At 43.8% G+C, this 50,421-nt stretch carries 35 protein-coding genes; 10 read left to right on the forward strand and 25 right to left on the reverse strand.

The features are described 5' to 3' along the window. Nucleotides 1–444: 444 nt before the first annotated feature. The 7 genes from PLE34_RS14960 to PLE34_RS14990 form a co-directional block, all read right to left on the reverse strand. Nucleotides 445–2,823, reverse strand: a complete 2,379-nt coding sequence (locus tag PLE34_RS14960) for an ABC transporter permease (protein WP_324558242.1) — start codon at nucleotides 2,821–2,823, stop codon at nucleotides 445–447. Nucleotides 2,824–3,281: 458 nt separating this feature from the next. Then, nucleotides 3,282–5,693 (reverse strand): ABC transporter permease, encoded by a 2,412-nt coding sequence (locus PLE34_RS14965; RefSeq protein ID WP_324558244.1) that lies wholly within the window; start codon nucleotides 5,691–5,693, stop codon nucleotides 3,282–3,284. 177 nt (nucleotides 5,694–5,870) lie between these two features. Continuing rightward, complete coding sequence (locus PLE34_RS14970) at nucleotides 5,871–8,222, reverse strand: ABC transporter permease (RefSeq protein ID WP_324558245.1); 2,352 nt, start codon at nucleotides 8,220–8,222, stop codon at nucleotides 5,871–5,873. Between the two features lie 164 nt (nucleotides 8,223–8,386). Further along, nucleotides 8,387–10,816, reverse strand: a complete 2,430-nt coding sequence (locus PLE34_RS14975; protein WP_324558247.1) for an ABC transporter permease — start codon at nucleotides 10,814–10,816, stop codon at nucleotides 8,387–8,389. 12 nt (nucleotides 10,817–10,828) lie between these two features. After that, a complete protein-coding gene (locus PLE34_RS14980; protein ID WP_324558249.1) occupies nucleotides 10,829–11,047 on the reverse strand; it encodes a hypothetical protein in 219 nt (72 codons plus the stop codon). A gap of 94 nt (nucleotides 11,048–11,141) precedes the next feature. Beyond that, nucleotides 11,142–11,819 carry an ABC transporter ATP-binding protein gene (locus tag PLE34_RS14985; protein WP_324558251.1) on the reverse strand — a complete coding sequence of 226 codons (678 nt, stop codon included), beginning with the start codon at nucleotides 11,817–11,819 and terminating at the stop codon, nucleotides 11,142–11,144. Between the two features lie 137 nt (nucleotides 11,820–11,956). After that, nucleotides 11,957–13,207, reverse strand: coding sequence for an efflux RND transporter periplasmic adaptor subunit (locus PLE34_RS14990; RefSeq protein WP_324558252.1), 1,251 nt, complete (start codon nucleotides 13,205–13,207; stop codon nucleotides 11,957–11,959). Between the two features lie 673 nt (nucleotides 13,208–13,880). Between PLE34_RS14990 and PLE34_RS14995 the strand changes: the two genes are divergently transcribed. The 3 genes from PLE34_RS14995 to PLE34_RS15005 are packed head-to-tail and all read left to right on the forward strand — an operon-like array spanning nucleotide 13,881 to nucleotide 19,372. Continuing rightward, a complete protein-coding gene (locus tag PLE34_RS14995; protein WP_324558254.1) occupies nucleotides 13,881–14,954 on the forward strand; it encodes an efflux RND transporter periplasmic adaptor subunit in 1,074 nt (357 codons plus the stop codon). Beyond that, complete coding sequence (locus PLE34_RS15000) at nucleotides 14,954–18,043, forward strand: efflux RND transporter permease subunit (RefSeq protein WP_324558256.1); 3,090 nt, start codon at nucleotides 14,954–14,956, stop codon at nucleotides 18,041–18,043. Before PLE34_RS14995 ends, PLE34_RS15000 begins: the two co-directional genes overlap by 1 nt. Before the next feature lie 6 nt (nucleotides 18,044–18,049). Then, nucleotides 18,050–19,372, forward strand: coding sequence for a TolC family protein (locus PLE34_RS15005; RefSeq protein ID WP_324558257.1), 1,323 nt, complete (start codon nucleotides 18,050–18,052; stop codon nucleotides 19,370–19,372). A 118-nt stretch (nucleotides 19,373–19,490) separates the two neighbouring features. Here PLE34_RS15005 and PLE34_RS15010 read toward each other — a convergent pair whose 3' ends face one another. From PLE34_RS15010 to PLE34_RS15020, 3 genes are read right to left on the reverse strand one after another with little or no spacing between them, the layout of a single operon-like run. Next, nucleotides 19,491–20,621, reverse strand: a complete 1,131-nt coding sequence (locus PLE34_RS15010) for an efflux RND transporter periplasmic adaptor subunit (protein WP_324558259.1) — start codon at nucleotides 20,619–20,621, stop codon at nucleotides 19,491–19,493. Between the two features lie 5 nt (nucleotides 20,622–20,626). After that, nucleotides 20,627–24,985 carry a CusA/CzcA family heavy metal efflux RND transporter gene (locus tag PLE34_RS15015; protein WP_324558261.1) on the reverse strand — a complete coding sequence of 1,453 codons (4,359 nt, stop codon included), beginning with the start codon at nucleotides 24,983–24,985 and terminating at the stop codon, nucleotides 20,627–20,629. Nucleotides 24,986–25,020: 35 nt separating this feature from the next. Then, entirely contained in the window at nucleotides 25,021–25,410 is a 390-nt protein-coding gene (locus PLE34_RS15020) for a hypothetical protein (RefSeq protein WP_324558262.1), read from the reverse strand. Nucleotides 25,411–25,628: 218 nt separating this feature from the next. On the opposite strand from PLE34_RS15020, the gene PLE34_RS15025 reads away from it, so the two are divergent. The 3 genes from PLE34_RS15025 (at nucleotide 25,629) to PLE34_RS15035 (ending at nucleotide 29,574) form a co-directional block, all read left to right on the forward strand. Beyond that, complete coding sequence (locus PLE34_RS15025) at nucleotides 25,629–25,934, forward strand: hypothetical protein (protein ID WP_324558264.1); 306 nt, start codon at nucleotides 25,629–25,631, stop codon at nucleotides 25,932–25,934. Between the two features lie 437 nt (nucleotides 25,935–26,371). Then, on the forward strand, nucleotides 26,372–27,649 hold the full coding sequence (locus PLE34_RS15030) for a Gfo/Idh/MocA family protein (RefSeq protein WP_324558266.1): 1,278 nt from the start codon (nucleotides 26,372–26,374) through the stop codon (nucleotides 27,647–27,649). Nucleotides 27,650–27,828: 179 nt separating this feature from the next. Beyond that, entirely contained in the window at nucleotides 27,829–29,574 is a 1,746-nt protein-coding gene (locus PLE34_RS15035) for a hypothetical protein (RefSeq protein ID WP_324558268.1), read from the forward strand. Between the two features lie 4 nt (nucleotides 29,575–29,578). Here PLE34_RS15035 and PLE34_RS15040 read toward each other — a convergent pair whose 3' ends face one another. After that, a complete protein-coding gene (locus PLE34_RS15040) occupies nucleotides 29,579–30,025 on the reverse strand; it encodes a cold-shock protein (protein WP_324558270.1) in 447 nt (148 codons plus the stop codon). 296 nt (nucleotides 30,026–30,321) lie between these two features. Beyond that, a complete protein-coding gene (locus tag PLE34_RS15045; protein WP_324558272.1) occupies nucleotides 30,322–31,929 on the reverse strand; it encodes an OmpA family protein in 1,608 nt (535 codons plus the stop codon). Between the two features lie 158 nt (nucleotides 31,930–32,087). Between PLE34_RS15045 and PLE34_RS15050 the strand changes: the two genes are divergently transcribed. After that, nucleotides 32,088–32,858, forward strand: a complete 771-nt coding sequence (locus PLE34_RS15050; protein ID WP_324558274.1) for a porin family protein — start codon at nucleotides 32,088–32,090, stop codon at nucleotides 32,856–32,858. 221 nt (nucleotides 32,859–33,079) lie between these two features. Beyond that, nucleotides 33,080–33,514, forward strand: a complete 435-nt coding sequence (locus PLE34_RS15055) for a hypothetical protein (RefSeq protein ID WP_324558275.1) — start codon at nucleotides 33,080–33,082, stop codon at nucleotides 33,512–33,514. A gap of 397 nt (nucleotides 33,515–33,911) precedes the next feature. Here PLE34_RS15055 and PLE34_RS15060 read toward each other — a convergent pair whose 3' ends face one another. From PLE34_RS15060 to PLE34_RS15090, 7 genes are all read right to left on the reverse strand, one after another. Then, nucleotides 33,912–34,046 (reverse strand): hypothetical protein, encoded by a 135-nt coding sequence (locus PLE34_RS15060; protein ID WP_324558276.1) that lies wholly within the window; start codon nucleotides 34,044–34,046, stop codon nucleotides 33,912–33,914. 34 nt (nucleotides 34,047–34,080) lie between these two features. After that, a complete protein-coding gene (gene pyrR, locus PLE34_RS15065; RefSeq protein WP_324558278.1) occupies nucleotides 34,081–34,590 on the reverse strand; it encodes a bifunctional pyr operon transcriptional regulator/uracil phosphoribosyltransferase PyrR in 510 nt (169 codons plus the stop codon). A gap of 29 nt (nucleotides 34,591–34,619) precedes the next feature. Further along, complete coding sequence (pruA, locus tag PLE34_RS15070; protein WP_324558279.1) at nucleotides 34,620–36,251, reverse strand: L-glutamate gamma-semialdehyde dehydrogenase; 1,632 nt, start codon at nucleotides 36,249–36,251, stop codon at nucleotides 34,620–34,622. A 91-nt stretch (nucleotides 36,252–36,342) separates the two neighbouring features. Next, entirely contained in the window at nucleotides 36,343–37,344 is a 1,002-nt protein-coding gene (locus tag PLE34_RS15075) for a 4-hydroxyproline epimerase (RefSeq protein WP_324558281.1), read from the reverse strand. Further along, on the reverse strand, nucleotides 37,345–38,808 hold the full coding sequence (locus tag PLE34_RS15080) for an aldehyde dehydrogenase (NADP(+)) (protein WP_324558283.1): 1,464 nt from the start codon (nucleotides 38,806–38,808) through the stop codon (nucleotides 37,345–37,347). Between the two features lie 124 nt (nucleotides 38,809–38,932). Continuing rightward, entirely contained in the window at nucleotides 38,933–39,838 is a 906-nt protein-coding gene (locus PLE34_RS15085) for a dihydrodipicolinate synthase family protein (protein ID WP_324558284.1), read from the reverse strand. 75 nt (nucleotides 39,839–39,913) lie between these two features. Beyond that, nucleotides 39,914–40,663: a TrmH family RNA methyltransferase gene (locus PLE34_RS15090; RefSeq protein ID WP_324558286.1), complete on the reverse strand. Its 750-nt coding sequence runs from the start codon at nucleotides 40,661–40,663 to the stop codon at nucleotides 39,914–39,916. A 14-nt stretch (nucleotides 40,664–40,677) separates the two neighbouring features. On the opposite strand from PLE34_RS15090, the gene tamL reads away from it, so the two are divergent. Then, nucleotides 40,678–43,104, forward strand: coding sequence for a translocation and assembly module lipoprotein TamL (gene tamL / locus PLE34_RS15095; RefSeq protein WP_324558287.1), 2,427 nt, complete (start codon nucleotides 40,678–40,680; stop codon nucleotides 43,102–43,104). Nucleotides 43,105–43,118: 14 nt separating this feature from the next. Here the strand turns inward: tamL and truB are convergent, their stop codons facing one another. From truB to PLE34_RS15125, 6 genes are all read right to left on the reverse strand, one after another. Next, nucleotides 43,119–43,820, reverse strand: a complete 702-nt coding sequence (gene truB / locus PLE34_RS15100; protein WP_324558288.1) for a tRNA pseudouridine(55) synthase TruB — start codon at nucleotides 43,818–43,820, stop codon at nucleotides 43,119–43,121. 250 nt (nucleotides 43,821–44,070) lie between these two features. Continuing rightward, nucleotides 44,071–45,381 (reverse strand): DUF58 domain-containing protein, encoded by a 1,311-nt coding sequence (locus PLE34_RS15105; RefSeq protein WP_324558290.1) that lies wholly within the window; start codon nucleotides 45,379–45,381, stop codon nucleotides 44,071–44,073. 36 nt (nucleotides 45,382–45,417) lie between these two features. Further along, complete coding sequence (locus PLE34_RS15110; protein WP_324558291.1) at nucleotides 45,418–46,395, reverse strand: AAA family ATPase; 978 nt, start codon at nucleotides 46,393–46,395, stop codon at nucleotides 45,418–45,420. 1 nt (nucleotide 46,396) lies between these two features. Beyond that, entirely contained in the window at nucleotides 46,397–47,623 is a 1,227-nt protein-coding gene (locus tag PLE34_RS15115; protein ID WP_324558292.1) for a DUF4350 domain-containing protein, read from the reverse strand. Then, nucleotides 47,620–48,483, reverse strand: coding sequence for a DUF4129 domain-containing protein (locus PLE34_RS15120; protein ID WP_324558294.1), 864 nt, complete (start codon nucleotides 48,481–48,483; stop codon nucleotides 47,620–47,622). Before PLE34_RS15120 ends, PLE34_RS15115 begins: the two co-directional genes overlap by 4 nt. A 1-nt stretch (nucleotide 48,484) precedes the next feature. Next, nucleotides 48,485–49,447 (reverse strand): stage II sporulation protein M, encoded by a 963-nt coding sequence (locus tag PLE34_RS15125; RefSeq protein ID WP_324558296.1) that lies wholly within the window; start codon nucleotides 49,445–49,447, stop codon nucleotides 48,485–48,487. Nucleotides 49,448–49,526: 79 nt separating this feature from the next. Here PLE34_RS15125 and PLE34_RS15130 point away from each other — a divergent pair, with 79 nt between their 5' ends. Continuing rightward, the gene (locus PLE34_RS15130; protein ID WP_324558298.1) at nucleotides 49,527–50,327 is read left to right on the forward strand and encodes an RDD family protein; all 801 of its coding nucleotides are present in this window, start codon (nucleotides 49,527–49,529) and stop codon (nucleotides 50,325–50,327) included. Nucleotides 50,328–50,421: the final 94 nt, after the last annotated feature.

A 50,421-nucleotide genomic window follows, 5' to 3' on the forward strand; every position in this document is an offset into this window, starting at 1 on the left:
GGCTTACCGCCTCCTTTAAATTTATCAATCAAGTATTTTTACCGGACACTAATGAATCCGAATTTATAAATCCTAAATCCGAAGGAAGTCCCGAAAATCAAATAAAACCTGGCAGTCGTGACGAATTCTAATTTAATAATTATAAGCTTTGAGCCATCAGCAACTTGTCCGCCGTGGCGGATCAGCTTTCGGTAATTAATTTTTTATATTCTTAGAAGCTGCTTAAAATTCATTTTTTGAATAACCATTAACCTGTTTCTTGCCACGAATTACAAATGGGCACGAATTATTCGTGATAATTAGTTATCCGCGGTCTGACGCTTCTTTCGTCGCGTACCGACCGCTTTCATTTTCACATCTCCACATTTATCACACTTGCCTGCCGGCGGGCAGGTTTTCACATTTTGCATTACTCCGTTCTTAATCTCTCTTTGCGAGCCTTAGCTATTCGGTGCGAAGGCTCTTCACCGGATTCGCCAATGCCGCTTTAATTGCCTGGTAGCTTACCGTTAATATTGCAATCGCTACTGATAAGAATCCGGCAATTGCGAATACCCACCATTGAATACTAATGCGATATTGATAATCCTGCAACCATTTATGCATGCCCCAATATGATAATGGCGCGGCTATTACAAATGAAATAATGACCAGCTTTACAAAATCCTTAGATAATAAAGTAGTAATACCAGTTACAGATGCACCCAGTACTTTGCGCACGCCAATTTCCTTTATCCTGCTTTCCGCCATGGATGTGGCAAGACCAAATAAACCGAGGCATGAAATAAAAATAGTAAGTCCTGCAAATAAAGCAGCTAAAATTCCCTGCGTTTTTTCATTATTAAATTTCTGTGCATAAACTTCATCTACGAACTTAATTTCAAATGGATAATCGGGATTGTATTGTTTGAAAATAGCTTCCGTTTTTTTCAGGTTCTGTGCAGTGGAATTATTACCGTTTAGTTTTATCTGTATCACCTGAAAGGTCATAAAGCTGCTCCTGGCGCCGCATATCAATATCGGTCTTGTGGGTTCATAGGGATTGGTCAAAATAAAATCTTTCACAACCCCCACAATATGCCAGTCAATGCCAAGATCGCTCACTGTCTTACCAATCGGGTCTTTAAACTTCATTATTTTCAGTGATGATTCATTTACAATAAGCCCTGTTGAATCTGTCGGGAATTTTTTCAGATCAAAATCGCGGCCCTCTGTAAATTGTAGTCCTGCTGTAGTGCCCAGTCCTTCATCTGCTAAATACCGGTCGAAGGATGTTTTATCATTCGGATCTTTTCCTTCCCAGTTCTGTCCCCATCCGTTGCTCCACCTTTCCGTAAGCGGGGAGTTTGTTTTTGTAATTGATTTGGCAATACCTGATGCAAGCAATTCATTTTTTATCAGCGTGTAGTTCTTAGGTATATCACCTGTCATGAAATGGTAAACAAGATTATCTTTATTATATCCCGTCTCCCGGTCACGGGCATAGTCTATTTGTTGTTTTACGATAATAGTGCAGATGATAAGCATGATAGCAAAGGTGTATTGCAGCACCACCAATACTTTTCTCGGCGTAACCAGTGCATTGGCTTTTTTAAATGAGCCCTTTAATACCTTAACAGGTCTAAAAGACGAAAGAAAGAAAGCAGGGTAACTACCGGCCAGTAAACCTGTAAATAGTACGAAACCGGTAAATGCCAGCCAGGTGTAGATATTCCCAAAGTTGATAAATAAATTTTTGCCAATAAGCTGGTTGTAGCCGGGAAGGCTAAGCTGCACCAGTACAACCGCTACTATGCCGGCAATGAAAGCCATCAAAACAGATTCACCGATAAACTGGCCGATGAGCCCACTTTTCCGGGCGCCCACTACTTTTCTTATCCCTACTTCTTTCGCCCGTTTTTCACTCCGCGCCGTACTCAGGTTCATAAAGTTAATGCAGGCAATCAATAATATAAATCCTGCAATAATGCCGAAGAGTGTAACAAATGTGTTCAGTCCGCCCTTGTCTTCCACGCCATTGGTAAAGCTGGAGTGCAAACGCCAGCGGCTCATGGGGTAAAGAAACAATTCCCATTTCATGGTTTTTGCTTCATCGCTATATTGTTGTTTCAATACTTTTATTTTAACAGCCGCAGCAGCAAGGTCTACATTTGGTTTTAGCAGCACATAAGTGGGTGTACTGTTATCATTCCAGCCGAGGTCTTGTCCCTCGTTATATTTTAAATTCGAAAAGGGCAACAAGTATTCAAAACGGAACCTTGAATTATTTGGCAGGTCTTTTACAATACCCGTTACCGTATAATTATCTGCATTCTCCATTTTTATCAGCTTCCCCATGGCATCCTCATCGCCGAATAAACTTTTAGCTGTTGCCTCAGTAAGCACTACGGAAGGTTTGTCATTCAGTGCCGTGGCAGGATTGCCGCTCAGCATCGGAAAGCTGAATACCTGAAGAAAACCCGTATCAACGAAATTGCCCGACCTGATCAATTTTTTATCCCCCACCGTAAAAAGCACATTATTGCTTTGCTTTACCCTTACCGCACGTTCTACTTCCGGCAAGGCTTTTTCAATTGCCTCAGCCGTTGGCTGGGATACCGTATTCCAGCACGAAATATTCCCATCAAATGGTACCCGATTCCATACCTCGTATATCCTGTCTTTGTTTGCATGAAATCTGTCGTAGCTTACTTGGTTATAGATCCAGAGCAGAATGAGTATCGCGGCAGCCATGCCTATTGCAAGGCCCGTAATGTTGATTATAGAAAACCCTTTGTTACGTAAAAGATTCCTGTAAGCGATTTTGAAGAAATTTCTAAACATAGTTGTAAGCTTTGAGCCGTCAGCAACTTGTCCGCCGTGGCGGATCAGCTTTCAGCTATTAATTTTTTATATTCTCAAAAGCTGCTTAAAATTCATTTTTTGAATAACCATTAACCTGTTTCTTGCCACGAATTACAAATGGGCACGAATTATTCGTGATAATTAGTTATCCGCGGTCTGACGTTCCTTTCCGACCGCGACCATTTCCTACATTTTCAGCCTCATCCCTGCCCGACTGAACGTCGTTCGGGCAGGCTCTTATCCTTCTCCGCTTAGAGAGGGACGGTACTATAGAACAATTCCAAACTATATTATCTTCCACATCATCTATAAAACATATCCGAACCTGACAATTTGCTCACACTTTCACATTCTCAACCTCCCCACCTTGCATTTCATCAGCATGTTCTGAATTTAGGCACCCCTCGCCACTCCGTGGAGAGGGGTTGGAGGTGAGGTCATTCCGTACGCAACGATTTCACAGGATTCGCCACTGCCGCCTTAATGGCCTGGAAACTTACTGTGAGGAGGGCAATTGCCATCGCCGCCAATCCTGCTACAGCAAATACCCACCATGAAATATCAATGCGATAGGCAAAGTTTTGTAACCATTTATTCATGCCCCACCAGGCAACCGGGAAGGCAATGAGCGATGAAATCAATACCAGCTTTAAGAATTCTTTGGAGAGCATTTGTGTAAGCTGTGTTACACTGGCGCCTAATACCTTTCTGATGCCGATTTCTTTTGTGCGTTGTTCCGCCGTATAAGTTGCCAATCCAAATAAGCCAAGACAAGCCACAAAAATGGTGAGTATGGCAAAGATGTTCAGTATCGTACCTGTTTTTTGCTCCGTTGCATAGGTATTGTTGAAGAGGTCGTCCATAAAAGCATAAGTAAATGGCTCTTCGGTATTATAACTGTCCCAGTTTTTTTTCATTGCAGCCAGTAATCCGGGTATATCGCCGGTATTTACCTTGAAGATCAGGCCGCCTTCGGGATGCAGGGTCAGGAATAAAGGACTGATCGTTTCATGCAGGGACCTGAAGTTGAAATTTTTTACCACACCAATTACGTGAAAAGGGAAATTGCTACCCTTGGGGCTATTTTGGCGTATAACAGTTTTGCCTATAGCGGTTTCCGTTGTCCATCCCAATGCGCTCACAGCCGTTTCGTTGAGGATAATACCGGAAGAGTCGGTGGTAAATTCTTTGGAAAAATTCCTGCCATTCACTATTTTCATTTCCATCGTAGGAATGTACTGGTCATCTACATGAAAATCAACACCGTTTACGATCCGGTCAGCATCAGATTGCGGGTAAGCCAGCGCATTGTTATAATCACTTGGCCCTGCGGGTTTATACCACGACAGGGTTGCACTTAAGATACGCGGATCCTGTAACATTTGCTGCTTAAACACCCGTTCGTTGTTACCTAATGCCCATGAATTGGGAATGGTAATGATTTGATTTTTGTTGTATCCCAGGTCTTTGTTTTGTATATATTTCATTTGCTGGTACACCACTATGGTTCCTATGATCAAAGCCACTGAAATGAAAAATTGAAAAACAACCAGCCCACTCCGTAAGCCAAAGTTTTTATTATTGCCTGTAGGTTTTCCTTTTAATACAGCAATGGGCTTAAAAGAGGATAGATAGAACGCGGGGTAAATCCCGGCAGCAAGTCCAACGATCAATCCCAGGATGACAAATAACAATACAGGGTTTAACCCAATGCTCAGTTGCTTCCCGGAGATATTATTAAACAATGGAAGCGCCAGTTGCAACAATACAAACGCAATGAGTAATGCAAAAAAGGTTATCAGCAGTGATTCGAGTAAAAACTGCCTGATAAGTTGCCATTTACCGGAACCTGCTACTTTTCGCACACCCACTTCTTTGGCTCTTTTGGATGCACCGGCAGTAGAGAGATTGATAAAATTGATGCAGGCTACAATGAGCATGAAAAGCGCAACACCGCCAAATATGTATACATAGGCAGCATTTCCCCCGGGTTCAAATTCATTGGAAGTATCAGAATGCAGGTGTATATCAGTTAATGGCTGGAGAACAAACCCCAGTTTGTTTCCCTTAGTTCTGAATTGTTCGAGGCTTAAGCCCATCCCTTTTTGAATTTGCGGGCCCATATATCTGGCTACCATATCGGGAAACCGTTCCTGCATTTTTTGCTGATCAGTACCCGGTTTCAGCAATAAATAGGTATGAAAACCACCACCCAGCCAGGAGTCGGAACCGGCATCTCTCCAGCCTTTCATTGAAGCAAATATATCGAAGTGGAAATGCGAATGAACGGGTATATCTTCCATAACACCCGTTACTTTGTATAGGGTGGTATCGTTATTGATCGCAAGTGTTTTACCTGTCGCCTCCTGCCTGCCAAAATATTTTATTGCAGTTGACTTTGTTATCACAACGGAATAAGGATTAGCCAAAGCGTTTTTTGCATCCCCTTTAATCATGGGTAAGGTAAAAATGCTGAAGAAGTTGGGGTCAGCAATGGCCACACGATCATCTTTAAAAACTTTGCTGTCAAAGCTGATCTTAGGCGTGCCGTAATTCAAAATCCTTGTAGCATCTTTTACTTCCGGAAAATCCTTTTTCATGGTAGCTGCCACAGGGGCCATTACCACGCTTTCATTTATTTTTCCGCCATTCATCTCTGCCTGGAAAATGATTCTGGCAATATCACCGGCGTTTTTGTGAAACCGGTCGTAGCTGAGTTCGCTTTGAACATACAACATGATGATGAAACAGGTTGCAATGCCAATAGACAAACCAAGTATGTTTATTAAGGAAAACAACTTGTTCCTGCGAAGGTTCCGCCACGCAATTTTGAAATAATTTTTGATCATAGTTGTAAGCTTTGAGTCGTCAGCAGTTAGCTTTCAGCAATTTTTACATTCTCACATTTCCACATTTGCCCGAGGTCTGACGCTCCTTTCATCGCGTAACCGACCGCTTCCATTTTCAAATTAGCACATTTCCATATTTGTATTACTCCGTTCTCAAACGCTCTTTGAGAGCCGTAGCTATTCAGTGCGAAGGCTCTTCACCGGGTTTGTTGTTGCCGCTTTTATTGTATTTAAGCCAACTACCATCAATGCCAGTAATAAAACCAATATGCCTACAATTCCAAACAGCCAGGGACTTATAAAAATACGGTACGTATATTTTTCCAGCCAGTTGTGCATAAGCCACCATGCCAATGGTGTGGCAATGACAAACGCAATCAATACCAGTTTTAAGAAATCTTTTGAAATGAGCAGGAGCAATTGCTGCACGGTAGCGCCCAATACTTTGCGGATGCCGATTTCCCTCAAACGTTTTTCAATGGTGAACGATGCAAGGCCCGCCAGGCCGATGCAGCAAATAAAAATGGCAAGCCCTGCAAAAATATTCGTGAGTTTGCTGATGAGCTCTTCCGTCAGAAATTTCTTTTGAAATTCCTGGTCAACAAACTGGTATTCAAAAGGCACAGCAGGATTATATTTTTTGAAGATGGTTTCAATGGATGCAATCGCTTTCTGCGGTATTATTCCTTCTTTTAAACGGAGGGTATTCATTGAAGAACTGTTAGGATCATACACTATCAGCATGGGGTAGGCTGGTTCAAAGGGCGAAGTCATTATTACATTATCTGAAACTCCGATAACGGTGTAGGTTCTTCCATAACGCATTTGCCTGCCTACCGGGTTTTTCAGTTTCATGGCATCAACGGCAGCTTTATTCAAAATCATGGAAGCAGAGTCTGCAGGTGTGCCGGAGAAGTCGCGGCCCTCAAGCATTTTAATATTCATTGTTTTGCTAAAGTCAACATCAACGCCAAGCCCGCCCATGATAATCTGTGCATTAGCCGGTTTGCCTTCATAATCAGGAGCGCCGGTATTCCACCATACTTCTGTTATCGGGGATGATGTTCTTGTAACGTTGCTGATCATACCGGTTGCAAGCAATTCCTGTTTTATCACAGCAAAACTTTTATCTGTATCCGGCGTTGACGGTATCATGATAAGATTATTAGGATTGTATCCCATGTCACGGTCTTTTACATGCTGTATCTGGCGGTAAACAATAATCGTTGCAGAAATGAGAAGAATAGAAATTACAAATTGGGATACCACTAGTATATGTCTTGGCAATATTGTCTTTTTCCCGGCAGCAAATGAACCTTTCAAAACCCTTACCGGGTTGAATGAAGAAAGATATAATGCCGGGTAGCTTCCCGCCACCAACCCGGTAAACAAAATGATTGCCGCCGCTCCCAGCCAGAATACTGGACTGAATAGATTCAGCGAAAGCTGCTTGTTTATAAACAAATTAAATGATGGCAGCAGCAACGCTACTGCTGCTATAGCGAACAGGAAAGCAATCAGTGTTAATATCATTGATTCAAGAAAGAATTGCAGAATCAGTTGTTTTTTGCCTGAACCCAGTGTTTTGCGGATGCCTACTTCTTTTGCACGTTTTTCGCTCCTTGCTGTTGACAGATTCATGAAGTTGATACAGGCTATCAGCAAAATAATCACCGCTACTATAGAAAACAGGCGTACATATTCAATCATACCGCCGGTGTTCATACCGTTATTAAAATCACTATAAAGGCGCCAGCGGCTCATAGGAAATACAAAATAGCTGCTGATGTCATCGTTGCCATGCGCTCTCTTTACCTGAGTAATGCTTTTATTCAGCATACCTGTGTCAGCATTCGGAACGGTTTGTATAAATACATTCCATGAAGAATTTACCCATTCGCTCATGGAACGTTTTGTATCAGGATCATTATAATTAAACGGCGTAAGCCAGTCAAACTGGAAAGTAGAGTTGCGGGGTATGTCCTGTAATACAGCAGTAACCTTTACATCATGACCATTATCGAAACGCAATACCTTGTTAATGGGATCCTGTGTTCCAAAAAATGCTTTTGCAGCGGATGCTGTAAGTACAATAGCGTTGGGCTCTTTCAAAGCGGTTACTGCATTGCCCTTTAAGAATTTCCACGGGAACAGATCGAAATAATGCTCACTTACGATGTAACCCTGCTTTTTTATTTTATCGTTGCCGTGTGTAAGCACCCGGGGCTGGGGGTAAGTGGTAACAACGGCGTGCTTTATCTGCGGGGAGCTGTGCTCAAGCTCAGCCGCGAGCGGCAGCGCCATGCTCCTGTCGGTAAACACCTGGTTATTAAAATTGCGGTTGGCAATGACCTGGTAAATATTATCATAGTTTTTCTGAAACTTGTTATAGCCCAATTCGTCCTGCACCCACAAAGAAATAAAAATAGTGCAGGTAATGCCAATCGTTAGCCCTAACAGGTTGGTTAACGAAAAACCCTGGTTGCGAAGAAGGTTCCGCCACGCGATTTTGAAATAGTTTCTGATCATAGTTGTAAGCTTTAAGCCATTAGCTTTCAGCAATTGTTGTTTTCAACATTCCAACACTTTCACATTTCCACATTTCTCATATTACCCCGCGGTCTGACGCTCCTTTCGTCGCGTACCGACTGCTACATTTTCAAATTGCCACATTTTCAAATTTTCAAATTATTCTACTCCGTTCGCAAAGACTTCACCGGGTTAGCCCGCGCAGCTTTAATGGCCTGGAAGCTGATCGTAAACAAAGCAATGAAAAGCGCCAGCACCCCTGCAATACCAAATATCCACCACGATATGTGAATGCGGTAGGCAAAGTCCTGCAGCCAATTGTGCATTGCCCACCAGGCCAGCGGTGTGGCAATACAGAACGCTATGGTTACCAGTTTTAAAAAATCTTTCGAAAGCATAGTAACTACATTACCTACAGAAGCGCCCAGCACTTTTCGTATACCAATTTCTTTGGTGCGCTGTTCGGCCATATAGGTGGCTAGGCCAAACAATCCCAAACAGGCAATAAGAATAGCCAGTACAGAAAAGGTTATGGCAATTTTTGCCACCCGTTGCTCCGAGCGGTATACGTTGTTGAACGCCGCATCTAAAAACTGGAAGCTGAAAGGCATTTCAGGAGCATAGGTTTTCCATTTCTTTTCCGCATACTGTATGATTGCCGGGGCATTGGCGGCGTTTATTTTAAAAGAAGCAAAACCGGTACTTTTACCCAAAAACAGACCCACCATACCGATATCTCTTTTCAGGGATTCAAAATGAAAATTCTTAACTACGCCGATAATGGTATATGATGCGGAAGAGCCGCCTATACCTGATTTGTAAATATGCTGTCCTATGGGGTTGGCATAACCCAGCGTTTTTGCTGTGGCTTCGTTAAGAATAACTGCATTGGAATCTGTTCCAAAATCGCGGGAAAAATTCCTTCCTTTTATAAGTTGTATGCCTAATGTTTGCAGGTAATCATAATCCACGTCCCATTCCTGCATGCTAAAGCCGTTTTTTGCATCAATAACCTGCTCTCCGGAAAAAATATTATCGCTTCTTGAAGAGGGTATGGGTAAATAGCTGCTGATGGTTGCGCTGGTTACGCCGGGTTGTTGCAGCATATCCTGCTTAAAAGCCTCCAGCTTATTTTGTAAAGCGAACCCGTTTTCAATGAGCAATACCTGGTCTTTATTGTAGCCCAGGTTTTTGGTTTGTATATAATGCAACTGTCTGTAAATAATAATGGTGCCTGTAATAAGCACAATAGAAGTGGCAAACTGGAATATGACCAGCGCACTCCGGAGGTTTCCGTTGCTGCTGCCCGATCTTAACCTGCCTTTCAATACTTCTATAGGCTTAAATGAAGAAAGGAAGAAGGCAGGGTAGCTCCCGGCCAAAAGCCCTACCACAAATGGCAATAGCACCAAAACAGGAATGATGGCAGGTGTGAAAAGGTTGAGCACGCTCATGGTTTTCCCGGAAATGCTGTTGAATAAAGGCATAATGGCAAATGCCAGTAATATGGCCAGTAGGGAGGAGATGAAAGCTGTTAAGGTAGATTCACTAAGGAATTGCGTTACCAGATTTTTGCGCTCGGTGCCCAATACTTTGCGAACGCCCACTTCCTTAGCCCTGTTTGCCGAACGTGCGGTGGTGAGGTTCATGAAATTGATACAGGCGATGAGTAAAATAAAAATGGCCACCGCCGAAAAAATATATACATATTGGATGTTGCCGCCGGGGCTCAGCTCAAAAGGCCGGTTAGAATACAAATGAATATCGGTAAGCGGGGTTAATGAATATTCCAGCTTATTGCCCGATCGCCGGAACTCATCCATGCTGCTGATCTGCAAATACGCTTTTGCTTCAGGAAGCACATACTGATCTGTATACTGATCGAAATTCTTTTTAAATGCTGCCGGGGTTACACCGAGCTTAAGCAAAAGATAGGTATGGAAATTATGGCTCATGTACTGTCCCCACTGGTAATTCACATTTTTCATGGAGAAAATAAAATCGAAATTGAAGTGCGAATTGGACGGAATATTTTTTATAACTGCCGTTACTTTGTACAATGTTTTACCATTGTCGTCGGTTTCAATAATTTTACCCATAGCATCATCAACACTGCCAAAATATTTTCGCGCAGTCGTTTCCGTTATAACCACTGTATTGGGCTCATAGAGCGCTGTGCGTGTATTGCCGGCAATAGCGGGTAAAGCAAATACGTCAAAAAAAGTGGAGTCGGCATGTGCTACACGGGTTTCCGTAATAAACTGTGTTCCTTTTTTTACCAGCTTACTTCCGTTGGAATTATAAATGCGTGTGTATTGCTCAACCTGGGGATAGTCCTTTTTCAGCGTCTGCCCCATCATGTCGGAAGAGAACGGGTACTTCGTTTCGGCCCCTCCAAAACGGATATCGGAGCTGATGCGGTAAATGCGATCGGAGTTTTTGTAAAAGCGGTCGTAGCTCAGCTCATCCAGCACATATAAGGCGATAAGGATAAAGCAGGCAAGCCCGGTGGCAAGTCCGGTAATATTGATCAAAGAGAAAGTTTTATTTCTCCATAAATTTCTTAGCGCCACTTTTAAATAGTTCCTGATCATTATCATACAAGTTTACCAGATCATGGATATAACAGGCTGCCAGGGTATGTCTTTTATATCTGTTGTGGTTTCAGTAATGCCGGCACGTCCATTGCTTTCGCATTGATGCAGTTGCTGAACAGGCAGGCATTTTGTACCGGCCGATACATTTTTGGCAATAACGATTACCAATGCCAGCAGCGTGAGCAGCATGGTAATGCGCTGTACTTTGGTTTGATATTGCTGTGTCATATATATAATTTGAGATTTGAGATTTAATATTTGATATTGTGCTGTTGCGAGAGGTTCTCCATTTTCAAATTTTCAAATTCCCACCATTTTCAAATTAAACCAATATATTCTCTGTAACCGTTTGACCGTCTAACATCCGAATGATCCGGTGGCTGTACCTTGAATCGTGCTCGGAGTGTGTTACCATAATAATGGTGGTGCCCTGTTCATTCAGGTCGGTAAGCATTTGCATTACTTCATTACCGTTGCTTGAATCGAGGTTACCCGTAGGCTCATCCGCCAAAATAAGCTTGGGATTATTGACTACCGCCCTTGCTACGGCTACCCGCTGCTGTTGCCCACCGGATAATTGCTGGGGATAGTGGTTACGTCTGTGCATGATCTGCACCTTATCTAATACTGCTTCCACTCTTTTCTTCCTTTCGGTGGCTTTTACGCCGGTATAGATCAGTGGTAATTCCACGTTTTCAAAAACGGTAAGCTCATCAATAAGGTTAAAGCTCTGGAATACAAATCCGATATTGTGCTTGCGCAGGTCGGCGCGCTTGCGTTCATTAAAATGTGCTACTTCAATGCCATTGAATAAAAAGCTGCCTGCATCGGGGTCATCCAGCATCCCCAGGATGTTTAACAGGGTTGATTTCCCGCAGCCCGAAGGACCCATTACCGCAACAAACTCTCCTTCTTTTACCTCGAACGAAAGCTTATTCAGCGCTACCGTTTCTACTTCTTCTGTGCGGTATATTTTTTCAAGTTCGGAGATTTTGATCATGGATGATATTTTATTTGATACGAAATGATTTTAAAAATGTTACAATTGGGTGTAAGGTGTAAGCTTTAGGGCCTTACTCCCTATACCTTCCCCCTTATACCCTCCACCTCAAACCTCATACCTCAAACCTTCCACCTTTACTTCAACACCAGCTCCTGCATATCCCCGTAATTTTCATAGCTGCTGGTTACTACTTTATCGCCCGGTTCCAATCCCTCCAGCACTTCGTAGTAATCCTGGTTTTGATTGCCCAACTGAATATCCACTTTATATGCTTTTTTGCCATCGGCAGATACTTTAAACACCCAGTTGCCACCCGTTTTCTGGTAAAAGCCGCCACGTGCCAGCAGTAAAGATTTTCTTTCATCGCTTAATGCCAGCAGGGTTTGCAGGGTTTGACCGCGCCTTATGCCCTTTGGCACTTTATCCACAAATTCCATATCTACCTGGAAGCGCCCGTTGGTTACCTGCGTGAACACTTTTTTTATTTCCAGCTGGTAGCTGGTGTCTGCAAAAGTGAAACGCCCTCTTTGCCCGGGGTATATCCTTGAAATATAATGTTCATCAACATCCACACGCACTTTAAAAACGCTCAGCACATCTATCTGTCCCAATCTTTCTCCTTTGTTTTTATTCTGACCAATCTCGGCGTCTAATGAAGTAAGTTGGCCATCAACCGGTGAACGAACAATCAAATCGCCTACTTTCTTTTGCATGATGTTAAGTGCCTGCTGCGATCCGGCATACGACTGCTTATCCTGCTTATCCTGCTGTAAACGCGATATTGAGTCCTGGTCAAGGATCTGCTCGGTCAGCTTTTTCTTTTCCCGGTAGTAGTTGTAATTAATTTCCGATTGTTTGAACTCCTGTGAGCCGATCACTTTCTCGCTAAAAAGCTTTTTATTCAATTCATATAACCTTTCTGCTTCCTTTAGCTGGCTTTCCACATCCGCCATCTGGTTGAGCTTGGATACCGTATTTTGCTGGGCATTATTGCTGTTGATCTGCATCTGCGTGAGCGTATTGTATACATTATTCTGCTGGCTCATTAAGGTCATTAACAGATCGGTATTTGAAAGACGTAAGATCGGCTGTCCTTTTTTCATGATCGCCCCGTCTTCCACATATTTTTCTTCCACTCTTCCGCCTTCCTGCGCATCAAGATAAATACTGGTAACCGGAAGTACAATGCCGTTTACAGGAATGGTTTCCTGGAACACGCCTTCTTTTACTTCGCTAATGGTAATCCTTTCCGTATCTACATTCAGTTTGGAGTTGCCGGAAGTAGCATAATAGCTCGCAATGATCAATGCAATTATACCCGCTATACCGGCTATCGTCAGTATCCGTTTTGTACTCCATTTCTTTTTTGCAATAGCTCTGTCCATTCTTTTTAATTTTTCGGGCAATTTCCCGGGTTTAAAACCGGCTCATAAAAAATTCGCACAGGGGGTTAACATTGATCATATAAGTGAATGTTGTGCCAGAATACAATTGTATTGGTAATCAATAGTTTGCGATGTATTATCCAGGTTCTTCGTACGTTAGCGATACAACAGGTGTTCGTTTTTGATACAGGTTAACTTCAGACAAATTTATCTGGCAAGACGATTATTGGGCAGTGGGTGTAAGTAAAAGCCATTTACAAGCAGTAAGAAATTATATATTCAATCAGGAAGTGCATCATCAGAAAACATCTTTTGTTGAAGAGGTAGAAGAGTTTATGAATAAGTATGGCTGGCAATATATTCAACCTAAATAAAGCGGGTTTTCTAAGCGGAGACAGATGGGGCTAAAGCCAATTCAAAATATTGCTTCTTTTTCAGTTGGCTAAAGCCAAACTGCAATCAAAAATGAAGATATTTGGAGATAGTTCAGCACTTGCTACCAGCTTAGCCAACTACAATGGAGATTGATATCATATAGAAGAACCCCATCAATTGCTATCATCTGGCGGTCACTACCCCAAAAAGATAATTCAATTGGCCATTGCCGGATATATCAGGAATGCCGGGATTTCCCATTAACATTAATTAACGTTCACTTATTTAAAGGTGGTGAATGTTTCAACTTCAAATTGTATTAGTTTCGCAACCGATGAGAAAGTTATATTTATATATTATCGTCTTCTCCGGCTTGCTTGCCTGCTCCGAAAAAAAGGAAAAAGCCGTTACCCAACCCAAAGAGAGAAGCCGCACTGTTCTTGCCGATGCATTTATTGTAAAGACCATTCCCCTGAGTGAAAATATTGAAGTTGCAGGCTCTTTAATGCCGGCTGAGGCAACGGATATCCGCCCTGAAATTACCGGCAGGCTCGTAAGCATTAATTTTACGGAAGGCAGCTTTGTAAGAAAAGGAACTTTACTGGCAAAGTTGTTTGACGATGACCTGCAGGCGCAGTTAAAAAAGCTGGAAGTGCAGTTGGCGATCAATGAAAAAACGGTGGAACGGTATAAGGAGTTGTTAAAAATACAGGGCATCAGCCAGCAGGATGTTGACCTGAGTGAGCTTCAGGTAAATAATAATAAGGCGGATATTGAATTAGTGAAGGTAAGCATTGACAAAACTGAGATCAGGGCTCCCTTTGACGGACGGATCGGGTTAAGGAATATCAGCCTTGGCGCCTATGTTTCCCCGGCAGATGTAATTGCTACTATACGGCAGGTAGAGCAACTGAAATTAGAGTTTACTGTACCTGAAAAATATAGTACTAATTTTGTGCCGGGTAAAAAAATCAGCTTTAGCATAGATGGCGTGCGGCAAAGATTTGAAGCTACGGTACTGGCAAGTGAATATTTTATTGATGCCAATACGCGCAGTTTGAATATAAAGGCGATAGTGAAAGACAGGCATGCTTCCCTTGTACCAGGAGCGTTTGCAAAAGTGGCGTTAGACCTTGCTAAAGATAATAATGCTGTAATTATACCCACGCAGGCAGTTATACCGCTTAGCCGGGGCAAGCAGGTGATTGTTTATAAAAATGGCGAACCGCAGTTTTTACCCGTTACTACGGGCATTAGGGATTCGGTATATGTGCAGGTGATCAGTGGTGTGAACATAGGCGACACCGTGCTGATCTCCGGGCTGATGTCTGTTAAACCTGATTCTCAAATACAACTCAGCAAAATACAATAATGAATATTTCTGAAACAAGTTTGAGGCGTCCGGTGTTAGCAACTGTTGCCAGCATTTTGATTGTTGTGTTTGGGGTCATTGGTTTCACCTTTTTGGGCGTAAGGGATTACCCGGCTATTGATCCGCCCATTATTAATGTGCGTACTTCTTATTCAGGCGCCAATGCAGACATCATTGAGTCGCAGATCACAGAGCCCTTAGAAAAATCAATTAATGGTATTGCCGGTATTAAGAACATGACTTCCTCAAGCAGCCAGGGCACAAGTAATATTACGGTTGAATTTGACCTGGGTGTTGACCTGGAAGCTGCTGCCAATGATGTAAGAGATAAAACTTCACAGGCGCAACGCCGCCTGCCCCAGGATCTGGATGCCCCCCCCGTGGTTTCCAAGGCGGATGCAAGTTCAGACGCTATAATTTCGATGACGGTGCAAAGCAGTACCCGTAATCAACTGGAGATCACGGAATATGCAACCAATGTATTGCAGGAACGATTGCAAACGATCCCGGGTGTGAGTAGTCTCAATATATGGGGAGAAAAGAAATATGCCATGCGCATTTGGTTTGAACCATCCAAGCTGAACGCGTACGGGCTTACTTTCCAGGATGTGCAGGAAGCATTGCTGAAAGAAAATGTGGAGCTTCCTTCGGGTAAAATAGCCGGTTATAATACGGAACTTACGGTAAGAACTTTCGGCCGTCTTACCACAGAGGAGGAGTTCAATAACATTATCATAAAGAATTTTGGCGGCAGCATTATCCGGTTAAAAGATATCGGCGAAGCAGTGCTGGGTCCTGAAAATGAAGAGACCATTCTGAAACTGAACGGTGTGCCGATGATCGCGCTTGCCATTGTACCGTTGCCCGGGTCTAATTACGTGGCCATCGCCGATGAGTTTTACAAACGTTTTGATCAGCTGAAAAAGGAAGTGCCTGAAGATATCAAGCTGGATATTGTTTTGGATCAGAGTGTTTTTATCAAACGGTCTATATCTGAAGTAGAAGAAACGCTTTTCATAGCCATCGGTCTGGTGATCCTGATCGTTTATTTGTTTTTTCGTGATGCGCTCATGGCTATCCGGCCGTTAATAGATATTCCTGTTTCACTGATCGCCGCATTCTTTATTATGTATCTCGCAGGCTTTACCATCAATGTGCTGAGCCTGCTGGGAATTGTGCTGGCCACCGGGCTGGTGGTGGATGACGGCATTGTAGTAACGGAGAATATTTATAAAAAGATAGAGCAGGGAATGAATAAATGGCAGGCCGCGAAGGAGGGGTCCAAAGAAATTTATTTTGCCGTTATTTCTACGTCCATTACACTTGCCGTTATTTTTATACCTATCATTTTCCTTGAGGGATTTGTAGGCAGGCTATTCCGTGAATTTGGTATTGTAGTGGCAGGCGCCGTACTGGTATCCGCCTTTGTATCGTTAACCCTTACCGCGGTGCTCAATGTAAAGCTTGCACGTAAAGAACATAAGCATAGCTGGTTTTACAGGGTAACCGAACCTTTCTTCAGTGGTATGGAAAAAGGTTATCATCGCTGGCTGGAATTGTTTATGAAAGTAAAATGGCTGGCGCTGGTCATTATTGTGGCTTGCGGAGGATTGATATGGGGGATTGGCAGAACCCTGAAATCTGAATTAGCCCCTATGGAAGACCGTAGCCAGTTTCGCCTTCAGGTTACCATGCCGGAGGGTTCTTCTTTTGATTATACCGACCGGTTTATCGGAGATCTTACCAATTTAATTATGGATTCAGTTCCGGAGTTTAAAACCGTATTAACGGTAACGGCGCCGGGTTTTTCCGGAACAGGTTCTGTTAATACAGGATTTTTAAGAACGATGCTTGTTGACCCTGATCAGCGATCGCGTTCGCAACAGGAAATAGTAGATGTGATCAACAGGAATCTTCCCTCTTTTACTGAGGGAAGAGCTTTCGCCATACAGGAGCAAACCATAGCGGTTAACCGCAGGGGAGGGCTGCCCGTTCAGTTTGTAATACAGAACAACAATTTTGAAAAGCTCACGGAAATCCTTCCCAAATTCATGGATGAGGCCAATAAAAACCCGGCTTTCCAGGGGGTGGATATTGACCTGAAGTTCAACAAACCCGAACTTTCGGTTACGGTTGACCGTTTGAAAGCAAGTGATCTTGGGGTAAGCATTGATGCTATTTCCGAAGCGCTTCAACTGGCTTACAGTAACCGCCGGCTGGGCTATTTCACAAAAGAAGGTAAACAATACGAAGTAATAGGACAGGTGCCGCGGGATGACAGGAACAAGCCCACTGATCTGAAAAATATTTACCTGCGTAATCAACGCGGTGAAAATATTTCATTAGATAACCTGGTAACGGTGCAGGAAGGTACCACCCCGCCAACCATTTATCATTTTAACCGTTATAAATCGGCTACCATATCGGCAGGGCTTGCCCCTGGTGTGGCACTGGGCGATGGCATTAAAGCCATGCAGGATATCGCCGACAAAATGTTAGACGATACTTTTGCTACCTCGCTTTCGGGCGCCTCGCGCGATTTTGCCGAAAGTTCCGGCAATACCATGTTCGCTTTTGTACTGGCCCTGGCCCTCATCTTTTTAGTGCTGGCAGCGCAGTTCGAAAGCTTTATTGATCCTTTTATTATTATGGTTACCGTGCCGCTGGCCATTGCCGGAGCCGTGTTGACCTTGTGGCTGTTTAACCAGACACTCAATATTTTTTCGCAGATCGGTATGATCATGCTGATAGGGCTGGTAACCAAAAACGGTATTCTGATTGTAGAGTTCGCGAATCAGAAACAAAGAGCAGGGCTGTCTAAAGCGCAATCGGTTATTGAAGCGGCAGTAGCCCGTTTAAGACCCATTTTAATGACCAGCCTGGCCATGGCTTTGGGCGCGTTGCCTATCGCTTTGTCTATTGGCGCCGCTTCCACCAGCCGCATACCATTAGGACTTGTAATTGTGGGCGGAATTATATTTTCACTGGTGCTAACCCTTTTTGTAATTCCTGCCATGTATAGTTTTCTTTCGGCGAAAAAAGGGGAAAGTCATATTGACGAATATTTTACAGAAGCAAAAAGAGCCTGACCAGTTATGGAGTGGAAAAGAATCATCAGCATCGTTACAATAGCATGCAGCTTACATATTACGGTAAAGGGACAGCAGATGATTACGCTGCAGGAGGCGATAGCCGCCGGACTGCATAGTAATTATGATATATTGTTATTAAGCAATGATTCCGTAGCTGCAGCTACAGATAAGCGTTATGTATATGGCGCTTTCCTGCCAAATATAAATGCAACAGCAGGTACCCTGTGGTCTACCTCGGCACAGAAGCAAAAATTTGATACAAGAGACGATGTTGAAGGCTCGGGCATTAAAACAGGCAATATTAATGCTGCTGTCAATTTAAACTGGACTTTATTTGACGGGTTAAAAATGTTCGCCACCAAACAAAGGATTGATGAATTATATAACCTGGGAAGCATTAACCTCAAAGCGCAGGTGGTGAACACTACCGCGGAGATCATTAATAATTATTATCTTATTGTGCGGCAGAAACAGTTGCTTAAAGCAATTGAGGAACAAATGTCTATTAATGAAGAAAGGGTGAAACTGGCCGACAGGAAATTATCAGTGGGGTTAGGTACAAAGCCGGAACTGCTGCAGGCTAAGGTAGATCTGAATGCACAGAAAGCGGCCCACCTTGAGCAGCAAACGATCATGATCCGGTTAAGAGATCAGTTGAATCAGTTAACCGGCATGCAATTGCCGGCAGTATATGAAGTGGCTGACTCCATTCCATTGGAACTGGATATGAATATATCCGATATTCAGAACCAGGTGGAAACTTCCAATCCTACTATTTTACAGGCACTGAAGAACGCGGATATTGCCAGGATTTCCCTGAAAGAAGCAAAGGCTTCGCGGTGGCCGGTTATTTCTTTTGTATCGGCCTATAATTTTACACGTAATGAGAACCATAATAATATAAACCCCTTTGCTTCTACTTTCAGCCGTAATAAAGGATATAATTTTGGATTTACCGCTTCCATTCCTATACTCAATAATTTAAGCGTTAACCGAAATATACAGCAGGCAAAATTAGACGTGGAATACCAGGACATTGCCGTATCCAAACAAAAGAGCCTGGTAAATATCTGGATTAAAGTAGCTTATAACAGTTACCAATATCAGGTTACCGCTCTTAACCTGGAAGAAGAAAATATTGAGCTGGCCAAGGAAAACGTGATGATTGCGCTGGAACGTTTCCGGCAGGGGATATCTACCTATCTTGAACTGCGCGAAGCGCAAAAAAGCCTGCAGGATGCTTATGACCGCCTCATTGCTGCAAGATATAATACCAAGCTTTCTGAAACGGAACTGCTGCGGTTGAAAGGAGAAATTATAAGATAATTTGAATTTAAGACCTGACTGCCGTCAGGCAGGTTTATGATTTGAAATTCATACTGCATGGCTTTCAGCATTCAGACAGCCTTCTCTGCATTTCAAATATCAAATATGAAATCTCAAATCAGTCTTCTTCTCCCGCATTCTTCATCTGCGACAATGCTGCATAGGCGTTTTTAATGATCACTGTTTTGCCATTCAAATCGCCTGTTTTGCCTGCAACTTCTACCATCCCTCCTTCTTTCATACCTGTTTGAACAGGCAAAAGATAGAAGCTGTTGCCTCCCTTGTCTTCCAGCACAAACTCATCACTACCATACCGCACTACGGCGGCTTCGGGTACGGCGGTTACTTCCGCGTTACTCACTTTAATACGGGCATTCAGGAACATGCCGGGCAATAATTGTTGGGGCTCTTCTTCAAAGTGGCAATGTACCAGGGCGCTGCGGTTGTCGTCAACATTTTTAGTTACCAGCAATACCTCACACTCATATTCAGTGGAAGGATCATCTACAAAAGTGACCATTACTTTTTGTTTGGGTTTTACTTTGGCCAGATCTTTTTCAAACACGGTAAGCACAGCATGAATATCTGCAGGGTTAATCAGTTCAAACAACACGTCTGACGCGTTTACATATTTCCCGATGTTAATATTTACTTTCGACACAAATCCATTAATGGGCGAATACAAAGGAACGCTTCTCGAAATCGTATTTTCATTCAGCTTGCCCGGATTAATACCAACCAGTTTCAGCTTTTCACTGTATCCTTTTACCAGCGCTTTTTGCGAAGTAAACTCCTCCTGCGCGCGCTGGTACACTTTGTCGGCATTTACTTTATTCTCATTCAGCATCTTCTGCCGTTCAAAATCCTTTTCCGCATACTGCAGTTTTGCCTGTGCTATCAGGTAATCCTGCTGCAATTGTATCAGGGCCTGATCTTCCATAATAGCAATTACTTCTCCTTTGTTTACGTGCATGCCTGGCAGCAGCTTCGTGTTTTTGAGGTAACCACCTAAGGGAAAGCTGATAGAAACAATATTTTGCGGGGGCACATCCACCAGTCCATGTACTTTAAGCTCGCTGTTCAGCAATTGTTTTTGTATAATACCTGTTTCAATACCCGCGCTTTTAATTTGTTCTGCGCTAAGCGTTACGGTATTTTCCGGTAACGTATGCAGCTTTTCTTCTGTTTGCTTTTTTGAAGTGCAGGCTGTTATCAGTGTCAGCAATGAAATGATATATAAATAACGCATAAGTTTTATTTTCCGGTTAAGTATTCTAATTCAATAAGTGTTTGATTGTACTGATGCACCGCGTCTATATAGTTTAGCCGGATGGATACCGCGTTGTTCATCAGCGTTGTCCATTCTAAATAGCTGATCTCTCCATTCTCAAAACTGAGCTTCGCGGTTTGTATGATCAGTTCTGCCTGTTGTAACCCGGTGTTTTCATAATACTGCAGATTGTTTTGCTCTTTTTGGTATGTCGTTGTAAGTTGCTGCAGGTTATGCTTTATAAATTGCTCCGTAGCCTTTGTATTGATGCCTGCCACTTCTTCCTGTATTCTGCCGGCTTTAATCCTTGCTTTTGCAGCGCCGTTAAATAAAGGAATACCCACGGTAAGACTGGCAATGTGAAAACGGTTGCTGCCGCTGTAGTACTTTTGATGAACGCCGTCGGCGCTATGATAGCCAATAATGGATTGGTTACTGTAGCCAACAGCAAAATCGGGCGACAGCTTTGCTTTTTCAACACCGGTTTGTGCCGTTGCTATTTTCTCCTGCAATTGACTATACTGTATTTGGGGGTGGGCAGTAACACTGGCGCTGTCTGCCAGAATAGTACTTTCCATTTTTAAGGAAGTATACGCCGGAAGCAAAAGTGCGTCGGTACGGAGCAGCCATTGCAATTGCTGCTGCAATAGCAGTATATCGGCGTTTAGTTGCTGCTGCTGTAATTGTAACTGCTGCAACTGCGCGTCTGCCGTAGTTTTTTCCAGCACATTGCTTTCCCCCGCCTTCAGGCGCAGGTCTGCCGATTGCTGAAAACGACTATATACCGAATCTAAACGTTGTAATAGCTGCTTTCTTTCCTGTCCGTCAATCAGTGCATAAAACACCAGTTTGATCTCCCGCTGCAATTCAGCCTGTTTCCAGTTGACTAATTGCTCCTGTGCGGTTTGCCGGCTTTTATACAATTGCTGCTGCCGGCGATATACTACCGGCAGGTTAAAATCCTGACTTACAAAAAAACGGGTATCCTTTTGTATGCCGTTAATGCCGCCGTATTCCCCGCCTGCCTGGGTTTTACCGGGGTCAAAAACGCCAGACTGTAATTGTTCCCAGTAACCGGCTTCCTTTTTTAATGATTGCAAATGCAGGTTTTGCGCACTCCCCATTTTCAGCATTTCATCCAGCGTTAGCCTTTGCTGGCTTTGCACAGAACCGCATAGCAGTAAAAATAATACAACAGTTGCCGCAGGTTTGATTTTGATTTTTTTCATTCCTCCTTTTTCGAACCAGCTATATAAAACCGGCAGTACCAGCAGGGTAAGCAGGGTGGCGGTGATCAATCCGCCAATTACAACGGTGGCTAATGGCCGCTGCACTTCAGCGCCGGCTCCCTGGCTCAATGCCATGGGTAAAAAGCCCAGCGAGGCCACGCTTGCCGTCATCAGCACAGGGCGAAGCCTTATTCTTGTTCCTTCCATAATAATTTGTTGTATGTTCTGAATACCTGTTTGTTTTAAGCGGTTGAATTCTGTAATCAAAACAATACCATTTAATACCGCTACACCAAACAGGGCGATAAAGCCTACTCCCGCTGAAATGCTGAAAGGCATATCCCTTGCCCATAAAGCCAGTATGCCGCCAATAGCAGATAAAGGAATAGCGGAGAAGATCAGCAGCCCATACTTCAGCGAGCCAAATGCGAAATACAACATCACCAGTATGAGCAGCAGCGCTACAGGAACGGCAATGGATAAACGCTGTGTGGCCTCTACCAGGTTTTCAAACTGCCCGCCATATTTTATATAATAACCAGCCGGCAATTTTAATTGATTATCTGCTTTTCTGCTTAGTTCATCTACCACCGACTCTATATCCCTTCCCCTTACATTAAAACCTACAATAATCCTGCGCTGCGCGTTTTCACGCTGAATCTGGTTAGGACCTTCTTTTATATCAACCGATGCCACCTGGTACAACGGCACCTGCAGACCGGCAGGAGTGGGGATGAGGAGTTGCTGCACATCGGAAAGGTCTTTTCTTCCTTCATCCTCCAGCCGTACAACAAGATCGTAGCGTCGTTCATTTTCGTAAATGATACCGGCAGCTTCCCCCGCAAACGCCGTCCGCACCATGCGGTTCACGTCCGAAATATTTAACTGGTAGTGCGCCATAGCTTCCCGGTTGTATTTGATTACGATCTGGGGTAAACCCGTGACGCTTTCTATATAAATGTCGTGGGCGCCTTCTACGGTAGATACAATATTACCCATATAGTTAGCGTAAGCTGAAAGACTGTCCAGGTCTTCTCCAAAAATTTTGCAAACAATATCCTGGCGTGCGCCCGATATCAGCTCGTTGAACCGCATCTGTACCGGGTACTGGAAACCATGTGTGATACCGGGAACCACTTCCAGCGCTTTGCTCATTTTATTGGCCAACTCATCAAAAGATGTGGCGGAAGTCCATTCTTTTTTAGGTTTTAACGTGATCATTATATCCGTCATTTCCAGTGGCATAGGATCGGTAGGAATTTCGCTGGCGCCAATACGGGTTACAATCTTTTCCACTTCCGGGAAACGGCTTTGTAAAATGGCCACTGCCTTTTGGCTCTCCTTAATTGTTTCGGTCAGGGAACTCCCTGCAAGCAAACGTGCGTCTACGGCAAAATCGCCTTCTTCCAGTTTGGGAATAAATTCGCCGCCGAGCCGGCTCATGATAAAAACAGCTACAGCAAGTAACAGTATGGCAAATGCTACTACCATTTTCGGAAAAGTCAGCGCCTTTTTCAATAGCGGCTGGTACCAGCCCTGCAATACGTTCATCATCTTATCGGCCCAGGTATCTTTGTGCGAAAGTTTTTTGTTTAAGCACAGCGATGACATCATGGGCACATAGGTAAGCGAAAGCAAAAAGGCGCCAATCAGCGCAAAAGAAACTGTTTGCGCCATGGGACGGAACATTTTTCCTTCGATACCTGTAAGGGTAAGAATGGGTAAATACACGATAAGGATAATGATTTGTCCAAATACCGCGGCGTTCATCATCTTACCCGCGGAAGAGCTTACTTCTTCGTTTAACCTGGCTTGCGTTATACGGGTTAAACCGGCAAACTGTTTGTTGTGTCCAAGTCTGTGCAACACCGCTTCCACAATGATGACCGCGCCGTCTACGATCAATCCAAAATCCAATGCGCCCAAACTCATCAAATTGCCCGATACGCCAAAGAGGTTCATTAAAATAACGGCAAAGAGCATCGACAAGGGAATAACGGATGCCACAATTAAACCCGCTCTTAAATTGCCCAGGAACAATACCAGCACAAAAATTACGATGAGGGCTCCTTCAAGCAAATTTGTTTTTACCGTTCCAATGGCATTATCCACCATTTTAGTACGGTCGTAAAACGTTTCAAGCACAATGCCTTCCGGCAGCGTTTTTTTTATCTGCTCAATTCGCTTTTTCACATCTTCAATCACCTGCGAGGCATTGGCATCTTTCAGCATTAATACTACCGCTCCGGCTACTTCACCCTGGTCTTTATAGGTCATGGCGCCGTACCGTATAGCATGCCCAATGCGTACTTCCGCCACATCCTTCATATATACGGGTATACCGGAACTGGTATGTTTTACAAATATTTTTTCCAGTTCAGCAGTAGTAGTGGCTAATCCTTCTGTTCGGATAAACAGTGCTGCCGGACCTTTTTCAATATAAGCGCCGCCGGAGTTCTGGTTGTTCTTTTCCAATGCGGTAAATACATCGGCAATAGTAACATTCATGCTCTTAAGATGATCGGGCTGCACGGCTATTTCGTATTGCTTCAGGTAGCCTCCAAAACTGCTCACATCCGCAACACCAGGTGTACCCAGCAATTGCCGGCGAACGATCCAGTCCTGCATGGAGCGCAGCTCAGCCAGGTCGTACTTTCCTTCATACCCTTTTTGAGGACGCAGCACGTATTGGTATATTTCTCCAATACCTGTGGTAGTGGGCGCCAGTTCAGGATTACCTGCATCGGATGGTATTTGTTCGCGCACCAGGTTCAGTCTTTCGCCTACCTGTTGCCGGGCCCAGTATATATCCGTGTTATCGTTAAACACAACGGTTACTACCGATAAGCCAAACCTTGAAATGGAGCGCATTTCTTTTAGTCCGGGGATATTGGCATTAACCTGCTCCAGCGGAAAAGTAATCAGCCTTTCCACTTCTGGCGCGGCTAAAGAAGGCGATACAGTAATGATCTGCACCTGGTTACTGGTAATATCCGGCAGGGCATCAATAGGTAAATTTTTCAGGTCTATGGTACCCCACACAATGAGCGCCAGGGTAAATAAACCTACAATAAGCTTGTTCCTTACGGAAAAGCGAATAATAGTATTTAACATGTAAAATAATTTGGCCTGTAAATAAAATGGTCAGTCTATATTATGCAGGCCTGGCGTGGGGGTTGAAAAATGCCGAAGGAAGAAAACTGGGGCTTATTGGTTTCATTATAGCAATAAAATACAGCCGGTATTTCAACAGGCGGATCAATTTCAACGGTAGCAGGTTCGTAAATGCAAACTGTACTGTTTATCATATGGCAATCTACATTTCGGAAAGGCAGTTGCTGATCCTGCTTGAAATCATCGGTAATTTTAACCGGTTCGAGGTAATGTATTTTAATAAATGCACTGAAGTTCATATGGGGATCGGCTGTACGGTGCTGCTGAAAATGCTGCATTAAGTATGGAATACGCAGCAACTGGTGACATTCTGTATATGCCAGGATATGTAAAGAGAGCAGCAATATGCCGGTAAGCCGTTTCACGGGGGCAAGTTACGAAACCGGTTTAATATTTCAGATATTTGCGGCTATGAGTTTCGACATGTTTATATATGATATTTAATAAAATAGAATTTTGAGTTTGCCCGGGATCAGGGCGGAAAGAGATAGTGATTTTCGGGGTACGCTGTAGGTTTCAAAATCATCCGCCTGTATTTTGATCTCACTTCACATTTCTTTTATAACAGCACATACAAATTATTATGGATACAGATGAATTATCTTCAGAAGCGTACGAGGGAATAATAGTGGAGGCCGAAAAGTTTAATCACGACCTCTCATTGCCATTTGGTTTACTGGCTTCCTCCTGTGAAAATGAGCAGGAATACCTTATTGAAGCAAAAAAATTAATAACAGAAATAAAAGCGCTTAAAACACACGAACTATCCGGTATGTTTTTTGACGCTGTTCCAGACAAGAAAGATCTACACCAGGCACTGGACGGCATATTGGCTAATATTTTTTTAGTGGAAAAAATTCCGGAAGGAGAAAGACATTATGATTTTTGAAGGCAAACAATTGGTTTGGAATTTTCCGGAATTTGAGAAAAGGAGCATTTGATTTTCGCAGAGCAAAATAATTTATACGTAGTTCCCTGGGTGGGATTAGCCACCCAGGGAACTACGCACTGATAGCGCCAGGTATATAGCAGTTTATGCATTTACCAGTTTTTCAATCTCGAATTTTTTCATCTGCATAAATGCCTGCATTCAATCCCATAAATCATTTCCCACGCCCCACCGGGTCGTCCGGGCTGGCATTCAGCTCAAAAGTTACTACCATAGGCGTATCATCAATTCCTCCTGTCTATTTTTTATCTGGCAGCAATGGCAATATCTATTTTTGGATTGCGGTTTATGTAGAGCGGAACCAATACCGTGAGTTACTGCATTGTAGTATATGAATTCTGTTTATATTTAAGGTTCAATTCTAAACTCATAAGCAGATGCACAGAAAAACATTTATAAAAAACACCTTGCTTGGCGCGGCGGCATTTACCATTGTTCCCCGGCATGTATTAGGTGGCAGGGGCTATGTAGCGCCCAATGACCGTATTAACCTGGGTTATATTGGTAATGGAAAACAGGCAAGAGGTTTATTGAATGCTATTACGGGTGTTGCTGAAACGATAACGCTGGCGGCATGTGACGTAGATAGAAAGAAGCTGGAGCATTTTGTAAACCTTGCAAAAGCCGCTAATGCAAAAAAAGTAAGCGCGGATGTAACTCCGTATGCCCATTACCGGGAGTTGCTGGAGCGTAAAGATATTGACGCGGTAGTAGTAGCTACCCCTGACCACTGGCATGCCCAGGTAACTATTGACGCGGCAAAAGCAGGAAAAGATATTTATTGCGAAAAGCCGCTTGCCTTAACTATTGCGGAGGGGAGGGCAATGGTTGAGGCGGTGCGAAAATACAGGCGGGTATTACAAACCGGCAGTATGCAGCGTTCCCAGAAATATTTCAGACAGGCAAGTGAACTGGTGCAGAATGGGTATATAGGACAGGTAAAAGAAATTAATGTGTCGGTTGGTGAGCCGGTAAAAGAATGCGATCTGCCTTCCCTGCCTGTTCCGGAATACCTCGACTGGAATACATGGATCGGACCTTCATTATACCGGGGCTACAATCCCGTATTATCGCCACCCATTGAAGATAATTCCTGGGCCTGGTGGAGGGGTTACAAAGGTTTTGGGGGTGGTTATATTACCGATTGGGGCGCCCATATGTTTGATATTGTACAATGGGCTTTGGATATGGATCATTCGGGCCCGGTGGAATTTAATCCGCCTTCAACCCCCGGCGCAGAAAGTGGCCTGTCTTTTATTTATGCTAATGGAATTGTGGTTAATCATAAGCAATGGGGAGAGGGAAATGCCATCCAGTTTATAGGTACAGAGGGTACAATAGAAGTGTCAAGGTCGTTTTTACGTTCGAACCCTGCCCATATTGTTGGTTTGCAGCTTAAATCATCCGATAAGAAACTATACCACAGCGATAACCATCACCAGGATTGGATCAATGCCATCAAAAAAAGAACAAAACCTATTGCGGATGTGGAGATCGGGCATCGTACAGCTACCGTGTGTAATGCGGTAAACATCGCTTATGAACTGCAACGGCCGCTGAAGTGGAACCCCAGGAAGGAAAAGTTTGATGATGATTCGGCTAACCTGATGATCTCAAGACCTTACCGTGCGCCATGGAATTTTAAAGATTTTTAAAAGAAGTATTGGCTGCTATCAGCATTACAGATAACCCATGTGCATCTACGTACTTCTGTGGCAAAACAGAAACACTGCAGGCACATAATAAAACAAATATCTGTCCTGAAGAGAAGGGGGCCTTTTATTATAAATCCCGAAACAACTTTCGTATCTTATAGCCACTAAAATTTACAGCTATGAGAAATTATATTATTCTCGTGCTTACCTCTTTTATCGGATCTTTGTTATTTTTTCTTTTCAAAACGCCTGGCGCTGCTTATGTTTATCAAACCCCGCAGGCTATACAATCCTATAAAAAACAATATGCACTGGGTTGTAGCCCCAACCTTTCCGGCATTAATTTTAATGACAGCGCCAATATCATTCCGTTGCTGGATGGTTGGGGAAAACATCGTATGCCGGTAACGGTAATCAATGATAGCGCCGCGATATATTTTCAGCAGGGCATCAATATGTATTATGGCTTTCACATTATTGAAGCCCTGGCCTCTTTTGAAAAAGCTGTACAATTTGATAAGAATTTTGCTATGGGGCACTGGGGAAAGGCTTTAGCCTATGGCCCCAATATCAACGATTTTGGCTATGCTGCATCGCCTGAAGCGTTGGCCGCAGTGCAAAAGGCGGCCGAACTATGCGGTAACTGCACCCCTGTTGAAAAAGCATTGATTACCGCCATGCAAACCCGGTATTCTGCCGACACCACACAAACAAGAGCATATTTAAACCAGTTGTATGCCGGTGCAATGAAGAAAGTGCATGAAACCTTTCCACAGAGTGGCGATGCCGCCGCTTTATATGCCGACGCGTTAATGGTGCAGCATCCTTGGAATTTGTATGACCGGTTGTATAAACCCAAACCCTGGACGCCGGAGATCGTACGTGTGCTGGAGCAGTTGGTAAAGCAATTTCCTGATCACCCGGGAGCAAGTCATTATTATATTCATGCTATTGAAGGGTCGGAGCATCCTGAAAGAGGATTGGCTGTTGCCAACCGGCTGGGCGCTATGATGCCCGGCCTGGCACACCTGGTGCACATGCCTTCTCATATTTATATCCGTTCCGGTTTTTACAGCAGGGGAGTGCAGGTTAATGAAAATGCGGTGAAGGGATATTACCGGTATCTTGCCCAATATCCGCCTGTAGTTAATAATGCGTTTATTTATATCGTCCATAACCTTCATATGCAGGCAAGTTGTGCTAATATGGCTGGTGATTACGCAGCCGCATTGAAAATATCGGAAGATGCAAAAAATAGTTTTGATAGTTCATGGCTTGATGCAGGGGGCTATTTTGGCATGTATGCGCAGTACGTGTATATGACACCCTTTTTTACCCAAATCCGTTTTGGTAAATGGGATGAGATATTGAAAACGCCTGCTACCAGTAATTCCCGGTCATATGCGAATATTATACGGCATTATGGGCGGGGGTTGGCTTATGCCCGGAATCAACGGCTTGAAGCGGCCAAAATGGAACTGCAGTATATGCGCGATAGTATGTCTTCCGCTTTATTACACGAAAGTCCTCCTGCTTTTAATCCTGGTATTGCAGCAGTGCAGGTAGCCGAAAAGATATTGGAAGGTGTTATTGCAGAAGAAAGCAACCAGTACGCCCAGGCAGCCAGGCTGCTGGAAGAGGCAGTGAATAAGGAAACCGGTATGCTGTATAATGAGCCGAAAGATTGGCCGCATCCTGCAAGGCAGTACCTGGGACACGCTTTGCTAAAAGCTAAACAATATGCAGCCGCTGAAAAAGTATACAGGGAAGATCTGACTGTAAATCCTAATAACGGATGGTCGCTTACCGGGCTGGCAGATGCATTACAGCACCAGGAAAAAGAAAGGGAGGCTAAAAAAGTACGGCAGCAGGCTACAGCGGCATTTACAGAAACTGGCGTGCCAATTACAGGATCTGTATTTTAAAGTATTAAGTAGAAAGCTTCACATTAACGGCATTAGCGCCTTTAGGTCCCATTTCAACTTCAAAGGTTACTTTGCTGTGTTCTTTAACCGGTTCTAACAATGAATTGATATGCACAAAAACACTTTCCTGTGTTTCTTTGTCCTTAATAAATCCATAGCCCTTCGATTCGTTAAAGAAGGTAACGATTCCTTTCCGGATAAGATCTGCCGGGTCAACAGGTACCTGCCTTGGAACCCCAATCTCAATATCTTCCGCGTTAATCTTTACTTTTTTCCGGGGATCCGGAGGAGTGGATGAAAAGTTCCCGTTTTCGTCTACATAGGCCAGCATATCGTCTAAACTCTTGCCGGATTTTGAATTTTCCTTTCGTTCTTGTTTGCGTTCAGCCTTTTCTTTCTTGTTTTGTTGTTTTTTCTTTTCTCTTTCTTTTTTACTCCAGGTTTCTGCCATAAATATAATTTTACTTAATGTTTAACTGATTGTTTTTTCAGGTGAAGAGATTGCAGGAAAAGTGATGAAGCCTTTCGCGTGTCCTTTCAAAAGTACGAAATTTCCTGCTATTTAAAGGCAGATGTTTGTAAGTTAGGCCTGGCCTTGATTTTATAGTCCAGGCTGGCTGAATACAGGCCTATGTTCTTCTTTTTAAATGTATTAACTCAACAGATGATTTTCTTTTGTATACCCTGCAAATTGAAGAAGTAAAAATGGATCCAGATTTTCCAAAGGAATAGTTTTCCCAGGTGACACTAATTCTTCAGAATTTTGAATTCAACTCTCCTGTTCAATTGCCTTCCGTCATCCGTATCATTAGTGGCCACGGGCTTTGTTTCGCCATATCCCTGCGAAATGATCTTGCTTTCGGTTATGCCTTTAGAAAGGATATAATCCCTTACAGACCTGGCTCTGTTATCGCTTAATGTAAAATTATATTCATCGGAGCCTTTACTGTCGGTATGGGCGCTCATTTCTATTTCTATGGCAGGGTTCTCTTTCAGCAACTTTACCACCCTGTCTAATTCTACGTAGGATTCGGCGCGCAGATCCCATTTATCAAAATCGAAGAATACGTTGTTCAGCCGTACTACCTGCCCAATTTCAATAGGAAAAAGATAGAGGTCTTTATGTATCTCTTTATATCCCGCTTTGGTTAAAGAGTCTAAGTTCAGGTTTTCTGACTGCGCAAAAAACTTATCCGCCGTTGCCCTTATGAGGTAATTCTTATCATAAGGTAACACCATTTTAAACGCGCCGTCTGAGGGATTAGACACACCGTTTCCAGCTTCTGTTCCATCCGGTAACGTTTCATATATAAGGGAAGCGCTCAGCGGTTGTTTGGTTTTTGCATTATACACATTGCCACTCACCAATACCACGGGGTTAGGCTTTTCTTTCTCCAGTAATTTTACCCGCACAATATCGCTTTCGCCATAGGTATCCAGGTTAGTGGTTAAATAGGCGTATTCACCGCCCGCGTCCAGTGTAAAAAATGCGTCCCAATCCTCCGTATTAACCGGACTGCCGAGGTTAACCGGTTCACTCCACTTTTGCCATGATTTATCTAATCTTTTGGTCATCCATATATCATTATCTCCCAATCCGCCCGGCCGGTTACTGCTAAAATATAAGGTTACGCCATCCGCAGCCAGGTAAGGCGTCATTTCATCATATGCCGGTAAATTTATTTTCTTACCCAGTGTTTTGGGTTCAGTCCATGTACCATCGGCTGTTAAAAAGCATACGAACAGATCATTATCCGGACTACCTCTTTCCGGGGTCATATACAATAAAAGTGTTTGACCGTCGTGGGCCATGGTAGCACCGGATTGACGTCCTTTATCATACTTTTCATAGTTTTTAATGTACAGCATATCCGGAGGGCTCCAGGTGCTGTCTGCCTGCAGATGGCTCATGCTTACACCTTTACCCAGAAAAGCGCCTTCGGTAAATGCGCCGCGTATTAAAATCCTGTTATTGTCGGGCGATATCCAGTACACGGCGTTATAATGTGTGCTGTTTAAAGGAGAACGCATATGCCGCGCCTCACTCCAGTTGCCCAGGCTATCTCTTTTGGAATACCATATGTCCTGCGAATTGGGCACAGAACGGAATTTTGTATTGGCCGGATGGTTTTGGCAGATAAAGAACAGCAGGTTGCCATCTGCCGATATGGTTGGTCTTAGTTCCGGCAAATCAGAATTGATATTAATGCCCAGGTTTTCAATTTTAACGATAGTGGAAGCGGTAATGATGTTGGCTGCCTGGGGTACTAATACTACAGAGCTGTCGAAAGCGGTTTGCGCTGCAATGGTTTGTATATACGCATACGCTATAAAAATGAAGATGGTCTTTTTCACGATACCGGATTTACCATAAAACGTAAATTTCTCCTAAATAATATATGTGGTTAGACCAGGCAGCACATGGTTAGGTGCTCATGTGCAGAAGATTAATTCTGGTACGGTTGTTTCTTTCTTAATTTAGAAGGTAATTTGACTATATTAAATGAAACAGTATGAAAAATTATATTGCACTATGCATTATTTGCTGTTGTGTTTTTTTACCCGGTTCATTATTTTCCCAAACCATATCGGCGGGCATTAACGGGGGTATTAGTATTCCCCAGTTAAAAAGCAGCGGAGACAATGAAATCAGCAAGGATTATTCATCAAGGCTTGCAGCTACTTTTGGACTGTTTGCCGATATAGGCATAACGCAGCAATTCTCCGTAAAAGCGGCTGTTAATTACGCCGGGCAGGGCGGAAAAAGACAAGGTATGCAGCCGGTTACGGCTATTCCTCCCGCGCTGTCGCAAATGCTGCCACCTGGCACCATACTGTATGCGGATTTCAAAAATGAATCTGTTTTAAATTATCTCGAAATTCCGGTTACGGCAAAATTCAGATGGGGCAGTACACTAAAGTATTACCTGAATGCAGGGCCTTATATTGGTATTTTACTGAACGCTTCTCAAAAAACAAATGGCAATAGCCGGCTTTATTTTGATAAGGGAGCTACCCAGCCACTAAGTATGCAGGGACAACCATTGCCTTCCCAGTCTTTTAAGGCTGATACCGATATCAAGAAGGATATCAACCCGGTTAATTTGGGTATTACAGGAGGAATCGGGTTAGCCTACCCGGTTGGGGGTTCCGGTGAAATAATCTTAGATGCAAGAGGAGCCTATGGTTTAACAACTATTCAAAAAGATACCAAAGCCAATGGTAAAAGTCGCACAGGAGGTTTGTTTATAACACTTGGTTACGCCTATACGTTTCATCATTAAGAAACTCAGCTCGTCCCTAATAACAAACAGTTAACCAACGCTGGTTATGCCTGTTGCGTTAAGGGCTTCGGGCGTGTTGCTCCATCTGATCAGCACCTGCACGGATGCATGTGCAGGAACGATACCCCTGTTTTTTTGTAAATTTGCGTTGTCCTTTTTCTTCTGCAGTTTACCTGCTTAAATCATGTCACCGCGCTTCTTCACTTTAAAAGATAAAGTATATGGAATACGAAAATTTTCAAACCCCGTTTTCTAAAGCCTTCTTAACCGGACTTTTTGTGGGTATTATAAGCACTTTCATTTGCTTAACCTATAACCTTGTTTACCGGACCGAAACAGGGTTTATGCCAACAGATATCATTAATGTTGCTTCTATTATTTTTGGGGTGAACATCCTCTTCATTGTGATTGGACTGATTTATTTTGCACTTACAAAAGCGTCAGCAAAAGGTGAATTGGTTTTTATCATTCTGTTTTCCCTCCTTACTGTGTTTTTGGCCTGGCAGGCGGAAGGAGTGAACCGTTCCGTAAATCATGAGATGACCGTGCAATTCAGGGGCTTGTTATTAGGTGTTATTATTATTATGGGAATTGGCGCTTCTTTCCTGGTTCCTTTCCTTTTTCATAATAAAAAGTTTGAAAGGAACGTGTTATAGGTTAATGTAATTAAACACGCTCAGGTACTAAAGCAAGGTATTTACCTTTACGTTTTTTTCTAAAAGTGCTGGTATAGTATATATCAGCGCTTTTTATGTATCATATTAACGAACCTGCCCTCTTATAATACCGGAAGGATTAAAATTGGAATGCGCATTTACATATGCTTTAATTGTTAACAAATGGAAGTAAGATGTCATTCGTAGAAAAGGAATAACACAGGAATGGAATATTTAAGTTACAATAAAATGCTGCCGTGTGCAAGTTTCCTGAGGTTAGTTTTGAGCATACGATGAATTGCCTCTAATGGTTGCGCGGGTCAATACTATTCCTGGGTTGCTGTAAAGGTTGTGCAGGCTGATACGACTAATACGAGTTACCGATAAATGTGTTTTTTTAGACTGACTGCCGGCACAATAAGCCAATAAATCCTAATTTTTTATACAACGGCACATTATGCGCCAGTTCGCGCTTATGAAAGAAGTTGTATACAGCATATACCAGTTTTGTACGTTTGATGAGTTCTATCATAGTCAATAGTCAATGAAATGGTTGGTAGCCGCTCTCAGTATAATACCACCTCTTCCTTATCCCATTCTACTGTTACTTTTTGCGAAATAATGGAATCTATGGCTTTACCGCAATAATCGGGTTGTATGGGTAATTCGCGACTGAAGCGGCGGTCAATCAATATGCAAAGCTCTACCTGGCGTGGCCGCCCAAAAGTAAGTAAAGCGTCTAAGGCTGCCCGTATGGTTCTGCCCTTATGCAGCACATCGTCAATGAGCACAACTTTTTTTTCTTCAATAGAAAATGGAATATCTGTTTTATTGGCAGCATGCAGTTCGTTGCGCACATCATCGCGGTAAAAGGTAATATCTAATTTACCATATTTTACATCAATGGCAGGATAGAGCTTCCGGATGTGAGCGGCGATCCTGTCCGATAAAAAAACGCCACGGGGCTGAATACCGATCAATACAGTATTTGACAGATCACTATGCCGCTCAATGATCTCGTACGCCAGGCGCTGTATCGTAAGGTTTAACTGGTAGGGATCGAGAATGATTTTCAATGCATGAATATTTTAACAGCGAATGTAATTTATTTTTCACCTAAAAAGGGGTACGCGTAATCTGCCGGCGGATTAAAGGTTTCCTTAATGGTTCTGGCGCTCAGCCAGCGATACAGGTTAAGCATACTGCCGGCTTTATCGTTGGTGCCGCTGGCCCTGGCGCCGCCAAAGGGCTGTTGTCCTACCACGGCGCCTGTAGGCTTGTCATTAATATAAAAGTTACCGGCCGCATGGCGAAGTTTATCCGTGGCCAGCGCTACCGCTGCCCTGTCACGGGCAATAACGGAGCCTGTTAAACCGTAGGAAGAGGTTTCGTCAACCAATTGCAGCGCGTCTTCAAACTTGCCGGCATGGTATATATAAATGGTTAATACCGGGCCAAAGATTTCTTCGCACATCGTAACATATTTGGGCTCTTTTGCTTCAATAATGGTGGGCTGAATAAAATAGCCTTTGCTTTTATCGCACTTGCCACCTGCCAGTATTTCCGCTTTTTTGTCTTTTTTCGCGTTATCTATATATGCTTTTATTTTATCGAAAGCTTTTTCATCAATAACCGCATTAATGAAATTAGAAAAGTCTTCCACTGTTCCCATTTTGAAACTTTTTATACCGGCCACCAGCTTCTTTTTCACGTCAGCAGCAATATTATCAGGAATATAGGCTCTTGAAGCGGCAGAGCATTTTTGCCCCTGGTATTCAAAAGCCCCACGCAATAAAGCGGTTGCTACAATATCCGCGTCAGCGCTTTTATGAACGATCACAAAGTCCTTTCCGCCTGTTTCTCCCACAATACGCGGGTAGCTTTTATAGGAAGCAATATTTTCTCCAATCGTTTTCCATATCGTGTTAAATACGGCCGTAGAACCTGTAAAGTGAACTCCCGCGAAATCGCGGTGCGAAAAACAAATTTTCCCAAGTACAGGTCCGTCCACGTATATTAAATTGATCACTCCATCGGGCAGCCCGGCTTCTTTTAAAATGCGCATGAATAGCTGCGCTGAAAAAACCTGGGCGTTGGCCGGTTTCCACACTACCACATTACCACACATGGCTGCCGAAGTGGGCAGGTTGCCCCCGATAGCGGTAAAATTAAACGGCGTAACCGCAAGCACAAATCCTTCCAGTGAGCGCCATTCCATACGGTTGTGTACTCCCGCGGAGCTAACCGGCTGCTGCTTGTATATTTCGCTGAGGTAATGTACGTTAAACCTTAAAAAATCAATGAGTTCACAGGCTGAATCTATCTCTGCCTGGTAAGCATTTTTGCTTTGCCCAAGCATAGTAGTGCCGTTCATAGAAGAACGGTATTTTGTTGCCATGAGATCGGCGGCTTTCAAAAAAATATTCGCCCTGTTCTCCCAGCTCATACCGGCCCATGCCGCTTTGGCTGCCAGCGCTGCATCAATAGCCTGTTGCACGTGCTTTTCATTGCCTTCATAAAAATATCCTAATACATGGCTGATCTCATGCGGCGGACGAATAGCCACTTTTTTACCCGTTCTTACTTCTTTGCTGCCGATATACATCGGTATATCTGCCGTTTCTTTTTTAAGCTCCGCCAGTGTTTTTTTCAGGATGATCTTTTCTGCGCTGCCTGCTGCATAGCTCAGCAAAGGTTCATTTGCCGGTAAAGGATAGCTGAAATAACCTAAGCTCATAACGGTATAATTGATGTAATGAACAGATGAATTGCAAAGATAAGGCAGAATGGGAGTGCACCTTACTACTTATCACTTACTCCTTCTTACTTCATATCACCTGGAAGCCGTAAGCGTAAGGATCATCTTCGGGATCAATAGTAATGGTATTGTGTCCGTAAATCCTGGCCCAACCCTCAATTCCAGGGCGAATAGCGGGTTTGCCGTGCACATTCAGCTCTTCTTCTATGGTTCCGGTAAACGTAGAGCCGATGATGCTTTCATGAATGAAAGTATCTCCTTTTTTGAGCTTGCCTTTGGCATACCATTGTGCCATACGGGCAGAGGTGCCTGTGCCGCACGGGCTGCGGTCTATGGCTTTATCGCCGTAAAAAACGGCGTTGCGTGCGGTGGATCTTTTATTCAGAACGGCGCCTGTCCACAAAATATGGGAGCAGCCTCTTATAGTAGGATCATCGGGATGTACAAATTCATATTTTTGATTGATGCGGTTACGCAATTCGCCCGACCATGCAATGAGCTGACCGGCAGTATAATGTTCCAGCCCTTTAAAATGGGGCTGAACATCTGCTATAGCATAAAAATTACCGCCGTACGCCACATCAATTACCAGTTCCCCCAGTTCAGCACAGTCAACGGTTAACTCTTCCGCGGCAAGAAATGCCGGTACATTGGTGAGCTTAACGCTTTTTATTTTGCTGCCTTCCTGTTTGTAGCTGATCTGCACCAGTCCGGCAGGTGTTTCCATGCGTACAGTGCCGGGTGTTTTCGGTACAATCAATCCTTCCTCCAGTCCAATGGTTATAGTGCCGATAGTACCATGACCGCACATAGGTAAACAACCGCTGGTTTCTATAAACAACACAGCCACGTCATTTTCTGGGTCATGCGGCGGATATAAAATACTGCCACTCATCATATCGTGGCCGCGTGGCTCAAACATCAGTCCCTTTCTTATCCAGTCGTAATGCTTTAAAAAATACTGCCGCTTTTCACTCATATTGCTTCCCTGCAATACGGGTCCTCCGCCTGCTACCAAACGCACAGGGTTACCGCAGGTATGGGCATCTATGCAGAAGAAAGTTTTTTTCATTTAGATGGTTGCATTGGTCCATTCATTGTTCACTATTCTCCATATATTTTGCGGATTGTTGTTCTTCAGCGCATCGGGCAGCATGTTGTCTTTAAAACCCTGGAAACACACCGGGCGTACCCAGCGTTTAATAGCGGTGGTGCCAACTGAAGTAAACCTGCTGTCGGTAGTGGCAGGGTAGGGGCCGCCATGTACCATGCTGGCGCATACTTCAACGCCTGTGGGCACATCATTTAAAATGATTCTTCCTGCCAGCGTGGTTTGCAGATCAATAATATCGCGGTTAGCGGTAATATCGGCATCCGTAGCCATAACGGTGGTGGTTAGCTGCCCTTTCAGTTGTTTCAGTACAGCCATTAATTCTTCTTTATTATCGCAGCAAACCGCTAAGGAATAAGGTCCAAAAACTTCTTCGCGGAAATGCGGGTTTTGTAAAAAGATATTTGCTTTTACTTTCGCTACTGTTGGAAAAGCTTCTTCTTCACCGGCAGCTTTTGCAGCCTGTCCTATTTTTTCTATTCCTATTTGCGATAATGCCGTATTCAATCCTTTGCTGTAGGCTGCATGAATACCGCTATGCAGCATCTTTTGCGGAAGGATTTGTGTGATTTCAGTGCCCAGCAGGGTCAAAAAGTTATCCAATGCATTACTTTGCACGGCAACCAGCAGGCCCGGATTGGTGCAAAATTGCCCCATGCCCAAGGTAATGGATGCGGCATAACTTTTGGCTAATGCTGCCGCGTTTTGCTGCAGGGTGTCATGTAAAAACACTACGGGGTTAATGCTGCTCATTTCCGCAAAAACCGGGATAGGCGTCTCCCGCTGGTTGGCATATTCCCATAATGCTTTGCCACCACCGAATGAGCCGGTAAAACCCACAGCAGTTGTGTTGGGATGTATAACCAGCGCTTTACCGGCAGTACTGCCGGAACCTAATACATGCTGTACGGTATGGGCATGTACGCCGGTTGTTGCGATGGCCTTTTGTATAGCTTCAAAAACGAGCTGCGAAGTTCGGGCATGCGCCGAATGTCCTTTAATAACTACGGAGGAGCCCGATGCCAGTGCGCTTGCCGTATCACCGCCGGCAGTAGAAAAGGCAAACGGAAAATTACTGGCGCCAAAAACCACTACAGGGCCTACAGGTAACAGCATTTTACGGGTATCGGGTTTGGGCGGTGTGCGGGTTGCATCTGCGGTATCAATAGCTGCTTCCACCCAACTGCCTTCTTCAACAAGGCGGGCAAACATTTTTAACTGGTTAGTAGTACGGCTCAGTTCTCCGTTTAAGCGGGGGAGAGGAAGATTGGATTCTTCATGCGCTACGGGTACCAGCAATTCCCTTGCCGCTTCTATTGCTGTGGCTATTTCATTTAAAAAACCGGCGCGTTCCGCGGGGCTGAGGGTCTTATAGCTGTTAAACGCATCCAGGGCGTTTTGCATTACCATATTAATATCGTTCATTCCTTATTTTTTGATGCGCCAAGGTACGGCATTTTGGTGAGTGGTAAATGATGAGTAGTCAGTGGTGAATAGTGAATTATGAGAAGGGAGGCGTGAGAAGTATAAACGGTGAGAGTCTGTGGGATCAGCCACCGCCGGTAACCGGGCGGGTGGATAGCGCATCATTGATCACTTTCAGTATACGTTCTCTTTCTGTGTCAATAAGCGCTAAGCGGGGCGCCCGTACATATTCACTGCCGATGCCGGTTTGGGTTTCCGCCAGCTTAATATATTGCACCAGTTTAGGGTGAATGTCTAATTCAAGCAGGGGCATGAACCAGCGGTATAACGCTAAGGCAGCTTCATATTTCCCCTCTTTTACCAGCCGGTATAAGGTAACGGTTTCTTCGGGGAAAGCGCATACCAGTCCGGCCACCAATCCATCAGCACCCAGTGCAAGCTCTTCAAAAGTAAGCGTATCTACACCGCAAAGTATTTTAAACCGTTTACCGAAGCGGTTGATCATTCGCGTTACGTTGGTTACATCGCGGGTAGATTCCTTAACCGCTTCTATATTTTTTACTGCCTTTAACTCTTCAAACATTTCCAGCGTGATCTCAATCTTATAGTCATTGGGATTATTGTAGAGCATGATAGGCAGATCGGTGGAACCGGCAACACTTTTAAAATAGGTAACCGTTTCCCTGTGATCGCTTTTATACCGCATGGGAGGCAATAGCATCAGCCCGTTGGCGCCCCATGCTTTAGCCAATGCCGCCTGTTGTATAGCTTCGCGGGTAGCACCTTCGGCTATATTCAAAACTACGGGTATGCGGTTCTGTATTTTTTCAACAGCAAATTTCACAAGCCGCTCTTTCTCCTGCTCCGTTAATACGCTGGCTTCGCCCAGGGTGCCACCCAGTATAATGCCGCTAACACCTGCTTTTAGCTGCGCGTTGAGATTCTTTTCAAAAAGCGGGAGATCTAATGCGTCTTCAGCCGTAAATTTTGTAGTAAGCGCGGGATAAACGCCTGTCCATTGAATTGCCATTGGTTGAAAATTTATTCGTTAAATGGTAAGTTAATAAAAAGTATAATATCACAAATACCAGGAACATTTTTTATGCTAATGCGTTATCAGGTGAGACAGTATGATACCTGTGGCTACCGCCGCATTTAAAGATTCTGCCTCTCCGGTCCGGGGTATGGTTACCTGTTCTTTGCAGAAGCCTAATAGCTCAGGATGAACGCCTTTGGCCTCATTGCCCATCAGGATGGCGCCATGCGTTAGCGGGGAGCAGTGATATATTGATTTTCCATGTAATGTTGCCGCATAAATATCAACACCGGCATTTGTTTTGCACCAGTCTGTAAGGATCGTATATATTACATTTACCCTCAGTAAGCTTCCCATGGTAGATTGAACGACCTTGGGATTATACAGATCGGCACATTCAATGCTGCATAATATGGTGCTAATGCCAAACCAGTCGGCTATACGCACTATGGTACCAAAATTACCCGGATCCTGGATGCCATCCAGCATTAAGAAAACGCCCGGAGGAACAATAGTCTCCTGCCTGTCTTTCTTTTTTTGCACAATGGCAAGTACCTGGTTGGGGGTGCTGCGGGAAGAGATTCTTTCCAGATCGGTCGTTTCTATGCTGAAAATAGCGGATGGATTCATCCTTTTTAACAGTATATCGTTATCGCCCAGCCAATTTTTAACAGCATATAGCGCAAGTATGCTGCCCGGCGCCTGTAACAGGAATTCTTCCGTAATTTTGGGGCCTTCAATTACAAAACATTCTTCTTCATCCCTTAATTTTTTATGGTATAAACTTTGGATATATTTGACCCTTGATTTGCTGAGCATCCTTATTTTTATTTATGCCTGATCCACCAACAAAAATACATTCTTCTTTCTTCAATCATTTCTATTTCATCATAATCATTGCAGCACTGGCATCATCATGTACGGTAGTTAAAAAATACCATCCGTATAAGCCCTTTGTTTTTGAAAATGAAATAAGCATTAACGGCAAAATAAGTTCCGCTGAAAAAAAAGAGCTGGAAAATAAACTGGAAGCCCAGATAGAGGATAGCGTAAAGCCCGTTTTTAAGAGCGTTTTATTTGTACGGCATGTGCTCAGCAACCCGGCTGTGTTCGACAGTAATTATGTTAAGCGGTCTGTTGAGAATATGAATAACCTGCTGCACAATAACGGCTATTACCGGAGTGATGTATATGCTGAATGGAATAAGGTGGATACGGTTATCCGTAATGAGAAACCAGATCAGTACCGGTTGAAGGTGCATTATTATATTAATGCGGGGAATGTGTTTCGCATAGATTCCATAAGCTACCATTTTACCGATACCACATTGCAAAGGCTGGTAAGGGAAAACAATGATAAATCACTTTTGAAAAAGTCGGATCCTTTCAGCAAACAAAAAATTGATGAAGAGCTGAACCGGCTGATAGATGTATTTCGTAATAATGGTTATTACCGGATCAACCGGGAAATGCTCAAAGCGCAGTTAGATACCGTAAATGTGTCGCTGATAGACGCGTCTGCAGATCCATTTGAACAAATACGGCTCCAGGTGGAAGCGCAGCAGAAGCGTCAAAATCCCACTATAGATATTGCCATCCTGGAAATACCTTTAAAAGACAGTACCATTACGCAATTATATAAAGTGGGCAATGTTGTGATATTCCCCGATGAGCCGGCAGAGCTAATGACAGGCGCACGGCGGGGTCTCCGGCGAACCGAATATGGCGGTTACAGCATTTACAGCCGTTATAATCTTTTTAAGCCCTCTTTCCTGGCAAAAAGAATTGCACTGAAGCCCGGCGATTTGTTTCGTGCATCCAATTTCAATAAAACATTGCTCAACTTCAACCGCATTGAGGCCTGGCAAAATGTAACCATTAATGCTCGTCCTGTGGATTCTATTGAACCGGTAGTGGATTTTTTTATCCGGATGGTTCCTGCCAAAAAATATTTTTTCAGCGCCGACTTTGAAGGGTCAAGCATACTTTCTGCACAAAACCAACTGTATAATGCCGGTAATAAAGGACTGGCGATTAATTTCCAGCTAAAGAACAGGAATGTAGCCCGCCAGGCGCTGCAATTAGAAAACGTACTGCGAACCGGTATTGAATTTACGGATTTCCGGAAGATACTTTCTACAGAAGTGGGGTTAAGCAACCGGCTTATTTTCCCGCGCTTACTCACCCCATTCAGGCTAAAGAACCAGGAAGATTTTTTGAACGCGAGAACTTATGTGAACTTAGACGGGTCGTATATAGACCGGTATAAATATTATAAGATCAATACGATTAATGCTTATCTCGGTTATGAATTTCAGAAAAGAGCCAACATTAACTGGCAGATCAGGTTTCCTAATGTTGAGTTTACCCGTATTTATAATATTGACCTTGGTTTTGAAGAGCTGATCCGCGACTATCCGCTGCTTTCGTATTCTTATAACAACGGGCTTATTATGGGGATTAACGGAACCTATACCCGCAGGTTCAATGCTTCCAATCCGCGGGTATTTAATTTTTTGAGATTGTATGGTGAAGAGTCGGGACTACTGATAGGTGAGCTGTTTAAAAAACAAACAGCGAACAGGGAACCGCTTGGACAATTATACCGCTTCATAAAAGTAAGCGCAGATTTCAGGCATTATGTTACGCATGCAAAATCAATGTGGGCGTACAGGGCATTTGCCGGGTACGGACTTGGCTTTAAAACAGAAAACCGGCAGGGAGATATTTCCCTCCCGTTCTTCAGGCAGTTTTTTGCCGGCGGCCCTAACAGCATGAGGGGATGGCAATTGCGTAAACTTGGGCCCGGCTCCAGCATTTTTTATGATACCCTCAGGGTTCGTACTATTACAACCGATCCGCCTGGCGTAGTAGAGAAAAAGTTTGACGACAGGTATGCCGATATACAGTTAGAAGGAAATATTGAATACCGGTTCGACATTTTTCCTGTATATGGCTACTGGCTGCGGGGTGCTTTGTTTACCGATATCGGCAACGTTTGGGTAAGAAGGTCTTCCAGTCCTGAATTTAAATACGCTGTGTTTGACATCGGCAGATTGTATAAAGATATTGCGGTGGCCGGCGGTGCAGGGCTTAGGTTGGATTTTAAGTTTTTTTTATTACGGTTCGACTTTGGCTGGCGGTTAAAGGATCCTTTGTATGCATCGGATGAATTTATAAAACCACAAAATGATGGCTGGTTCATTACTTCTAATATGAGAAGCCCTGTGCTTCAGTTTGGCATTGGATATCCTTTTTAAATGCATGTTACCGGCTACTGATTGTTCCCGGGCCTCAGCGCTTCCGCCATTTGCTGAAATGCTTCCATGCTCATGGCGTCTTCGAGCGTAAACTCTCCTATTCTTGTACGGCATAAGCTGCTCAGGTAAGCGCCGCAGCCCAGGGCATGGCCATAGTCGTTCGCCAGGCTACGGATGTACGTTCCCGTGGAACACACTACCTTAAAATATACTTTGGGTAGTTCAATACCCGTAATGGTAAATGCTTGTATGAACAATGTTCTGGGTTCCAGTTTTACCGCTATGCCTTTGCGGGCCAATTCGTATACGGGCCTGCCGCCCTGCTTTATGGCGGAATGTGCCGGGGGAACCTGCTGAATTTGCCCGGTAAATTGTTCTGTTAATTCATGCAACTGGTTTTCGGTAATATGATGGTAATCCTTAAAATTTTCGGGCCCGCTTTCCAGGTCGTAAGTAGGTGTTGTTGCCCCAAGCGTGAAACTGCCGGTATATTCTTTTTCCCTTGCCATGTACTCATTTATCTTTTTAGTGAATTTTCCGGTACATACGATCAGTAATCCTGTGGCTAAAGGATCAAGGGTTCCGGCATGACCTACTTTTTTTATTTTTACAGCAGAACGTATTTTTCTCACTACGTCAAAAGAGGTCCAGCCTAATGGTTTATTGATCAGCAATACTTTTCCTTCGGCAAACGGATTATTTTGTTCAGACTGCATGCGGCTTGAAAGTTTGGAGCAAAGATATGGGCAGGGGATATGAAAATGTGGAAAATGTGAGAAGTGTGGAACTGTGGAGACAGGCAAGTGGTTTGGATTTTGGCCGTTTTTCGGATTTGCAGTTTCGGATTTGAAATTTATTTGGTTCTTGTTATTTGTTATTTGGTTCTTTTTGTATTTCTTCGAGTTTCGTGCTTCCGGCTTCGGATTTTGTGTTTTATTTGGTTCTTGATGCTTTTCTTCGGCTCGCTTATAGTGCCTGCCTTGCTTTCAGTTCAATGTACTTATTAATGGTATTTACGCTTACCTGCCGGGGCGTGGTTAGCAGCGAAAGTATGCCATGCTGCTGCAGCTCTTTTACGATCAGTCTTTTTTCCAAAGCAAACTTACCCGCAATCGTTTTGATATAAATGTCTTCAAGGTTTTCGGCCGGCTTTTCCCTGAGCGCTTTCAACTCGGTATTTTCAAAAAACACCACCAGCAGCAAATGATGTTTAGCTATCTTCCGCAGGTAGGGCAACTGGCGCTGAAAGCCGGGAATAGATTCAAAATTGGTAAAGAGGATCAGCAATGCCCTGCTTTTTATTTTACCACGGATATGTGCATACAGCGCTTCGTAATCGGTTTCTGAAAAATGCGTTTGCTGGCGGTATAAATTTTCCAGGATCATTTCCATTTGTATGCCTTTACGATCGGCCGCCAGAAAGGTTTCCGGCTGGCTGGCAAAAGTAAGCAGCCCGGCTTTGTCGTGCTTTAGCAAAGCTACATTGGATAGTACCAGGGAAGCGTTAATGGCATAGTCTAAAAGTGTCATGCCTTCGAAAGGCATTTTCATATTACGGCCCTTGTCTATGAGACAATAAATATGCTGGCTTTTTTCATCCGTAAAGGTGTTTACCATCAGGTCTCCCTTGCGTGCCGTAGCCTTCCAGTTCACGTTCCTGTTATCATCGCCGGATACATACTCTTTGATTTGCTCAAATTCCATGCTGCTGCCCGATTTCCGCAGGCGGCGGATACCCGTTTCATTCAGGCGGTTGCTTACCGCCATCAACTGGTAGCGTTTCAGTTGCTGGAAAGACGGGTAGGCGGGGATTACCTGCTCCTGTTCAAAAATATACCGGCGTTGTACCAGCGCCATCGGGCTGGTTACAAAAGCATTGATATTACCAAAAGCATATTCACCTCTTTGCATAGGACGCAGGGAATAGGTGAGATGGCGCTCCTGTCCGCCTTTCAATACTGCTCTTCTCTTCCAGTTCCTTTGCTGGAACTGGAAAGGCAGTTCATCAATAAGCACAACCTTTACGGTAAAAGTATAATGATTTTCAACCTGCAGGTCAATCCTGTTGTCGTCGCCGTTACTGAAACGATCAGCAGCGATCCGCCGGCCGCTTAATGCTTCCGGCTTTGCATACAATGCAATAGCATCCACCAATACAAGAACAGTCAGCAAAATTAAGAGTAACCGGGCTGCACTGAACAGTACCGGGATAAAAAAAGAAAGGATAAATAGCAGCACAACAGCAGCCAGCAACAAATATACGTTGCGGGTAAGCATAAAGGAACGGTATAGCGCCACCAGTTTTTTCAATTGTTACCGCGGTATTTCCTGTGCATGAATAATTTCTTTTATTACATCATCCTCCGTTGCACCTTCCATCTCTTTTTCGGGCGTTAAAATAATACGGTGCCGCAATACCGGCACAGCCATTTCTAAGATGTCTTCCGGCGTTACAAAGTCGCGGCCCTGCATAGCTGCCGTGGCTTTTGCCGACATCATTATAGCTAAGGAAGCCCTGGGAGAGGCGCCGAGGTAAATAGATTTATGCGAACGCGTAGCGGTAACCAGCCGGGCAATGAACTGCAATAGCTTTTCTTCAACCAATACTAATCTTACCAATCGCCTGAGCTCGCTGATCTGCGTTGCCGATAATACAGCATGTAGCTGTGCCGCTATTTCTTCTCCCGGTGTTTGATGAAACCTGTTCAATATGGCAACCTCTTCTTCTTCGGTAGGGTAGGGAACGGTTATTTTAAAAAGAAAACGATCCAGCTGCGCTTCAGGCAAACGGTAGGTGCCTTCCTGCTCCACGGGATTTTGCGTGGCCAGCACCATAAAAGGCTTTTCCATAGAATGCGAGTATCCGTCTACCGTTACCTGCTTCTCTTCCATTACTTCAAATAAAGCGGCCTGTGTTTTTGCCGGCGCCCGGTTAATTTCATCCACCAGTACAATATTACCGAAAACCGGGCCGCGCTTAAACTGGAACCCGCCTTCCTTCGGGTTAAAGACAGAAGTGCCCAATACATCGGAGGGCATAAGATCAGGAGTGAATTGTATGCGCGAAAAATGCAATGCTATACATTTGGCCACCAGCCTGGCGGTTAAGGTCTTTGCCACACCGGGAACGCCTTCTATCAGCACATGCCCGTCGGCAAGCAGCGCTGCCATAATCAGTTTCACCATTTCCTGCTGTCCAACAATTACCTTACCGATCTCGTTGCGCATTTGCTCAACGGCTTCATGCAGTTGCGAAAGATCGGTGCGTAGCTCAAATACGTTTTCTTCCATGCTATATAGTTTTATAAAAGCGATCTAATACATTATAAAATTCGGTGACCTGCCGGTCGTGAACAGCAGGCGCTTCCTGTATAAAGCGAATATAGTTTGTTACAGACTGAATGGTATCTTCACTGCATCCCGATTTTTGCGAAAGCCGGGAAATAAAATCCGCATCCATACTTCCTGCGGCTATGTTAAAATGACGGTGAACATATTCCGTAAAGTGAACACTCATTTTCTGGCAGAGGTTTTTATTGTCTCTTTTCTGGAAGTATAAGCGGCCGATGGTTTTTACAAAGTCTAATGAATCATTCTTAGGTGCGGTAACAACAGGTATTATACGCTGGCTTCTTTTCATGCCGAGCAATACATATATCACCAACCCCGCCAGCGCGGTGAGCAGGGCCATGCGAAAAGCAGGCTGTTCCATCAATACACGAAAAGGGGAGGGATCGTTTTGTGCGCTTCCCGTGGGCTTGTGAAGGTAGTATTCATCCCATATAACGGTTAAAGCCTGCGCATCCATAGCAGAGAGCAACTGGCTGTAGTAGCCCATGTTGTTTTTATGAAGCAAAAAATAATTACTGAATGCGAGCGGCGCGGTGTGAATAAAAAAATTGCCATCCCCCACACGTAACCGGATAAACGAAGGCTTGTTCTTGGCCGATGTGCCCAGCATATACGACATGGAAGAGTCGAAGGTATTGATCCATGAATTGAATTTCCTGCCAGGATAAGCATACCGGTTATATGTTTTAGAAAAAGGAGGATGCATGAGTCCGAGCTCAAGGGTATCTAATTCAGAAAAATTTTCAAATACCGGGAAACCGGCATCGGCATAACTTAAGTTTAAATGGAAAAAACGCTGCGCATTATTGCTCAGATCGTAGGATGAAATGAGCACATCATTACCCCTGCCTGCAAAATGAAATAATTCGGTGAGCTCATCATTGCCGGCGTTAAAATCTTTACACACAATGATCAACACCTGACGGCCGGTATCATAATCCAGTACCGCCTCATCCCAATAACCCGGCTCTTTTTTGTTGATGGTTATTTTCGCCTGCGGAAATAAATGAGGAAGATGCTGGTAAGCTACATACGTTCCGTAAGGGGTCTTGTCTTTTTTATTCAGGGTAACCCGGTGATCGAAATTGTTTTTGTTTCCTCCCGTGAGCAGGGCTAACAGCAGCAAAAGCAATAAACCGCCCAACAGGTATGGTAGTGCTTTTTTCAAATGGATATCCCCGCTTTTTGGTAGAGTGAAGAAAAATCGTGCTGAATGTTTTCATACTGTTCCCTGCTTACCGGCATTTCGCCGTACCATGCATATTCGTAGCTGCGGGTAACCTGGAAGAAATCTTTATAAAAAGGTTTTGTATATAACCGTGCGAGGTATTCGCTATTGGTGGCGCCGGTGGTGTAGTGGATCAAATCGTTTTGTGAGAAGATCTTTAATAAATGGAGGTAGGAAAAACGTACGGCCAAACGGTAATTACCTTCTGCTGCAGCCGCGGCAACGGCTTCCTGCAGATTGGCCGCAAAAATATTATCCGCATCGCCTTCTTTCAGCTGCGGTGATAGTGCAACAGGTTTACGCGAGCCAAATATGTTCATTTTATTTTGTACAAGGAACCATATAACAGCGGCTGAAAACAGGATGAGCATAAGCAGCCACATCAACTGCCTGAAAACCGGTGAACGGAGCATGGTAAAAACAATGTCCCATAATTTATACCAGAATGAATGGCTCCCTGTTTTTTTCTTTTGGGTTTGCATGTCTTTATTGGCATACCAGAAGGCTTTGTCCGCTTTCAGCGCCTGCGTAACAGAATCAGGAACAAACCTGCTTTTTATGACAGATGAATCATATAATGAAGAGGGATCTTCCTTGCCGGAAAAAAATAAGGTGTCCTGCTCCGCTCCGTTATAATCACTATCCGGCGGGTAGCCGCTCAGGCTGTCTAACATGGCTTCTATACTGTCTTTCTCCACCACCATACTGTCGTCCGTATCCTGGGCATAGCAGGTAACAGGGGCAACAGTAAAAACAGCGCCGGTAAGTAAAAGAAATATATAAGTGAAGCGCCGGATCACATCATACGATTTTGCGGTTAGCCCATAAACGCTTTTGCAATTGTACAGGATAAATAATATAATACCAGGTAATGTATGCGGCAGACAAGAGCAGGATGGAGCTGCTTAACCACCAGGGCATCGTATAATAGCGGGTGATGAATCCTTCAAAAAAAGCTGCCACAATAAAAACAGGGATGAGGCTTGCCAGTATAATAACGCCATCTTTTGCCCCGCGCATAAACGCGTCTGATCTTTTGCCCGTTCCGGGAAAGATCCAGCCCTTGCCTAATACAATGCCGGCAGCGCCTGCAATTACGATAGCCGATATTTCGAGCGTACCATGAATAAAAACAGTTAGCACAGATTGCATGCCCAGGCCTTTTGAAAAGAACAGTTGTTCAAATGCGCCCAGCCGGATACCTTCCGTAAGTAAGGAAATAATAAGCGGAATGCAAAGCAGGAGGCCCTGTGCAAAGTAGCCGAATGCCACAAAAAGATTATTGATCATAATACCCAGCCACATCAGCAATGCGCCACCTTCGGCATATACACCAAAGGGCTTTCCGTTTTCAATGTTCTCTTCCGTCATATTCACATAGCGGTCGCCCAGCATTTCCCGTACAAAAGTTTCATCATGCTGCGACGAATAAAAACCCGTTATAAAGAAGGTAATGAAAAGTGCCGCACAAAATAATAATACCCCATGATGCCTGCGAACGGTAAGTGGTACGGTATATTTCCAGAATTCCGTAAGGCGGCTGCGTTCTTCTTTCCTGTTCTGGTAAATATTCATATAGGCCTGTGATGCCCTTGCGTTCAAATACCGGGTTACCCTGCTATGCGGGTAAAATGTTTTGGCGTACGACAGGTCATCTACCAGTTGCGTGAACTCCACGGCGGTTTCATCGGCATCTTCCGCAGGCATGTGCTGGCTTTTCAGCCACTTGTCTTTATTCTTTTTTATGAATAAGGCTTCGCGCAACAGTAATTAAATTTGCTCCAATTTAAATAAATACTTAACATCGTTTAAGAACTGACCCAAATATATATTATTGCATACTATGGGTAAGATTTTTATTCCTACCAATTTTAATATTGATCTTGAATTTGAGAGCGCTCCTTTTCATACAAGAATGATAGCCTGGATCATTGATTTTGTGCTGCAAATATTTTATATCATCATTGCCTACAATGTGTATGCTTCCGCCGCAGGTAATTATGCGGGCAATATTTCGGGGTATGACCTGTGGGCGCTGCAGCTTATGATATTATTGCCGGTATTCACCTATCATTTTTTTTGTGAATTGTTTTGGAACGGGCAAAGCGTGGGAAAAAAATTACTGGGACTGCGGGTGGTGAATGATAACGGTGGAAAAGCTTCGCCGGGACAGTACATGATCCGCTGGCTGCTCCGGTCGTCTGATCTTTCTGTTCCTGTTATTATCATCGCCATTGTATTTGGATGGATCGGGGCATTAAAAGCATTGTGGATAACAACCCTCATGTTTATTGCAGACCTGGTACTGGTGGCCGTGCATAAAAAATCGAAAAGGCTGGGCGATCTTGCTGCCGGAACGCTTCTCATTAAAGCCAATCCCAAGGGAAACTTAGAAGATACCATCTTTATGGAAGTGAGCGATAGCTATGTTCCTGTATTCCCGCAGGTGATGCGCTTAAGCGACAGGGACGTAAATACCATTAAAGGTATTTTAGATACCGGCCGGAAGATCGGGCATACGCAAATGGTAGAAAATGCTTCAGACCGCGTAAAAAATGTATTAGCCATTCAAAGCGCCATGCCTGCATTCGATTTTTTAGAAACGCTGCTAAAGGATTATAATTATTTGTCAACGAAGGAGTAGGGAGGTTTCAGGTCACAGGTTTCAGGTTTCAAGTTTCAAGTTGTGCATGCCTAAAATAGGTTGACAAAAAACAGTCACTTATGATGAGGCAAAT

The organism is Agriterribacter sp., assembly GCF_035445465.1.
Classification (GTDB): Bacteria; Bacteroidota; Bacteroidia; order Chitinophagales; family Chitinophagaceae; genus Agriterribacter.

Bases quoted from the DNA above. Each gene is read 5' to 3' on its own strand.
- PLE34_RS14960 (WP_324558242.1), bottom strand. From the start codon at position 2,823: ATGTTTAGAAATTTCTTCAAAATCGCTTACAGGAATCTTTTACGTAAC.
- PLE34_RS14965 (WP_324558244.1), bottom strand. From the start codon at position 5,693: ATGATCAAAAATTATTTCAAAATTGCGTGGCGGAACCTTCGCAGGAAC.
- PLE34_RS14970 (WP_324558245.1), bottom strand. From the start codon at position 8,222: ATGATCAGAAACTATTTCAAAATCGCGTGGCGGAACCTTCTTCGCAAC.
- PLE34_RS14975 (WP_324558247.1), bottom strand. From the start codon at position 10,816: ATGATCAGGAACTATTTAAAAGTGGCGCTAAGAAATTTATGGAGAAAT.
- PLE34_RS14980 (WP_324558249.1), bottom strand. From the start codon at position 11,047: ATGACACAGCAATATCAAACCAAAGTACAGCGCATTACCATGCTGCTC.
- PLE34_RS14985 (WP_324558251.1), bottom strand. From the start codon at position 11,819: ATGATCAAAATCTCCGAACTTGAAAAAATATACCGCACAGAAGAAGTA.
- PLE34_RS14990 (WP_324558252.1), bottom strand. From the start codon at position 13,207: ATGGACAGAGCTATTGCAAAAAAGAAATGGAGTACAAAACGGATACTG.
- PLE34_RS14995 (WP_324558254.1), top strand. From the start codon at position 13,881: ATGTTTCAACTTCAAATTGTATTAGTTTCGCAACCGATGAGAAAGTTA.
- PLE34_RS15000 (WP_324558256.1), top strand. From the start codon at position 14,954: ATGAATATTTCTGAAACAAGTTTGAGGCGTCCGGTGTTAGCAACTGTT.
- PLE34_RS15005 (WP_324558257.1), top strand. From the start codon at position 18,050: ATGGAGTGGAAAAGAATCATCAGCATCGTTACAATAGCATGCAGCTTA.
- PLE34_RS15010 (WP_324558259.1), bottom strand. From the start codon at position 20,621: ATGCGTTATTTATATATCATTTCATTGCTGACACTGATAACAGCCTGC.
- PLE34_RS15015 (WP_324558261.1), bottom strand. From the start codon at position 24,985: ATGTTAAATACTATTATTCGCTTTTCCGTAAGGAACAAGCTTATTGTA.
- PLE34_RS15025 (WP_324558264.1), top strand. From the start codon at position 25,629: ATGGATACAGATGAATTATCTTCAGAAGCGTACGAGGGAATAATAGTG.
- PLE34_RS15030 (WP_324558266.1), top strand. From the start codon at position 26,372: ATGCACAGAAAAACATTTATAAAAAACACCTTGCTTGGCGCGGCGGCA.
- PLE34_RS15035 (WP_324558268.1), top strand. From the start codon at position 27,829: ATGAGAAATTATATTATTCTCGTGCTTACCTCTTTTATCGGATCTTTG.
- PLE34_RS15040 (WP_324558270.1), bottom strand. From the start codon at position 30,025: ATGGCAGAAACCTGGAGTAAAAAAGAAAGAGAAAAGAAAAAACAACAA.
- PLE34_RS15050 (WP_324558274.1), top strand. From the start codon at position 32,088: ATGAAAAATTATATTGCACTATGCATTATTTGCTGTTGTGTTTTTTTA.
- PLE34_RS15055 (WP_324558275.1), top strand. From the start codon at position 33,080: ATGGAATACGAAAATTTTCAAACCCCGTTTTCTAAAGCCTTCTTAACC.
- PLE34_RS15060 (WP_324558276.1), bottom strand. From the start codon at position 34,046: ATGATAGAACTCATCAAACGTACAAAACTGGTATATGCTGTATACAAC.
- pruA (WP_324558279.1), bottom strand. From the start codon at position 36,251: ATGAGCTTAGGTTATTTCAGCTATCCTTTACCGGCAAATGAACCTTTG.
- PLE34_RS15075 (WP_324558281.1), bottom strand. From the start codon at position 37,344: ATGAAAAAAACTTTCTTCTGCATAGATGCCCATACCTGCGGTAACCCT.
- PLE34_RS15080 (WP_324558283.1), bottom strand. From the start codon at position 38,808: ATGAACGATATTAATATGGTAATGCAAAACGCCCTGGATGCGTTTAAC.
- PLE34_RS15085 (WP_324558284.1), bottom strand. From the start codon at position 39,838: ATGGCAATTCAATGGACAGGCGTTTATCCCGCGCTTACTACAAAATTT.
- PLE34_RS15090 (WP_324558286.1), bottom strand. From the start codon at position 40,663: ATGCTCAGCAAATCAAGGGTCAAATATATCCAAAGTTTATACCATAAA.
- tamL (WP_324558287.1), top strand. From the start codon at position 40,678: ATGCCTGATCCACCAACAAAAATACATTCTTCTTTCTTCAATCATTTC.
- truB (WP_324558288.1), bottom strand. From the start codon at position 43,820: ATGCAGTCTGAACAAAATAATCCGTTTGCCGAAGGAAAAGTATTGCTG.
- PLE34_RS15105 (WP_324558290.1), bottom strand. From the start codon at position 45,381: ATGCTTACCCGCAACGTATATTTGTTGCTGGCTGCTGTTGTGCTGCTA.
- PLE34_RS15110 (WP_324558291.1), bottom strand. From the start codon at position 46,395: ATGGAAGAAAACGTATTTGAGCTACGCACCGATCTTTCGCAACTGCAT.
- PLE34_RS15130 (WP_324558298.1), top strand. From the start codon at position 49,527: ATGGGTAAGATTTTTATTCCTACCAATTTTAATATTGATCTTGAATTT.